Source organism: Ruegeria pomeroyi DSS-3 (assembly GCF_000011965.2).
GTDB classification, from domain to species: Bacteria; Pseudomonadota; Alphaproteobacteria; order Rhodobacterales; family Rhodobacteraceae; genus Ruegeria_B; species Ruegeria_B pomeroyi.
In genome coordinates, this window is record NC_003911.12 from 3,968,910 (window position 1) to 4,012,500 (window position 43,591).

Sequence of the window (43,591 nt, forward strand, 5' to 3'; positions counted from 1 at the left end):
CGGCTGTCGGCGGCGGGCCAGGTTGCATCGACCACCGCGAACCAGTCAGGCGTCATTGCGCGGTCTCCCGCGCAAGCCGGGTGACAGCCGCGTCGATCCGCACACCATCCGTACCCCGCACCACCACATTGGCACCGAATGCTCCGTTGATCTGGAACGGATAGCAGCCAATGGTCAGATCGGGAAAATCCTCGGCCAACTGCGTCAGGGTTGCGGCGATGTCGCCCTCGCCCCGGTCAATCCGCAGGGTCTGCGACAACAGCGGCTGACCGCCGGTCAGCGTCGGCAGGATGCTGGCGACCATCGCCTGAAACACGCTGGGCACACCCGCCATCACATGTACGTTGCCCAGGGTAAAGCCCGGCGCTGTGCTGACCGGATTGTCAATCAGCGTGGCCCCATCGGGGATACGCGCCATGCGCAGCCGCGCGGCGTTCAGCTCCAGCCCGGTCTTGGCATAATGCGCCTCGAGCAGGGCGCGCGCATCGGCGCGCACGTCGATGGCGGCACCAAAGGCGCGGGCGATGCAATCGGCGGTGATGTCGTCATGGGTCGGCCCGATGCCGCCGCTGGTGAAGACATGGTCGAACCCATCCGACAATGCCTTGACCGCCGTCTCGATCGCCGGGGCGTCGTCGCTGACCACGCGCACCTCTTTCAGGTCAATCCCGTGTTTGCTCAGCTCTCCGGCGAGATAGTACATGTTGGCGTCGCGGGTGCGCCCCGACAGGATCTCGTCTCCGATGACCAGCATGGCGGCGGTTGGGTTTGGCATGGCGCCCTCTCTCTTGATCGACCCCTGCCGCAGGTATAGGCCCGGGATCATGCGCTTTCAAACAACTCTTGTCCCCGCCCGCCTGATCCGTCGCTACAAACGCTTTCTGGCCGATTGCCAGTTGGAAGACGGGCGCGAGGTGACCGCCCATTGCGCCAATCCCGGCTCGATGATGGGGCTGGCGGACCCCGGAACGAAAATCTGGCTGGAACCCAATGACGATCCGAAGAAGAAGCTGAAGTTCGGCTGGCGGTTGGTCGATCACGAGAACGGCCATTTCACCGGTGTCGATACCTCGGTCCCGAACCGGGCCTTGAAGACCGCGCTCGAGCGCCGCGCCATTCCGTCGCTGGCCGCCTATGAAACGGTGCGGCCCGAGGTGAAATACGGCCAGAACAGCCGCATCGACTTTCTGCTGAGCGGGCCCGGCCTGGCGGACGCCTATGTCGAGGTCAAAAGCGTGACACTGTGCCGTGAGCCCGGCCTGGCCGAGTTTCCCGACAGCGTGACCGCGCGCGGCGCCAAGCATCTGGCAGAGCTGGCTGCGATGGCCGGGCTGGGGCATCGGGCGATCATGCTTTATCTGGTACAGCGGACCGATTGCGACAGATTCACCCTGGCCGCGGATATCGACCCGGCCTATGCGCGCGCCTTTGAAACGGCCCGCGCGCAGGGTGTGGAAAAGCTGATCCTGACCACCCATATCTCTCCTCAAGGAGTCGAAATCGCCGATATGCTTTGACATATTGCGACGCTGCGCCCTCTGGCACTTTCTGCGCAAGCAGCGTAAACAGGGATCCGCGCGCAACTATTGGAGCCTCGCACCGATGAAGGAACATCGTGGCCGCCTGACCAGGGATGGTATCCGCATCTACGAACCCACCGACTTTGCCGGCATGCATGCGGCAGGGGCGGTTGCGGCGCGTATTCTGGACGATATCGCGGAACATGTCTTTCCGGGCCAATCCACGGGCGAGATCGACCGGATCATCACCGGGATGGTCGAGGCTGCCGGCGCGAAATCGGCGACCATCGGTTACAAGGGCTATGAGCATGCCAGCTGCATCTCGGTCAACCATGTGGTCTGCCACGGAATTCCGGGCGACAAGCGGCTGGGCGAGGGCGATATCCTGAATATCGACGTCACCGTGATCGTCGATGGCTGGTTCGGCGATACCAGCCGGATGTACGTGGCCGGCAAGCTGCCGCGCAAGGCCGAGCGGCTGATCCAGGTGACGCATGACGCCCTGTTCAAGGGGATCGAGATGGTCAAGCCGGGCAATACTTTCGGCGATATCGGCCATGCCATCCAGACCTATGTCGAGGCGCACCGCATGTCGGTTGTGCGCGATTTCTGCGGTCACGGGCTGGGCCAGGTGTTTCACGCCCCGCCCAACGTGCTGCATTACGGCCGCCCCGGCACCGGCGCGGTGCTGGAGGAAGGCATGTTCTTCACCATCGAACCGATGGTGAATCTGGGCCGCCCCGAGACCAAGACGCTGGCCGATGACTGGACCGCCGTCACCCGCGACAAATCGCTGTCGGCGCAGTTCGAACATTCGGTCGGGGTGACCGCAAACGGGGTCGAGATCTTTACCCTTTCGCCCGGCGGCAAGTTCCACCCGACCTACGCCTGATCAGGGCGGAACCGGGGACCAGCCCCCGGACCCCCAGGATACTTCTGGCAAGAGGAAAAGCAGAGGCCGGACCTCTGCAGACACGGTCGCGCGCTTACCGGTTGAGCCGGTCACAGCGCGAGCAGCACCGGCACTTCGGCCATATCATGAAACACCTCGGCCCCAAGCGCGCGCAGATTCGCGCCATCGCCATGGGCGACATAGCCGAGGCAACGCATACCGGCCCGAACGGCGGCGGTAACGCCTGATGGGCTATCCTCTATCACCACCGGGGATGTTGCGTCGAACTGCGCGGCGGCCGTTTGAAACAGGAGGGGGTCAGGTTTGGCCGTACCCAGAACATGGGCCGAGAACATCCTGTCCCGGAACCGTTCCCACAGCCCGTTCTGGCCCAGCGTGATGCGCATCTTGTCGGGGCTGCCATTGGAGGCGACACAATAGGGCAGAGCACGCGCATCCAGCGCGGCCAGCAGATCGGAAATGCCGGCGACAAGGGGCACGCCCGCACGCAGCCGGTCGTAGGTTTCGGCATAGACCTGATCCACCCAGTCATCGGGCAAATGCGCGCCCAGCGCGCGTGCCTTGTCCCGAACCCCGGTCATCGTACTGCCCAGAAAGAGGCTGACAGTATCTTCCAGCGTCAGGTTCAGCCCATAACGGGCGAGGTTGTCGGACAAGACGCGGTTCGAAAGCGGCTCGCTATCCACCAGCACGCCGTCGCAGTCGAAGATAACCAGGTCATGTCGCATCGCGTTCTCCGGATTGGGGAACCTGCGTTTAGCGCAACCCGCACCTTGCGGCAAACCGTTGACAGGCGATGGATTGCCGATGCAGGCGCGATCTGAAACATCCCGAAACATCATACCGGTAAGAGCCTCACCGTAGGTCTGCCAACTCAGTCAGGCGAAACCTTTTGATCTGCGCTTGGCACGTCTTGCGCAACGCTATCAGCGCGACATCGCCAGCTTCGCCGCCGCCCAGCGCGCCGCGTCCGCGACCGTCGGGTCAGAGTCCTGGGCCAGGTCCTGCGCCACCGGGCGCAGCGCCGGCAGGCCGGAGTTGCCGATGGCGTAGAGTACATTGCGCACGAAGCGGTCGCGCCCGATCCGCTTGATGGGCGAACCCGAAAACATCTCCCGGAACCCGGCATCGTCCAGACGCGCCAGATCGGCCAGTGCGGGGGCGCTCAACTCGGGCCGCGCGCCATAGCGCAGATCGCTGGCGGCCACCGCGAACTTGTTCCAGGGACAGGCCGCCAGGCAATCGTCGCAGCCATAGATCCGGTTGCCCAGCTTGGCGCGCAACTCTTCATCCACCGGCCCCTTGTGCTCGATGGTCAGATAGGAAATGCAGCGCCGCGCATCCAGGCGGTAGGGCGCCGGAAAGGCATCGGTGGGACAAGCGGTCAGGCAGGCAGAGCACGACCCACAATTGTCGCGCCCGACCGGGTCGCTCGGTAAATCGAGCGTCGTGAAGACAGAGCCCAGAAAGGCCCAATTGCCCCAATCCCGGCTGACCAGGTTGGTATGCTTGCCCTGCCAGCCCAACCCCGCCGCCTGTCCCAACGCCTTTTCCGGCACCGGGGCGGTATCGACAAACACCTTGACCTCGCCGCCGCCCGCCTCGATCAGCCAACGCGCCAGCCGCTTCAGCCGTTTCTTGACCAGGTCATGGTAGTCCTTGCCCCTTGCATAGACCGAGATCGCACCCCGGTCCGGCTGGCCGACCACCTCCATTGGATCCGTGTCAGGCGCATAGCTCTCGGCCAGCATGATGACCGAGCGCGCCTCGGGCCAGAGCGCCGCCGGATCGCCGCGCCACTCCATCCGCTCGGCCATCCAGCCCATCTGCCCGTGATACCCGGCTTCGACAAAGGCACCCAGCCGCGCGGGCATCTCGGGTACATCCCAGGGGCGGCAGACACGGCAGGACACGAACCCTTCCTCCAGGGCCCGCGCGACCAGCCTGTCTTTCAGTTCCCCGCTCATGCTTCTTTCTGGTCCAAAATACTCCGGGGGAGTCGCGCCTTGGCGCGGCGGGGGCAGCGCCCCCGGACCCGGTCAGAAATCGAGATCCGCGTAATGCGGCGGCGGCCGGAACCCGGGCACCTGATCGGCCAGGATCGACCGGAACGAAGGCCGCGACTTGATCTTTGCGTACCAGTCCTTGACCACCTGGCTCCGGTTCCAGTCCACGTCCGAGATATAGTCGAGCGAGGACAGATGCGCGGCGGCGGCGAAATCGGCCAGCGTCATCTGGTCGCCGGCCAGCCAGCGGCGGTGGTCCAGCAGCCAGGCCATGTAATCCAGATGATACTTGATCGCCTTGGCCCCGGCCTTGACATTGCGGCTGTCGGGATAGCCCTGCCCCGTCACCTTCTTGTTGACCCGCTCGTAAAGCAGGTTCGAGGTCACCTCGTTATGAAACTTGTCGTCGAACCAGCAGACCAGCCTGCGCACCTCGTAGCGCCCATCGACATCCTTGGGCATCAGCGGCGGTTCGGGGCGGGTCTCTTCGATGTATTCGCAGATGGCCGCGCTTTCGGCCAGCATCTTGCCGTCCAACTTGATCACCGGCACCTTGCCGGCCGGGTTGCGGCGCAGAAAATCCGGGTCGCCTTCCCAATAGCGCTCCTCGACCAGTTCAACCTCGATCTTCTTTTCGGCCAGCAACAGGCGGACCTTGCGGCAGAACGGGGACAGGGGGACGTGAAACAGGCGCGCCATGGGGATCCGGATCAAATGAGGTCTTGCCCGTCAGCAATAGCCCCGGCAGCGGTGCAAGTGCAAGTTCCCCCGGACAAAACACCGGCGGTCGGGCGGGTGGGCGACACGCAATCGTGACGCTGGGCGGATTGACGCCGACCGGGGCGCAGCGGCAGATAGCGCAACCTAGCCACAGGCCATCCGATGCCCGCACCCCTCACCTTTGCCCGTCTGACGCAGGTCGACCCGAACCTGATCACCGCCCATATGCGCGACCCGCGTCTGGCCATTCATATGCCGTTGATGCCCGACAGCTGGAGCGACGCGCAGACCGTCTCTTTCGTCCAGTCCAAGGAGGCCTGTTGGGACCGGGACGGGCTGGGCCATTGGGCGTTTCTTCATCAGGACCGATATGTTGGCTGGGGCGGCTTTCAGCGCGAGGGCGAAGAATGGGATTTCGGCCTGGTCCTCTGCCCCGCGCATTTCGGGCTGGGCCTGCCCATCGCCCGCAAGGCGCTGGACTTTGCCCATGCCGATCCGCGCATTCCCTTTGTCACCTTCCTGCTGCCGCCCTCGCGCCAGCATCTGGGTGCGCTGCGCCGCCTCGGCGCGCAGCCCCTGGGCGAGACCGATCATGCCGGGCACCGGTTCCTGAAGTTTCGCCTCGACACCGCCTGACGCCAAGCAGCGCGGCCTATTCGAAACAGTCCGACCGCCCATCGGCAGCGATGGTTGCCGCACCATCCATGATGGCCGCGGCGCGTTTGCGCAGCCGCGGTGATGGATCCGAGGCCGAGCGCCCGCGCGGATTGGGCAGAACCGCCGCGATCCGCGCCGCCTGCTGCGCCGACAGCTTGTCGGGGCTCACCCCGAAATAGCGATCGGCAGCGGCCGCCACGCCGAACACACCCTCGTCCATCTCGGCGACGTTCAGATAGACCTCGACGATCCTGCGCTTGGACCAGGTCAGCTCCACCAGCGGGGTGATCGCGGTTTCCAGCGCCTTGCGGATCCAGCTGCGCCCCTGCCACAGATACACGTTCTTGACCACCTGTTGCGACAGGGTCGAGGCACCGCGTCCCGACCCTTCGTCGATGGCGGCACGGATGGCATTGACGTCAAAGCCCCAATGCAGGCAGAAATTCGCATCCTCGGCCGCCACCACCGAACGCGCCATGACCGGGGCAATCTCTTCCAGCGGCACCCAGTCACGCTCGACCTTACCCAGCCGGCTGTATTCGGACCAGATCGTGTGGGTGATCGGCGGGTTGATCATCGAAAACAGCAGCACCAGCACCAGAAGAGCGGCGAAACCAGCCGCAAAGGCGCGACTGACCCAGCGCAGAACCCAGCGTCCAGGTCGCAACTTGGTGTCGGCCTTGCGGGCCTTCTTCTTTCTGGTGTTCGTTGTCCGCTTGGCCATGAATGCCTTTTAGCGCAGTTCTTTGATGATCTGAACGGGCAAAGCCATCCTGATCAGGCCGCCAAGAGCAATTGTGCCTCGGCGGACTTCGCCACCCGTCGCGCGGTTTGCCAGCCAGCGCCGCCGGTGATCGCAAGCTCCTGAAACAGGGCTGCCTCCGCGTCTTCGTCAGCCCCGTCTTCTGGCGCTTCGATGGCACCGGGAAAATAGCTTTCGGTCGGGATACCCTCGGAAAACACGATTTCGTGGCGCGCAAACAGCAGATGGTAATAGGTCAGCTTGTGACGCGGCGCGATGCGAATGGTACTGCCGTTAACCAACATACGCGCGGGAACAAACACCTCGCTTTCGCCACATGCCAGTTCTGCCTGCCAACCCGTGATCAGCATCCGGTGCTGCTGGCTGACATAGAGGTCGCGAAAATTGCCCAAAACTCCGGCCCTGAACAGCACCGGCGCCAAGGCACCGTCGCCCCGGACCGTTGTCTTTGCCAATTGCAGCAGCGGTTGCAATCCATTGTCCAGTGTCTGCACCAGATCGCCGGGGCGCAGGGTTTCCACCGGGATCGGGCCGCTTTCGATCTCGATGAAGGTACCAGCCGCAAAACACGCAAACCCGGGGAACCAGTTGGTCGAAGTCGTATCCAGAGTTTCGAGCGTGAGTTGCGTGTTCCCGTTCTGCAGGTCGGGCACATCGTCGAAATCGGCATTCATGTCCAGGGCGACGGTCATGAAACTGCCATCGCCCAAATCGATCCGGATGAACGAAGCGCGCTGGCCTGGGTCTCCGCGCACGTCGCCGACACCCAGATATTGATAGCTCAGCAGCGTCACGCCGCCGTCAAAAGAGACGTATTCCCCAGAAAGCGGGTCATTCAACTGAGTATCGACATCGACAAATGTCAGAACACTCGTCGAGTTGTTCACGATGTTTATCGTGCCGCCATTCACGAACGGATCACCGTTCACGTTCTGCGCGATCAGCGTGATATTCGCCATGTCTCTGCCTTGCCCGGTTTTCCGGGTCTGTTCACCGCGCACAAGAACGCGGATCTGCCTCGCCGATCAGATTAAGGTGAAATTGGGGCGGAAATGTGACCGGCTGCCTCAAGTGTTAACAAGGACTGCGGTACAAACAAAAACGACCGGGCCGCATCAACAGCCCGGTCGTATCGTTTTTCGTTCCGGTATGGCCCGCCAAAGGGCCGCTTACCGATTACTCGGCTGGCATCGCCAGGCTATCATGGCTCAGCGGGCGAGGCAGCTTGTTCAGCATCTCCTTGGGGCAGACCTGAAGGAAGTTGCCCTTCTCGATGTCCCAGTGTTGCAGGATATGGGCCGCCTTGGCGCTGCGGGTCTCTTCGGCGTGACGCTCGACCAGCTCTTTCAGCTGTGCCTCCCAATGGGCCACGCTCACCGGGCAGGTCACCAGCGTCTCCATGTTCATCAGCAGCTGGGCCTGACCGTCGGGATCATAGAGATAGGCCATGCCGCCGGTCATCCCGGCGCCAAAGTTGGCACCGATGCCACCCAGGATCACCGCAACACCGCCGGTCATGTATTCACAGCCATTGGTGCCGCAGCCCTCGATAACCACCTTGGCGCCCGAGTTGCGCACCGCGAACCGCTCGCCCGCGCGACCAGCCGCGAACAGGTGGCCATCGGTTGCACCATACAGAACGGTGTTGCCGATGATGGTGTTCTCATCCGCCTTCAGCGGGCTGACCTGCGGCTGACGCACCACGATGGTGCCGCCCGACAACCCCTTGCCGACATAGTCGTTGGCATCGCCCGAGACCTCGATCTTGAGCCCCGGCGCCGCGAAGGCACCCAGCGACTGGCCCGCCGACCCGCGCAGCTTGATATGCAGGTGGTCAGGTTGCAGGTCGTTGCGCATGCCGAACCGCTTGACGATATGGCTCGACACCCGGGTACCGACGGTCCGGTGGGTGTTCTGCACCGAATAGCTCAGCTGCATCTTCTCACCATCCTCCAGGAACCGCGCGGCATCGCGCACGATCTCGGCATCCAGCGTGTCGGGCACCACGTTGCGCGGCTTGGCCCGGTCATAGACGATGTTCTGTGCGCCATCGACGGTGATCAGCAGCGGATTCAGATCCAGATCGTCCAGATGCGCCGAGCCGCGCGAGACCTGCGCCAGCAGGTCGGCGCGTCCGATCACCTCGTCCAGCGAGCGGGCACCGATGCTGGCGAGGATTTCGCGCACTTCCTGGGCGTAGAAGGTGATCAGGTTCACCACCTTGTCGGCGTTGCCGGTGAACTTGGCCCGCAGGCTCTCGTCCTGGGTACAGACACCGACCGGGCAGGTGTTGCTCTGGCACTGACGCACCATGATACAGCCCATCGCGATCAGCGCGGCGGTGCCGATGCCGTATTCCTCGGCCCCCATCATCGCGGCCATGACAATGTCACGCCCGGTGCGCAGACCGCCATCGGTACGCAGCGTGATCCGGTCGCGCAGGTTGTTCATCGACAGAACCTGATGCGCCTCGGTCAGGCCCATTTCCCACGGCAGGCCGGCGAACTTGATCGAGGTCGCCGGCGAAGCGCCGGTGCCGCCGTTGCCGCCCGAAATCAGGATGATATCGGCCTTGGCCTTGGCCACCCCGGCGGCAATGGTGCCAACGCCCGAGGATGCCACCAGCTTGACCGTCACCTTGGCGCGCGGGTTGATCTGTTTCAGGTCATAGATCAGCTGCGCCAGATCCTCGATGGAATAGATATCGTGGTGCGGCGGCGGTGAAATCAGCGTCACGCCCTTGGTTGAATGGCGCAGCCGCGCGATCAGGTCGGTGACCTTCATGCCGGGCAGCTGCCCCCCCTCGCCGGGCTTGGCGCCCTGCGCGACCTTGATCTCCAACTCTTCGCAATGGTTGAGGTATTCGGCGGTCACGCCGAACCGGCCCGAGGCCACCTGTTTGATCTTGGCCGACGGGTTGTCGCCGTTGCTCTCGGGCACGAAATGCGCCGGATCCTCGCCGCCTTCGCCACTGTCGGACTTGGCACCGATCCGGTTCATCGCCACGTTCAGCGTCTTGTGCGCCTCGGGGCTGAGCGCGCCCAGCGACATGCCCGGCGTCACGAACCGCTTGCGGATCGAGGTGATGCTTTCCACCTCTTCGATCGGCACCGGCTTGCCCAGCGGCTTGATGTCCAAGAGATCGCGCAGATGGATCGGCGGATTGCTCTGCATCTTGGCCGAATACTGCTTCCACAGCTCGAACGAGGCGCGGTTGCAGGCCATCTGCATCATGTGCATCGAGGTCGCTTCCCAGGCATGGGTCTCGCCCGATTTGCGCGCCTTGTAGAACCCGCGATGGGGCAGCACGTCCAGCCCGCTATCCCAACCACGTGCGTGGATTTCCTCGGCCTTGGTCTGGATACCCTTGATGCCGATGCCCGAAATACGGCTGGTCATGCCGGGGAAAAACTCGGCCACCATGGCACGGCTCAGACCCACGGCCTCGAAGTTCAGACCACCACGATAGGAGGATACGACCGAGATTCCCATTTTGGCCATGATCTTGAGCAGACCCTGGTCGATCGCCTCGCGATAGCGGGCGATGTTCTCGGTCAGCGAGCCATCCAGCAGGCCGCGCTTGATGCGGTCGGCAATCGAATCCTCGGCCAGATAGGCGTTGACCACGGTCGCACCGCAGCCGATCAGCACCGCGAAATAATGCGGGTCGATACATTCCGCCGACCGCACGTTGAGCGAACAGAAGGTCCTGAGCCCCTTGCGCGTCAGGTGGCTGTGCACCGCGCTGGTGGCCAGGATCATCGGCATCGCCACCTTGCCCGGACCGGAATACTGGTCGGTCAGCAGCAGGTGCCCGGCGCCAGAACTGACGGCCTCTTCTGCCTCGGAGCGGATGCGCGCCAGCGCGGCGCCCAGCCCGGCCGATCCCTGCTCGAAACTACAGTCGATCTCGACCAGCGGCGCGTTGAAGTTCTTCTTCAGCGTCTCCCACTGGGCATTGCCGACAAAGGGGCTTTCGGCGACGATGATCTCGGTCTGGCTGCTGTCCTCGTCCAGCACGTTCTTGAGGTTGCCGAACCGCGTTTTCAGCGACATCACCCGGTATTCGCGCAGGCTGTCGATGGGCGGGTTGGTCACCTGGCTGAAGTTCTGGCGGAAGAAATGGCTGAGCGGCCGGTACTGTTTCGACAGCACCGCAGCGGGCGTGTCATCGCCCATCGAGGCCAGTGCCTCCTTGCCATCCTCGGCCATTGGCGCAAGAACCTGTTCCAGCTCTTCCACCGAATAGCCGGCCGCGATCTGGCGCTTGCGCAGTTCGGCACCGGTGAACAGCGGGGTTTCCTCGACATCGCCCAGCTGGTCTTCGAGGTTGTTGATCTTGCCGACCCAATCGCCAAAGGGGCGCGAGGCGGCCAGTTTGTCCTTGAGCGCGCGGTCGTGGTACAGCTTGCCCTTGGCCATGTCGACGGCGATCATCTGGCCCGGACCCAGCGCGCCCTTTTCGACCACGGTTGCCTCGTCGGTGGGCACCATGCCCGCCTCGGACCCTGCGATCAGCAGGCCGTCACCGGTCACCACATAGCGCATCGGGCGCAGCCCGTTGCGGTCGAGACCGCCACAGACCCAGCGGCCATCGGTCATCGCCAGCGCGGCGGGGCCGTCCCAGGGTTCGATCACCGAGTTGCAATAGGAATACATGTCGACCCAGGCCTGCGGCAGTTCCACCGCCTGTTTCGACCAGCTTTCGGGCACCAGCATGGTCTTGGCCATGGGCGCGTTGCGCCCGGCGCGCACCAGCACCTCGAACACCGCGTCCAGCGCCGCCGAATCCGACGATCCGCCCGGCACGATCGGTTTGATATCCTCGGCCTTTTCCCCGAAGTAGGACGAGGCCATGCGGATCTCGTGGCTCTTCATCCAGTTCAGGTTGCCCTTCAGCGTGTTGATCTCGCCGTTATGGGCCAGCATGCGGAACGGCTGTGCCAGCCACCATTGCGGGAAGGTGTTGGTGGAATAGCGCTGGTGATAGATGGCAAAGGCGGATTCGAACCGCTCGTCCATCAGGTCGGGATAGAACACCGCCACCTGCTCGGCCAGCATCATGCCCTTGTAGATGATCGACCGGCAGCTGAGCGAGGCCAGATACAGACCGGCAATGCCCGCTGCCTGCGCCGCCTTCTCGATGCGGCGGCGGATAACATAAAGCTCGCGCTCAAAGGTCTCTTCGTCGACGCCCTTGGAGTTCGAGATCAGGATTTGCTCGATCTCGGGCCGGGTGGCGTTGGCCTTTTCGCCCAGACAGGTCACATCGACGGGCACATGGCGCCAGCCATAGATGAAATAGCCCATCCGAAGGATTTCGGTCTCGACGATGGTCCGGCAGCGTTCCTGCGCGCCGAAATCGGTCCGCGGCAGGAACACCTGACCCACGGCCACCAGCTCGTTCATGCGCGGCTCGTGGCCGGTGCGCCGGATCTGGTCATAGAAGAAGGGGACCGGGATCTGCACATGGATACCGGCGCCATCGCCCGTCTTGCCGTCAGCATCAACCGCGCCGCGGTGCCACACCGCCTTGAGCGCGTCGATCCCGGCCTCGACCACCTTGCGGCTGCGCTTGCCGTTCACAGAAACGACCAGACCCACCCCGCAAGAGGAGTGTTCTTCTTCCTCGGAATAAAGACCATTCTCAGCCAGCCATTTGCGCTTGGCTTCTTCGGCCCGCACCCAATCGGCATCGTACTTGGTCATTGGCTGTCTCCTAGATCAGAGGGGGCATACATGGCTTCGACCTCGGCTTGGGTCATCTGCCGGCGTTCGCCTGCGAACGCATAGCCCTCGGGCTTCTTGTCGATATACAGTTCAAGTTTCAGGGCGTTGCCGCCCGCATTTTCAAACAGGCCGGCCGCCATCTGCGTCTGGCCATGCATCTTTCCGGGCAGGGTGATCCGGTACCACAGCACCGACCCGCAGGTGCCGCAAAAGGCGCGCTCGGCCCAGTCGGACGAGCCATAGACCTTGACCGGGCCCAGCGCCGCATAGCCCGGTTCGACCGGGAAGCTGACATAGGCGCTGCTGGTCCAGCGGCGGCACATGTCACAGTGACAGGCGCCCAGCGCGGCGCGTGCCGGGGTCGCGGTGATGGTCACCGCGCCGCACATGCATTCTCCGTGAAGTTCCGTCATCTCGGGCCTCGCCAGGTGTCGTGAATGGGTCGCTTCGTTTGCTGCCTTTGCGCCTTATTCGGCCGCCATCGCGGTCTTGGCGCCAAAGCCCTCGAGGATCGCCTCGGCACAATCGCGCCCGTCGCGGATCGCCCAAACCACCAGGCTGGCACCGCGCACGATGTCGCCCACCGCATAGATGCCCTCCATCTCGGTGGCGCCGGTGCGGAACGCGGCCTTGACGGTGCCCCAGCGGGTGACCGGCAGGTCGGGCTGACCGAACAGGGTGGGCAGGTCCTCGGGCTCGAACCCAAGCGCCTTGATCACCAGATCGGCCTCTTCGACATAGTCGGCGCCCTCGATCACCTCGGGCGACTGGCGGCCACTGGCGTCGGGCTGGCCCAGGCGCATTTTCTGCACCATCACGCCAGCAACCTTGTCGTCACCGGTGAACCCTTTGGGCGCCGACAGCCATTCAAAGACCACGCCTTCCTCTTCGGCATTCTGGGTCTCGCGCTGGCTGCCGGGCATGTTTGCCCGGTCCCGGCGATAGAAGCATTTGACGCTGACAGCACCCTGGCGGATCGCGGTGCGCACACAATCCATCGCGGTGTCGCCACCGCCGATCACCACCACCCGCTTGCCCTCGGCATTCAGGCGGCCATTGTCGAAATCGGCAACCTCGTCCCCAAAGCTCTTGCGGTTAGAGGCGGCCAGATAGTCGATCGCCTTCTCGATCCCGCCCAGACCGCTGCCGGGCATCGACAGGTCGCGCGACTTGTAGACCCCGGTTGCGATGATCACCGCGTCATGAGCGGCGCGGAGCTCGGCAAACTTGGCGGCGTCGACATCGCAGTTCAGCTCGAACCGGACACCGCCATCGGCCAGCAGACGGTTGCGGCGCTCGACCACTTCCTTTTCCAGTTTGAAGCCGGGGATGCCGTACATCAACAACCCGCCAGCGCGGTCGTAGCGGTCATAGACGGTAACCTGCACACCGGCCTGACGCAGCATGTCAGCCGCGGCCAGACCGCCCGGACCGGCGCCGATAATGCCCACGCTTTCGGACCGCTCGGCCACGGGCGAGGCCGGTTTGACCCAGCCCATGTCCCAGGCGGTATCGGTGATGTATTTCTCGACCGCGCCGATGGTCACGGTGCCGTGGCCCGACTGCTCGATCACGCAATTGCCTTCGCACAGACGGTCTTGCGGGCAGATGCGGCCACAGATCTCGGGGAAAGTATTGGTGGCCTGACTGGTCTCATAGGCCTCTTGCAGGCGGCCCGTCGCGGTCAGACGCAGCCAGTCGGGGATGTTATTGTGCAACGGGCAATGGGTCTGGCAATAGGGCACGCCACATTGGCTGCACCGGCTTGCCTGCTCGGCTGCCTTAACAGCGGCGTATTCGGCGTAGATCTCGTGAAAGTCTTCCTTGCGTGCATCGGCTGCACGCTTTTCCGGCATGTCACGTTCGATCTGCACAAATTTGAGCATCGGTTGCTTGGCCACGGGTCGGACTCCACGTTTTCGCTATTCGGCGTTTTCGTATCCTAGCCTCAACGGAAATAAAAGTCACTTTTGCTGACCTATTTTTACTTTTTTCACCCTCAACGGCGCCGCCACGGGCGAAAAAGAGGATTTTTAGGTATCGAACCGGACCCAAATGGGAACTTTCCTTTTTCAAGGCCACAGTTATACCCATTCTGGCCAACCGGATCGCACGGAAATCACCCAACGCCCATGTCCCTGTTTCACCTGATTCTGGTCGCTCTCATCCAGGGCATTACCGAGTTCCTGCCGGTCTCTTCGTCCGGCCACCTGATACTGCTGCCCGCCCTGACCGGGCTCGAGGATCAGGGCCAGGTGATCGACGTCGCCGTACATGTGGGCACGCTGGGCGCGGTTGTGCTGTATTTCTGGCGCGATGTGCGGGACGGGCTGGCGGGCCTGCCGCGCGCGCTGACCGGGCGTCTGGATACGCCGGGCGCGCGGCTGGCGATGGGGTTGATCGTAGCCACCATCCCCACCGTTCTTGCCGGGGCCGCCCTTCATTTCACCGGCCTTAGCGATGCCTTGCGCTCGATCACTGTGATCGGCTGGACCATGCTGCTGTTCGGCCTGCTGCTGTGGTGGGCGGACCGAACCGGTGCCCAGGTCAAGGAGGCTACCGATTGGAGCCTGCGCGATGCGCTGATTCTGGGCCTGTGGCAGGCGGTTGCGCTGATCCCCGGCACCTCGCGCTCGGGCATCACGATCACCGGGGCGCGCGCCATGGGTTATACCCGCAGCGACGGCGCCCGCATTTCGATGCTGATGTCGATCCCCACCATCATCGCATCGGGCGTGCTCTTGGGGGCCGATGTGGCGGTGACCTCGGATGCCCAGGCCGCGCGCGACGGCGCCATCGCCGCCGCGTTCGCCTTTGTCTCGGCTTTGCTGGCACTCAGCCTGATGATGCGCCTGCTGCGCAGCGTCAGCTTCACCCCTTACGTGATCTACCGACTCGCGCTGGGACTGGTGCTTCTGGGGATCGCCTATTCCTGATCAGGCACGCAGGTTCTTGGCCGAGGCCTGGATCTCGTCATACTGACCATTGGGACGGAACTTCCACAGATAGGCCGGCAGCACGGTATCCATCGGCTCGGGCGCGATGCCCAGATCGGCAAAGCCCTTGGCACCTTCGCTCACCACATTGTCCCGGCGCAGGTTCTTCAGCTGGTCGCGGGTCAGGATGTTGTTCGGGAACAGCTGGAAGCTGACGAACTTGGCCACATCCAGCATCCCCGCCATGATCCGGGCCGCAAAGAAGGGCAGTGCGATGATGATCCGCTTGCGATGGATCACACCCAGCATCCGCTGCATCAGCGCGCGGAAGGTTTCTACGTCAGGCCCGCCCAGCTCGTAGACACCGCCGGGTGCCTGACCCAACACGCCCTTGACCGCGGCGCGCGCCACATCGTCGACATAGACCGGCTGGAACCGGGTTTCGGCCCCGACCACGGGCAGGAAGGGCCCGAACCGGGTCATGCCGGCAAACCGGTTGAAGAACTGGTCCTCGGTCCCGAAGATCACCGACGGCCGCAGGATCATCGCATCCGGCATATGGCGCAACACGCCCGCCTCGCCCAGCGCCTTGCTGCGGGAATAGGCGCTGTCGCTGTCACCATCGGCACCGATGGCCGAGACATGCACCATGCGGGCCACGCCCTGTTCAGCGGCGATCCGCGCGATGCGCTCGGCACCTTCGGCCTGCACCGCGTCAAAGCTGTTGCGCCCCAGCTCGTTCAGTACACCGACACAGTTAACCACCGCATCGGCACCGCGCATCGTCTGCGCCACCGAGTTGTCGTCGCGCAGGTTGCACAGGACCGGTTCCACCTGACCCACAGCGCCATAGGGTTTGACATGCATCGCCTCGTTCGGACGCCGCACCGCCACGCGCACGCGCCAGCCCTCCTTTGCCATGCGCCGCGCGATATAGCGGCCCACGAATCCCGATCCGCCGTAAATCGTGACCAGTTTGGACATCAGAGTGGCTCCTGCTGACTTGGCTGTTGCTTCGATCTACCGTCCCGAGGCGCTTGAAACAAGGCGCAATAGTGCCGCGCAACCCCAGTCGGCTGCGGTTTCGGCAGGGGGCCGAAAGGGGTCGATCAAAAAACTTTTGCAAAACCGAAAAAATCCGGTTGACGCTCCTCGCGGCTAGGCTTAAACGCCCCCTCACGACACCTGCCCAGGTGGCGGAATTGGTAGACGCGCTGGCTTCAGGTGCCAGTGACCGCAAGGTCGTGGAGGTTCGAGTCCTCTCCTGGGCACCAAAAAACAGACATCTCTGTTTCATCCTCTTCAACTCTTTGAGCGTCAGCGCTCTTTGCGAGACTCCCACCTCTCGTTTAGACCGTATTCAATTGGCGTTGTTGCGGAATTTCCTCTTCACATACGCCTCCCCCTTTCCCGCGGACATGTCATGTCACGCGAATGATCTTAGCGGCGCCAAGAGAAGCGAAGCGGCTGATCAGGGTGGTGGGGATATGGATCACGGCAGTTTGGCAGTCAGGGTCTGTTGTGTCGATACCGGCACTGAACGGCCAAGGCCCTCTTTCGACGATAGAGAGTAGTGCGATCGGGACCCGGCCAACCCGCTGTGCGGCATATATCATCCAATCTTGGGAATCATCAGTCCGGGGGGCATCCCGGGGGCCGGTACCTGCAGGGGTATTCACCTGATGCATGGCCAATCGAAAATGGGCATTGGCAGGTTTTTGCGCACTCGGGTATCGCCACTGGCAATAGATCCAGCAAGGAGAGGTAAATGAAAAAGCAACTTGCAACCGCAATTGCAGCGGCGATGTTGACCGTTTCGGTCGCGCCCGCCGTATATGCCGAGGTAACCGTCAAGGTTGCCTATGACGCCGACCCGGTCTCGCTCGACCCGCATGAGCAGCTGTCGGGCGGTACGCTTCAGCTGTCGCACATGGTGTTCGACCCGCTGGTGCGCTGGACCCAGGATTTGCAGTTCGAACCGCGTCTGGCCGAAAGCTGGGAGCAGGTGGACGCACTGACCACCCGGTTCCATCTGCGCGACGGCGTGACCTTTCACAGCGGCAACGAGCTGAGCTCGGCGGATGTGAAATGGACCTTTGACCGGCTCAAGACCAGCCCGGATTTCAAGGGCATCTTCGCCCAGTTTTCCGAGGTCAAGGTGATCGACGAGGATACGTTCGACCTGATCACCACCGAGCCTTATCCGCTGGTGCTGCACACCGCGACCTATATCTTCCCGATGGACAGCAAGTTCTACAGCGGCACCACCGCTGACGGCAAGGACAAGGCTGAACTGGTCAAGCATGGCGACAGCTTTGCCTCGCGCAACGTGTCGGGCACCGGGCCGTTCATCGTGACCGCGCGCGAACAGGGCGTGAAGGTCGAGTTCGAGCGGTTCGGCGGCTATTGGGACACTGCAAGCAAGGGCAACGTGGACAAGATCGTCCTGACCCCGATCAAGGAAGACCCGACTCGCGTCGCCGCCCTGCTGTCGGGGGATGTCGATTTCATCGCACCGGTGCCGCCGACCGACCTCAAGCGGGTCGAAGAAGCCGAAGGCGTCAACCTGATCACCATGCCGGGCACCCGGATCATCACCTTCCAGATGAACCAGAACCGTGTCGAGGCGTTCAAGGACAAGCGCGTACGTCTGGCGATCGACTATGCGGTGAACAACGCCGGTATCGTCGACCGTATCATGCGTGGCTTTGGCACCGTGGGCGCCCAGGCCAGCCCGGCCGGCTATCTGGGCTATGACGCGGGCCTGACCCCGCGTTTCGACCTGGAAAAGGCCAAGGCGCTGATGGCCGAGGCAGGCTATGCCGACGGGTTCTCGATCACCATGATGGCACCCAACAACCGCTATGTGAACGACGACAAGATTGCGCAGGCGGTGGCCTCGATGCTGTCCAAGATCAACATCAAGGTTGATCTGCAGACCATGCCCAAGGCCCAATACTGGCCCAAGTTCGACGAGCGCGCTGCCGACATGATGATGATCGGCTGGCATTCGGATACCGAGGATTCGGCGAACTTTCACCAGTTCCTGAGCGCCTGCCCGGACGAGGCGACCGGCAATGGTCAGTACAACTCGGGCAACTACTGCAACCCCGAGGCGGACAAGCTGATGAACGCCTCCAACAGCGAGACCGATGTTGAGAAGCGGGGCAACATGCTGCGCCAGCTCGAAGGGATCCTGTATGAAGAGGCCGCCTTTGTTCCGCTGCATTGGCAGAACCTGGCCTGGGGTGCCCGTTCGGGCGTCCATGCCGAAGCCATCGTGAACGCACTGGACTTCCCCTATTTCGGCGATCTGGTCGTCGACTAAGGGTCAGCTTCCGGGGCAGGGCCGTGCGCCTTGCCCCGGATTGTCGTATCTATCTTTCCATTGCGCAGGATCGGGCCGATTGTGATCGGCAACGGATGCCCCATGCCTGCCGCTCTGTGAAACAGCAAGGTTCCGCATATGCTTGCCTATCTCGTCAAACGCGTCTTTCAGGCCATCGCGGTGATGTTCGTCATCTCGCTGGTCGGATTTGCCATTCAGGACAATCTCGGTGACCCCCTGCGCGAGCTGGTGGGACAGTCGGTTTCCGAAGAGGTGCGCCAGCAGCTGCGCGACGAGTTGGGGCTGAACGACAGCTTTCTGCAGCAGTACATCCGCTTTCTGGGCAATGCCCTGCAGGGCGATCTGGGCACCAGCTATTTCTTCAAGGAACCGGCTCTGGACGTGATCCTGAAAAAGCTTCCGGCAACGTTGGAGCTGGTGGCAGGGGCGACCCTGATCATCGTCGGCCTGTCGGTGCCGCTGGGGGTTTACACCGCGATCCGGCCCAACGCGATTTTCAGCCGTATCGTGATGGGTGTGTCGATCGTGGGGATCTCGATCCCGGTCTTTTTGACGGCGATCCTGATGATCTATCTGTTTTCCGTCACCTATGGCTGGTTCCCGTCTTATGGGCGCGGCGATGTGGTGCATGTGTTCGGCTATTGGGACACCAATTTCGCCACGCTTGACGGCTGGATGCATATCATCCTGCCCTCGATCGCGCTTGCCTCGATCATGCTGCCGCTTTTCGTGCGCCTGATCAGGGCCGAGATGATGGAGGTGTTGCAGTCGGAATACGTGAAATACGCCCGTGCCAAGGGCATCCGGCCCTGGCGCATCTATTTCGTGCACGCGCTCAAGAACACGCTGTTGCCGGTGATCACCGTGGGCGGCGTGCAGATCGGCACCATGGTCGCCTATACCATCCTGACCGAGACGGTGTTCCAGTGGCCGGGCATGGGGTTCATGTTCCTTGAGGCGGTCAACCGCGTCGATACCCCGCTGATCGTGGCCTATCTGATCGTGGTCGGCTTTATCTTTGTGGTGACCAACACCATCGTCGACCTGATCTATGGGCTGGTCAATCCCACCGTCAACCTTGCGAGGATGGGCGCATGAGCAGCCTGACAACGAATCCCGAGCCGTCGCGCTGGTCGCGCATCTGGAACTCGAACATGGGCTACAGCTTTCGCCGCAACCCGGTGGCGATGGTGTCGCTGGCGATATTCCTGGTCATTGCGGTGATGGCGTTCTTTGCGCCGCTGATCGCACCGTTTGATCCCTATGATCCGGCGCAGATCGACATCATGAATTCCGAATACCCGCCGGTCTGGGTCGATGGATCGGATCCGCAATTCGTGTTCGGCACCGACGATCAGGGCCGCGACCTGTGGTCGACCATCCTCTATGGCACCCGGCTGTCGCTGCTGATCGGTGTCTGCGCGGTGGCCCTGCAGGCCTTCCTCGGTATCTCGATCGGGTTGATCGCAGGCTATGTCGGTGGTCGTATCGACAGCCTTCTGATGCGGCTGGCCGATATCCAGCTCAGCTTTTCCACACTGATGGTGGCGATCATCTTTCTGGCGGTGACGCAGGCGATGTTCGGGTCCGAGACGTTCAACCAATATGCGATCTATTTCCTGATCGCGGTGATCGGGGTAGCGGAATGGCCGCAATATGCCCGCACCGTGCGCGCCACCGTGCTGGCCGAGAAGAAGAAGGAATATGTCGACAGCGCCCGGGTGCTGGGTTTCTCGCCCATGCGTATCATGGTGCGCCATATCCTGCCCAACTCGCTGTCACCGATCTTTGTCATCTCGACCGTGCAGGTGGCCAACGCCATCATTTCCGAGGCGTCGCTGTCCTTTCTCGGGCTTGGCATGCCGCCCAGCCAGCCTTCGCTGGGCTCGCTGATCTCTTCGGGCTTTGACTATATCTTTTCGGGCAGCTGGTGGATCACCGCCATCCCCGGCGTCGTGCTGGTGGTTCTGGTGCTGGTGATCAACCTGCTGGGCGACTGGATGCGCGATGTCCTCAACCCCAAACTTTACAAGGGGTAAGACCATGTCCCTGCTTTCCGTACGTGACCTGACCGTGAAATTCGCCATGCGCGACAACACGGTGACCGCGCTGAACAAGATCTCTTTCGACCTGGCCCGGGGCGAACGTCTGGGCATCGTCGGTGAATCCGGCGCCGGCAAGTCGATCACCGGTTTCGCGCTGATGAACCTGCTCAGCCGCCCGGGCTTTATCGATAGCGGCTCGATCCTGTTCGAGGGCGAGGATATGGCCAGCAAGTCCGAAGCCCAGCTTCAGGCGATCCGGGGCAACCGGATGGCGATGATCTTTCAGGACCCGATGGTGACCCTGAACCCGGTGCTGACCATCGGCCAGCAGATGGTCGAAACCCTGATGGCCCATCGCAGGTTGAGCCGGGCCGAGGCCGAAGAGATCTCGATCCTGAAACTGCGCGAGGTCTATATCCCCTCGCCCGAAGAGCGGTTGAAACAGTACCCGCACGAGTTGTCGGGCGGGATGCGTCAGCGGATCATCATCGCCATCGCGCTGCTGCTCGACCCGCAACTGATCATCGCGGACGAGCCGACCACGGCGCTGGATGTGACCATCCAGGCCGACATCATGGAGCTGCTGCTGGAGCTGTGCCAGTCCAACAAGGTGGGGCTGATCCTGATCACCCACGATCTGGGCGTCGTCAGCCAGATGACCGAACGCACGCTGGTGATGTATGCCGGCCGCATCATCGAGGCTGGGCGCACCCGCGAGATCATCAACGACCCGCAGCACCCCTATACCCAGGGTCTGATCAACGCGCTGCCGCAGCAGACCCGCCCGGGCCACCGGCTGAAGCAGATCCCCGGCAACATGCCCTCGCTGACCGCGATCCCGCCCGGTTGCCCGTTCAGCCCGCGCTGCGAATACGCGGTCGACCGCTGCCGCGTCGAACTGCCGGAGCCGGTGCGCTATGACCATGTCGAGGTGGCCTGTCACGAGGTCAACCGGCTGCAAAAACCCGTTGCCGAGGAACAGAGCGCATGAAGGATATGACCAGCCAGCCGCTTCTGGAGCTGAAGAACCTGGAAAAGCGTTTCCTGCTCGACCACGGGTTCCTGGAAACCGTCAAATTGCGCGGCGGCAAGTTGATCCGCGAGCGCCGTCAGGTGCATGCGGTCAACAATGTCTCGCTTAGCGCGCAGCGCGGCGAGGCGCTGTGCGTGGTCGGCGAAAGCGGTTGTGGCAAATCCACTGTTGCCCGTCTGGTTGCCGGCCTGCTGGAGCCCAGCGGCGGCGAGATTCATTACAGCGGCGAACGCATCGACAATCGCTCGCGTCAGGCCAATATGGCGCTGCGCAAGAAGATGCAGATGATCTTTCAGAATCCCTATGCCTCGCTCAATCCCCGGATGACGATCCGGCAGGCGCTGGAGGAACCGGTCCGCTATCACAACCCGTCGATGTCGCGGGCCGAGATCCGCGACAAGGTCGCCGAGGTGATGCGCTCGGTAGGGGTCGATCCCAGCTGGTCGGGCCGGTACCCGCACGAGTTTTCCGGCGGCCAGCGCCAGCGGATCGCCATTGCGCGGGCGCTGACGGTGGACCCCGAGTTTGTTATCGCGGATGAGCCGATCAGCGCGCTTGACGTGTCGATCCAGGCGCAGGTTCTGAACCTTATGCTTGAGGCCAAGGACGAGCGCGGCCTGACCTATCTGTTCATCACCCACGATCTGAGTGTGGTGCAGCATTTCGGAACCCGTGTGGCGGTGCTTTACTTGGGGACCGTGTGCGAGCTGGCCGATACCGCGACACTGTTCGAAAACCCCAAACACCCCTATACCCGGGCGCTGCTGTCGGCGGTGCCGCAACTGAAGGACGACCGCCCCAATCACATCCGGCTCAAGGGCGAGATTCCCACCCCCATCAACCTGCCCAAAGGTTGCCCTTTCCAAAGCCGTTGCGCATATGCCGACCAACGGTGCAAGGTCGACCTCCCTCGCCCGCAGCAGCAGCCCGACGGCTCTCTCGTCGCCTGCCACGCGGTAGAGGAAGGGCGGCTGGGCGACTGAGGTCGTCACAAACAGAACGGACGGTAGACGTTGGATATTGCCTGGCTGAAAGATTTCGAAGCGTTGGTGGCGCAGCGGAACTTTTCGCGCGCGGCTGAGGAACGCAATGTCAGCCAGCCCGCCTTTTCCCGCCGCATCCGCTCGCTTGAGGAAGAGATCGGAGCCAGGCTGATCAACCGCCAGACCTTGCCCCTGTCGCTGACCCCGGCGGGCGAGGTGTTTCTGGCCCAGGCGCGGTTGATGCTGCGCACCTTTGAAGAGACGCAGGAACGGTGTCAGGCGATCGAGGCGGCGGGTGAAAACGTCATCCGCTTTGCCACCACCCAGTCGCTCTACATGACCCATTACAAGACGCTGATTGCCCCCTTGACCGAGCAGAGCGGGTTCGAGACCGATCTGAATTCGACCGGTTGGGCGGCGGATCAGTTCGTCAGTGCCCTGCAACAGCGGTATTGCGACGTGATCCTTACCTATTGGCATCCGGCGATGGATTTCCTGGCGCCGCTGGAAGTCAGCAAATGTGATTTCATCGAGATCGCCGAGGATGATTTCATCCCGGTGTCCAAGGCCGCCCCAAACGGCGCACCGCTGTTTGACCTTCAGGGCAACCGCAAGAAACCGCTGCCGCTGTTGTCCTATGGCCGGGCCTCGGCGCTGCGCTCGGTGCTGGAGCATGTGCTGCGCCAGCAGATCGAGCCGCCCAATGTGCTGATCGTCAACCAGAACGCGCTGGCCCATTCGGTCAAGGCGATGATCCTCGAAGGGTTCGGCCTGGGTTGGCTGCCCCGGCATCTCTGTGCCCAGGAACTGGCCGATGGGCGTCTGACCCTGGCCGGCGGTAGCGCGTTTCAGACCAAGCTTTCGGTGCGGCTCTATCGCGAGAGCGAAAACGAGAAGTCGACATTGAACCGGTTGTGGCGGGATCTGTCGGCGGGCTAGGCCGGGCCAACCGTCCCCCGGCAAAACGGCGGTTCCGTATCCCGCGGCCATGGCTTATTGTGCCGCGAACGCCCGGCCAACCCGCGAAAGCCCGCATGTCAAAGTTCGATGGATATTTCCTGCGCCAATTGCTGGTTCTCTGCGGCTTCTTCGCCTTTGTTCTGGTCGGCGTCTTCTGGATCAGCAAGGCGGTCAGCCTGTTCGACAGGCTGATCAGCAGCGGACAGACGGCGATGGTAGCGCTGGAGTTCACCGCGCTGACACTGCCGACGCTGGTGCGCACCGTGATGCCGATGGCGGCATTCTGCGCAACGGTCTATGTCACCAACCGCCTGAACCGCGAAAGCGAGATGACGGTAATGCTGGCCACCGGCAGCAGCCCGTTCCGCCTGGCCCGCCCGGTCATCCTGTTTGGCCTGGTCTGCGCGGCGATGCTGGCCACGATCACGCTTTATCTGCGGCCCGCCGCCATGTTGCGGCTCGAGGCGCGTCAGGCCGAAGTGGCAGGAGACATGACCGCGCAACTTCTCAACGACGGGCAGTTCATGCACCCGGTCAAGGGTGTGACCGTCTATATCGGCAAGATCGACCGCGACGGTACGCTGAACGATGTTTACCTGTCGGACCGGCGTGCGCCCGAGCGCGTGGTGACCTATACCAGTTCCAAGGCGTTTCTGGCCCGCAGCGGCGAGCAGATCGCGCTGGTGATGGTCGAAGGCACCGCCCTGCAGATGGAGACCGGGCGCAGAACCCTGTCGACCACCGTGTTCCGCGACTTCTCCTATGACATTTCGGCGCTGGCCAAGCGGGATATCGAACGGCGACAGGATATTCGGGGCATGCCGACGCTGGCCCTCGCAACAGCCTTTGACGGCGAGGGCCTGGCCGAGACCTATTCCCGAGGCGAGATTTCCGAAGAGCTGCAGGAGCGCCTGTCTTGGATCGGTGTCAGTGTTGCTGTCACCCTGATCGGGTTTTCGACTCTGATGCTGGGCACGTTCTCCCGCTTTGGCCTCTGGCCGCAACTGATCGCCGCCTTTGCCGGGCTGATTGCGCTTGAAGGGATGCGCAGCACCGCCACGGCCTTTGTCGGATCGCATCCCGGGCTGTGGTGGGTCCAGCACGCACCCGCCCTGGGCGGTATCGCGCTATCGATCCTGTTCCTCAAGCTCGCAGGCCGACCGTTGCGCCTGCGCCGGTATCCAGACACCGGCAGCGTTTGACGTCGAAGCCTTCGTTTTTGCTCTCATGGGAATACTCCCTTCAAGCGCTCTCCCGCCTGGTCAGTGAAGCTCTTCGACGCGGTTAACCAGCCGGATCGGCACCACCCGACAAGCTGGCAATCCGCGTCTCATGGCTTCCCCGTGGAACTCGCCGCGGGCGTCCCGTTGATCGGGTTGCGGTTGGAGCGAACCCGGGTACTCCAAGACGGCGCGGCAATAGGTTAGGGGGGCAACGCCCCAGACGCGACTGCCCTCAGGGAGAGAGCAAGTGGCCAATCAGGGGTGCTGACAAAAATGAAAAAAGCCCCCGCTGATGGCGGAGCTTGATCCGTAAGATTGGTTGCGGGAGGGCGCAGCAGACGATCCCGGCGCAACGGGGCCACAAAAGCAAAAACCTCCGCGGCAGGACCGGCGGAGGCATCGCAAGTATCGTTGGTTGCGGGGGCTCGCAACTCACGATTTCTGCGGTTGGTCGAAGGCGTGGTCCCGCGGGTTGCGGCGTAGAATTGGACGGCTCGGGGTGAATAGGTGTGGGTTACGCGATTTCTGCCTGCGCGCCTGCAGAGGAGCCCGCCGATACGCCCTGTGCACACGATCTGCACACACAAAAGGCCCAAACGTCTCTACAGGCTTGGGTTTCGGCCCGATCCTCCATCGAGGCAACGGACAGGCGCCAAGAGACTCCTTTGTCTGACCGTCTTTTCGGTTGTCTGCGCGGCTTCCGATGACCGTTTCCGAGGCAATCGGCATCCTTCGCCGTCGTCTTCGGGCCAGATGCCACAGACCATGTGCCGTATCGAGGCAAGAGTGTCGCCCTTGCGGCGCGGCCCGAACATTGTGCAACTGCGGCCTCAGCCGAGCAGGGTTTCAAGCCCTTCTGCCAGTCGGAACGGATGATCAGTTGTGTCCAGCCAGGCCTTGACCGCCACGGCCGCCAAGACAATGTCTTCCGCACCGCCCATGCCCAAATCGTTCAGACCGCCCTGCACCACCGTCACTTCGACTGCGCCGAACGGCAAGGCCGCAGCCACGGCTTTCTTGTCGACCTTTTCGGGTTCCGGCACACCCACAGTGACCTCGACACGCATTTGCGAAGGGTGCTTGTAGGCGTAGAACAGTGTCAGGGAAGAGTGCCGGATGGCGTCCGATACGCCGCGCAGCGCAGCCTTGGTGTAGTCGTGCCCATGCACGTCGGCCCCCATTCCCAATTCGCATATCAAGGGTTTCATTGCGCAATCTCCACATCCCAGGACGCGCAGACAATGGCGTTGGCGATCAGCGTCGTATGTCCCATCATCTCGATATCCAGCCCGCCTTGCACGGCTTCGACCGTAACCCTGCCGACAGGCGCCTCTGACTTCACGACCTCGAGGTCAACGGCCTCTGGCCGGCCGACGCCGACGCGGATGTCGACGATCATCCTGTCCAGCGGCAAATCGAAGGCGGCACCTGCGGTCAGGAAGTTTCGGTGCAATGCATCATGCACGGCCCGGGCTGCGGCTTTCGTATAGTCCTGGCCCTTCAGATCGGTTCCCATACCCATCTGAACTGCGAATTGGGTTTTCGGCATCTTGGTCTCCTTTTGCGCTCTATGTCAGCACACGACTAAAGCCGCGAGCCCTTGGCGCAGAACAGATGCAGCCGTCGGGCATCGAGACTGACCGACTGCCAGGCGTCTTCCTCCAGAGCCACTTGCCCCGGGGCGCGGATCTTGATGATCTGTTTGCCGATCCGGGCGTTGATGATCGTATACCCGCCCAAGGGTTCGACTGTGCTGACGCGGACCTTGAAGGACGGGTTTCCTTCGGATTCGCCCAGCCATATATCCTCTGGGCGCACGCCCAGTGTTCCCGCCCCGCCCTTCTGCGTCGTGCAGACGACCTGGATGTCGGTTTCAAGCACATCACTTTCGAAACGCAGACCTTCGGCCGAGAACCGACCCTCGAAAAAGTTCATCGGAGGCGATCCGATCACTTCGGCAACAGCGAGCGAACACGGTTCATTGTAAACCTCTTCCGGGGTGCCGATCTGGGCAATCCGCCCGCCAACGATCACCGCCACGCGATCCGAGATGGCCATCACCTCTTCCTCGTCATGGCTGACATAGACGAAGGTCTGGTTATTCTCGCGTTGCAGGCGCTTGAGTTCGACGCGCATCTCCTCGCGCAGGCGGGCATCTAGCGCGGCAATGGGTTCATCAAGCAGCATGGCCCGGCTTTGTGCCGCAAAGGCCCGGCCCAGCGCAATGCGCTGGCGCTCACCACCCGACATCTGCGCGGGGTTCTTGTGCAGGATATGGCTGACGTGAAGAACCTCCGAAACCAGGTCCAGACGTTCGGCTATCTCGGCCTCCGAGGCGCCACGTTCCTTGAGCGGGAAGATGATGTTCTCGCGCCCGGTCATATGCGGAAACAGGGCCAGGTTCTGGAACACCATGGAGATGCCGCGCGCCGAGACCTCCATTTCGGCCGCGTCGCGTCCGGCGATCTCGACTTGACCCTCGTCCGGGGTCAGAAGACCCAGGATCAGCTTGAGGACCGAGGTCTTGCCCGTCGAAGGAGGCCCGAAAATCCCGAAGAATTCGCCCTGCCCGACCGACATGTTGATCGGTCCAAGTGTGAACTCCGGGTACCGTTTGACCACGTCTGTAATCCTGATCGCATCCATCCTATGCCCCTCCCAGCCTGCGGCCGGTCTTCATGTCAAATGCCAGGCTCTTGTCCGAGGGCAGGTAGAACGGCACCTCATCCCCGACCCGAAGCCGGTCCAGATCGTCAAAGGCCAGAAACAGCGTGTCCTGCACCTGAAGATAGGCCAGTCGTTTTGGACCCACACGCTCCAGCACTTCGACCTTGCCGTGCATGGCAATGTCGTTGCTGCCGCGCTTGTCGCCGAAATAGATGTCCTGCGGGCGCACCCCGAAGGACCCGCCATGGACAGATCCGTCGCGGGTGAAATCCGCGCGCACTTTGCCCGAAAGCGGAATTTCAGCCCCGCCATGCAGCATTAGGTGCAGCGCGCCGCGTTCCTCGCGCAGTTCGCCATCGACAAGGTTCATCCGCGGGCTGCCGACGAAATTGGCGACGAAACGGTTCTGCGGGTCGTTGTAGATATCCAGCGGCGCGCCGTATTGCATCAGCTTGCCCTGATCGATGATGGCGATCTTGTCGGCAAGGCTCATCGCCTCGATCTGGTCATGGGTGACATAGATCATGGTCTGGCCGAACTCGTGCTGCAGCACCTTCAACTCGGCCCGCATATAGGCGCGGAAGCCAGCATCGAGATTGGACAGCGGTTCGTCCAAGAGGAAGATGCGCGGCTCGACGATAGCTGACCGTCCGATCGCCAGCTTCTGCATCTCGTTGACCGAAAGGCTCGAAGCCGGCTGGTCGAGCCGGTGCGAGATGCTCATCCGGTCGGCCATGGCCTGCACCCGCCGCTCGATCTCGGGCTTCGGGACCTTCTTGACCTCAAGCCCGTAGGACAGGTTCTTGAAGACGCTCAGATGGGTGAAGATCGCGTAGTTCTGAAACACGAAACCGATATTGCGGTCCTGGATACGCAGGCTGGAGAGATCCTTGCCGTCGAACAGGATTTCGCCCTCGGAAGGTTCTTCGAGCCCCGCGATCATGTTCATCGTCGTCGTCTTGCCGCAACCCGAGGGACCGAGGAGGGCGACAAACTCGCCCTCTTCGATGTCGATCGACAGGTCGCGGACCGCGGTGAAGTCACCGAAGCGCTTGGTTACGTTGTTGATCTGGATGGATGACATGCCCTTACCCCTGTTTCCTGGCCATGTAGGCAAGGCCCTTGGCGGCAATCACTGACAGCACAATCAGGATGGTCAGGCCGATCGCGGCTACATAGGACCATTCAAGTTCGCCGAAGGTCTGCTTGTAGAGAAAGACCGAGATGGTTTCGGTCTGCACGCCCGGACCACCCTTGGTCATGATGTAGACCAGATCGAAAATCTTGAAGCATTCGACCGCGCGCAGCACGAGCGCGATGATGATGACGGTTTTCATCCGCGGCAGGATGATCTTGACGAAGTTCTGCCAGTTCGACCCGCCCAGAAGCCGCGCCGCGAGCAACTGGTCGGATGGCACGCCCAGCATCCCCGCCAAGAGGATCAGGAACATCAGCGGCGTCCATTGCCAGATATCCGCGATGATGACCGAGATCATCGCCCGGTTCACATCCGTCAGCCACGAGAACTCGGCCGGAAGGCCCAGATGGGCGTTGACCGGGCCGGTGCCCTGGAACAGCAAAAAGAACATCAGCCCCACGACCGCCGGCACGATCATCATCGGGGTCAGCAGGATCGAGTAGAAGATCTTGCGCCCTGGAAAGGTGTCGATGAAGAGATAGGCCAGTGCCATTCCCAGAAGGAACTGCGCCGGGACCGCAACGATCATGATCAGCGCCGTGCGCCACAGCGCGCCCCAGAACCGCGGGTCGGTCGCGAGGAACCAGTAGTTCTCACCCCAGTTGAACACCTCCCAGGCGCTGTACCATGGGATCCCCTCAAGCGGGGTCCACCAGGTGACACTCAGGTAAAGCTGCATGAACAGCGGGAATATCACGATGAACAAGAGCAGCAGGAAGGTCGGCAGGATGAACCAGAAGCCCATCTTGTCGCCGTCGCGCGCCACCCGTTGCCAGTAGCCGCGCGATGCGTCGGTTGGTTGTCTGTCGGTCAGGGTATGATCGGTCATTGTTTCAGTGCTCCGAAGGTCAGGCCGCGCACCAGGTGTTTCTGGATCATCAGGCCGAAGACGACTGGCGGAATGGCGGCGATTACGCCAAGCGCGGCTTTCATGCCGTACATCTGCCCACCCATGGCCGAGGTCAGCGTGGCCATGTAGACCGGCAGCGTGACCCATTCCTTCTGTGTCAGAAGCAGCGCCAGCAGGTAGTCGGACCAGTTCAGAATGAACACGAAGAGCGCACAGGTCGCCAGGCCCGGTTTCACTATCGGCAGGGTGATGCGATAGAAGACCCGCCAGTACGAACAGCCCGACACGCGCGCGGCATCCTCGATTTCAACTGGCACCTCCTCGAAGAAGGTCTTCATCAGCCAGAAGGCAAAGGGCAGCGTAACGATGCCATAGATCAGGGACAGCCCCCACCAGGTGTCGACCGCGCCGATAAAGGCCCACATCACCATGACCGGGATCATCACCGCCAGCGGCGGGAAAAGCCGCAGTTGAAGCACCGACAGCGGCAGCGATTGCGCCATCCCGAACCGCACCACCGCATAAGACGACAGCGTCCCGCAGACCACCGCCAGCAAGGTGCCGCAGATCGAGGTGACAAGACTGGCCACCAGCGGGCCGGTGATGGTTCGGTCGAGACTGACCACCAGCCCCTCGGCCTGACCATAGAAGATGAACTCGAAATTCTGCCAGGTCGGCTCTTTCGGTAACCATGTCAGACCGGCGACGGTAGTCCATTCCGGATAGGGCTTGAACGCCATCGTCACCATCCAGAGCAGCGGATAGAGCACGACCGCGCAGGCCAGCAACACAAAGAGATACTTCAGCGCCAGGGCGCCGGGGGACGGTTTCATTGGACTCTCCCAGAAATTGCGCAGGGCATCTGGGGCGACACCTGCCGCCCCAGATGCCCGTCAGATCAGGCCGGATCGACGATGGTGGGCCAGGTCGCGCGGCTGGCCTTGATGGCATCGACAATGCCGTTGCGCTTCTGGCGCTTGATGATCCGCTCCCATTTCGACTGTGCGGCGTCCATCGCCTCGCGGGCGGATTTCTGCCCGGTGATAGCGGCCTGGATTTCCTCGTCCAGCGCATTGTCCAGCGCGGTCTGGCCAGCGAAGTTGATCGACGGGACCGAGCGCGCTATGGTTTGCGGGATCGTCTCCATCGCGTAGGGATGATAGGTCGAGGCGACCAGCGGTTCCTTGAAATTGGCCTGTTGCATCGGATCGAAGTAGCCGCCCGGGTTGCCCGCCATCCAGGTATAGGTACGGGTCGAGCTGAGCCATTGCAGGAACAGATAGACCGCCTCGGGATGCTGCGACTGCGACGAGATCCAGGCCGTGATGTGGTAATACAGAACCGACCGGCGGTTCAGCTGATCACCAAAGCGGCGCCCCACCGGCAGGTGGCTGCCGATCATGCCGGTGGCCTTGGATTTGGGGGTGCCGTCGGCGTTGTAACCGTCACCGAACTTCACCAGGTTGGTGTAGATCGCTGTATGCGGAATTTGCAGGTTCCACATGGTGGCATAGGCCTCGGCCCAGGTGAAGGTCAGCGCATCGGGCGGGCACCATTCAAAGGAGCGCACATGCTCCTCGGCACACTGGATGCCCAGATCGCTGTTCAGGTTCGGGTTCCCATCTTCGTCGAAGAAGTGGTAGTTCGGGAAATCCATCGAGGCGAAACGCGCATAGAAGGTAGCCAGGCCCCAGAACGGGCTCATCAGGTTGCCGTTGCCATACATCGGGCCATTGCCGAAATCCTTGCCGGTGAAGAACTTAGAAATGCGGTCGACCTCTTCCCAGGTGTCGGGCGTCTTCAGCGCGACGCCTGTTTCGGACAAAAAGGCATCCTGCACGCGCGGATCCTCGTACAGCCCTTTCAGGTAGAACCAGGTCTGGAAATCGCCGTCCAGCGAGAAAGAGTAGTAATCACCTGCGTACGTATAAAGAAGCTTTTCCATCTCGGGCGTTGGCGTACCGCGCTCGGGGTCGGCCCAGTCGGGCTGGTACTTGGCCACAAAGTCCGAACAGTTTACCGCCCCCCCCGACGACACCAGATCGCCGGTCGAGTTCCACGGGCCGGTATAGATGTCGAAGGTGCCACCCCCGGTGGTCACATCCTGCATCACCTTCTTGAAGATGTCCTCGGCCGGTGCGCCGACGATGTCGATCTCGATCCCGGTCTCGCGCTCCCAGACTTCCTTCGCGGAAGGCCCACCTTCAGGGAAGGGCTTGGTGATCTGCCCGATGGCGCCATCCGTCAGCAGCATGGAGATTTTCGCGGGCGCATTGCCCGCTGCCTGAAGCGCCTTGATCCCCTCGATCGCCCGGCCCTCGGACATGGTGTTGTTGTACTGGAACCGTTCGGCACCTTCAAAACCGGTCGGCCCGCCCGTCATGCCGGGCGCGTAGTCACTGGCAAAGACCGGCGAAGCGATGAACGACCCGATCCCGCCGAAGCCCGCGGCGGCGGCGGCGGCGGACGAATTTTGCAGGAATGCCCTGCGTGTCGGGTTTGTCATTATTTGCGAACTGTTTTTCATTCTTTCCTCCCTGATCGGCATTCAGATGGTGCCAATCAGAAGAAAGCAACGACCGTGCCAGTCCGGCGAATCCAAACAGGGAAGTCTACTAAAATCTTGTTATTGAGGTATTAAATTCTCAGGAAGATCTTCGATCCCGACCACGCCGTCATTGCTGAGCGCCAGGCACAGCTCGAAGACGTTGATCATTTCACGGATGTTGCCCGGCCAGTCATGGGCCAGCAGCGCCTCTTCCGCGGGCTTGGAAAAGCGCATCACGGATCCTTCTGACACCAGCGCAGCGATCTGCCGGATGACCCAGGGCTTGTCTGTCCTGTCCCGCAGCGCCGGAATACTCAGAACCACGCCGTTCAGCCGGTAATACAGGTCCTGCCGGAACTGCCCCGCATCGACCAGCGACTTGAGCTTGCGGTGAGACGCCGAAATGACCCGGATATCCACCGGAACAGGTTTCGTCGCGCCGACCGGCATCACCTCTTTCTCGGCCAGCACCCGCAACAGGCGCGCCTGAAGAACCAGCGGCATGTCCCCGATCTCGTCCAGGAACAAGGTCCCGCCATTGGCCTGTTCGATCAGCCCCTTCTTGCCCTTGGCATTGGCACCGGTAAAGGAATTGGGCGCATAGCCGAACAATTCGCTTTCGATCAGCGCCTCGGGCAGCGCGGCACAATTGATCGCAACGAAGGGTCCCTTCTTCTTGCGCGAGGCATGGAGCGCCTTGGCGACATATTCCTTGCCCACGCCGGTTTCGCCTTCAAGGATGATGCTGATCTGCTTGTCGACGATCCTGGCGGCCTTCTCGGCAAGGATCTGCATGGACGCATCGCCGCCGTGGATACCCGCAAGCGGCTTTGGCAGGACAGATCGCGCCGGGGCGCGTTCACGCCGCAAGGGCGCCTGCACATCGGCAAAAATGACCTGCCCATCGGACAATTCCAGCGCCTGTTCCCCCGGCGTCTCTGCCGCCAAAAGACAGGGTATATCATTGAAATCAAAATCGAATACTTCTTCGAACGGCTTCCCTACAAAGGACTGGGCACTGAATTTCCGAACGCCTTGCGCCTTGGAGAACAACTGATGCGCGCCATGCGTCAGCCCCGAAATAGTCCCGTCAGAAGCCACCGAAATCGCGCAGCTTGGATCAACCCCCAGGAATTCCGAGGTGCGGTTCAGCCGCAAAATCCAGTCGGATTTGCGCGAATTCATGAGATTGGCCAGTTCGATCCGGCGGACACAGGATTTGACCACCTCCAGCGTCAGGGCCTGAGAATACTTCTCGGTGGGCGACATCAGCAGGGACACGTCAAGCACACCGATCAGCGACCCATCGGAATGATAGATCGGCGCGGCGGTGCAGCTTAAGGGCGTATGCGCCATGTCGAAATGATCGGTCTGGTGGACGACGATCGCTTCTCCTGACGTCAGGCAGGCCCCGACGCCGCAGGTTCCGGCGTTCTGCTCGCTCCACTCCGACCCGATATAAAGACCCGCCCGCTTCAGTTCGCGGTCAACCTTCTCATCGCCGATGAAATCGACCGTCACGCCCTTGGCGTCCGTCAGAAGCAACACATAGCCCATGGAGTTAACCCGCCGGTACAGGTCTTCCATCCCGAAACGGGCGATGGTCATCAGGTCTTCGGCTTCCTGCTGGTGCTGGCGCAGGATGTTCTGGGGCAGAATTCGCGCTTCACCCTTGTGTTCGGGGTCCAGCTTGTAGTCGTTCAGGCAGCGCAGCCAGGACTGGACAACCTCGGGGTCGCGCGTTGTCTGCTTGCCTTCGGCGGCCGAAACGATTTCCTGCACATGGCGTGCAAAAGCGATTGACTGATCCATGACGGCGCCCCTCCCAAAGCGTCGGCTCTGGCACCGGCTTGCGCTGGGGCGCTGCCCGTGACAGGCCCGAAACTACCAATAAACAAAGGGCAAAGCGAGTCATTTACGGTCGTATGACTGGTGCAGACAGGCCGCCGCCGGACACGCAGAAAGCCGGGCAGATAATCCCCCGAACAGGGGGCACCAACGCCCCCGGCACGGCAACAACAAACATGGCTTCCCGCCCGAACACGCGGCAAGGTCATTCCGCGGGACGGCGCCCTCCGACAGCTGCTGGACCTAGGTCGCGGGCAAACCCGACCTTGGTTTCATGTCGTCCTAGGTAAACGCGATGCTGTCGTCAAAGCTGATCAAAGGCATCCAGCGCCTTTGCCGCATAAACGGTGCCCGGCCCCCCCGACATCTCGATGGCAACCGCCAGAACCTCGACCAGCGTGCCGCGCTCGGCCCCGTGGGACTTGGCCTCGTTGACATGGTAAAGGATGCAATCCTCGCATCCCCGGGCGGCGGCGATGGCGACCGCAATCATCTCTTTCATCGCGGTCGAGACCTGGGCCTCGCGCACCGCCGTGTCGCTCAGGGTCTTGAACGCCATCATGGTTTTCTGATCGGCCTTGAACAGACCCATCAGCCGTTTGTTGGCCTGCGCCAACTTCTCTTTTTGTACGCTCATCTGAGAGCCTTTCGGGAAAAGTGGAGGCCCGCCCGGCGGAGAGGAGGCCGGGCGGGCACGGATCGGGTCAGAGATGATGGGAGATCAGCTCATTGACCCGGGAGGCGTTTTCCATCTGGACCATGTGGCCCGCGCCCTCGACAACGGTGACGCTGGCATCGGCGATGGCATTGGCATGGGATTGCGGGATCACCGCGTCATCGGCGCCCCAGATCACCTGGATCGGCCCGTTGAAACCGGCCAGCGCCGCAGCGATCCCGGCGGCTTGCCGGCCGCCTGCGAAAAGGTTGCCCCTGAGCGCCTCGAGGAAGCTTTGAACCCCATCCAGCCGCTTGTATTTCAGCAAGTCATCGACCATCGCGCGGCTGACCAGGCTCTGATCTGCAAACAGGTCCTTCAGCACGGGCTTGAGATCGCGGCGGCTGGCCGCCCCGACAAAGCCGTCGATATAGCCGGCGTTGATCTCATCTCCCAGACCGGCAGAACAGATCAGCGACAGCGAGGCAACCCGGCCGGGATGCTCGATCGCCACCTGCCCCGAGACGAGCCCGCCCATCGAATGGCCGACCAGATGCGCTTTGTCGATGTTCAGATGATCCATCAGTTGCACCACCGCATCGACCATCGTGCCAAGGCCCGGATCATCCACCGTCTTGACCGACTGGCCATGGCCGGGCAGGTCCAGCGCGTGAACCGGCGCCTTTTCGGCCAGCGCGTCGATATTGAACAGCCAGTTGTCCAGATCACCGCCAAAGCCGTGGATCAGGATGACCGGCACGCCTTCGCCTTCGCGCGTGATATAGCGGATACGCCCAACGCCCAGATCGGCGAATTCATGGGCCGGGCCGGTATCTTCCTCTTCTTCGATTTGCGGCATCTCGAAGGCATCGACATAGGCGTCGACCTCGGCATCGCTGACGCTTTCGGGGGCCAGGACACCCAAAAGCGCGCGAACCGGATAGACTTCGCCTGCCTGGCCGACACGCCGCCGCAGGAGACCGCCATCGGCGGCCTCCACGACATTCGCGATCTTGTCGGTTTCGACATCCATGATCTCGTCGCCGGGACTGATCTCGGTGCCTTCCTCGACATGCCAGGCCGCAAGGGTGCCTTCCCGCATGGAAAGGCCCCATTTCGGCATGAGGATCGGCGTAATCAGATCGCTCATCCGCTCAGGCCCCCATGGTCTTGCGGACCGCTGCCGCGATGCGGTCGGGCGACGGGATGTAGAGGTCTTCGAGCGCGGGCGAGAAAGGCACCGGCGCATGCGGCGCGGTGACCATTGCAATCGGCGCTTTCAGGGCCTTGAACGCATCCTGCGCCACGCTGGCCGAGACATCGGTGGCGATCGAACAACGCGGGTTGGCCTCGTCGACGCAGACCAGACGCCCGGTGTTCTCGACGCTTTCGATCACCGTATCCATGTCGATAGGCGACAGGGTGCGCAGGTCGATCACCTCGACGTCGATGCCTTCTTTCTTGAGCGTTTCGGCGGCGGCCAGCGAGTTGGGCACCATCAACCCGTAGGTCACGATGGTCACATCGCTGCCCTCGCGGGCGATATTGGCCTCGCCGAAGGGGATCGCATAGGGCTCTTCCGGCACATCGCATTCCGAGGCGTAAAGGTTCTTGTGCTCAAGGAAGATGACCGGATCGTTGTCGCGGATCGCCTGGATCAGAAGGCCCTTGGTGTCATAGGCGTTCGAGGGGCAGACGACCTTCAGCCCCGGAATATGGGTGAAGATCGGGGTCAGCATCTGGCTGTGCTGGGCCGCCGCGCGGAAGCCCGCGCCACACATGGCCCGGATCACCACCGGCGTTTCCGCCTTGCCGCCGAACATGTAACGGAACTTGGCGGCCTGGTTGTAGATCTGGTCCAGACAGACGCCCATGAAGTCGATGAACATCAGTTCCGCCACGGGGCGCAACCCGCAGGTCGCCGCACCAATCGCCGCGCCGACATAGGCGCTTTCGGACAGGGGCGTGTCGATCATCTGCTTGGGGTGCTTGTGATAAAGCCCCTTGGACACACCCAGAACCCCGCCCCAGGCGTCATCCTCGCCCGCGGCGCCCGCGCCGCCAACGATATCCTCGCCCATCATGATCACGGTCGGGTCGCGGGTCATCTCCTGATCCAGCGCCTCGTTGATCGCGTCTTTCATGCTCAATGTACGTGCCATTTACTCTCTCCTTTCTCGTGTCAGCGCGTGTCAGTAGGACACGTACACATCGGTGGTCAGTTCAGCGGGGGTCGGCAGGGGCGCGGCCTTGGCCTCGCGCACCGCGTCCTCGATCAGAGTCGCGACCTCGGCGTCGATGGCGTCAAGCTCGGCGTTGGTCAGAACGCCAGCCTCGGTCACCTTGGCGCGGAAGATCTTGAGGCAGTCGCGGTTCTTGCGGTTGTCCTCGTTCTCGCCCGGGGCGCGATAGGTCTGCGCATCGCCCTCGAAATGGCCGAAGAAGCGGATCATCTTGCATTCCAGAAGCGTCGGCCCGCCACCTTCGCGGGCACGCTTCACCACCTCGCCCGCCGCCTCGTAAACGGCGAAGAAGTCGGTGCCGTCGACGGTGATGCCCGGCATACCGAAGCCGGTCGCACGGTCGACATAGCTGTCTGACGCCACCGCGTAGTCCACCGAGGTGGATTCCGCGTAGCCGTTGTTCTCCACCACGAAGATCGCGGGCAGGTTCCAGATCGCGGCAAGGTTCATCGATTCCAACACCGTGCCCTGGTTCGAGGCGCCATCGCCGAAGAAGGTGATGCCCACCCCGTCATGCCCCAGCTTCTGCGCCGCGAGCGCGGCACCACAGACAAGCGGCGCCCCGGCGCCGAGGATACCGTTTGCACCCATCATGCCTTTGGACAGATCAGCGATATGCATCGAGCCGCCCTTGCCCGCGCAGGACCCGGTGGACTTGCCATAGATCTCGGCCATCATGCCTTTCACATCCACGCCCTTGGCGATGCAGTGGCCATGCCCGCGGTGGGTCGAGGCGATGCGGTCAAGATCCTTCAGGTGCATCATGATACCGACGCCCGCGGCCTCTTCGCCCGCATAAAGGTGCACAAAGCCGGGGATGTCGCCGCGGCCGAAATCGACATGCAGGCGCTCTTCGAACTCGCGGATCGTCTTCATCCGGCGATAGGCTTCAAGAAGCCCGTCTTTTTCCAGTGGGAACGGGTTGCTCATGTGGTCCTCCCTGTTTGATGAGCGGAACGCAGCGCTTCGGACGCTGCGCGGGTGAGAAGCCCGTGCCGGGCCGCATAGGCCATGCAATCGGGCACGTTGACGGTGCGGAACGCATCGGTCTGAAGACGGATGCTGACGTCGCAGGTTTCACTGAAGGTCAGTTCGCGTTCGCCATCGAGCGCGAACGAACCTGCCGAGACGCTGGGCAGATAGACCGTGTCGGGCAGAACTTTTTCAACGCCGCCGATGCCGACCTCTTCAATCAGGCCGGGCGCGATCGGGGCGACCAGCCGGGTCTTTGCCGTCTCCAGCGGCAAGAGACGCGCGCGCCGGCCCTCAGGTGTCTGCCGGTCAAGCGGTGCCAGAAGCCCGATGATCGACGACATGCCGATCCCGTCGGGCCGCCCGAAGGTGACGAAGAGATCGCGGAAATTCGCGGTCTTCCAGATTGCGCGCGCACCGATGAACCGTTCGGAGACGACGGCAACGTCGACCAAAGCGATCTCGCGCTGGTCGTTGACGCGCACTTCCAGCCGCTTATTGTAGGAATAGGCATGATCGCAGGGCACCTGCCCGGTCACCGCCAGCCCCACCGCCAGACCGGTGATCGTCGGTTCACGCAGCTCCGGAAAGGCGTTGTTCGTGCCGGTGGATACCCCGGCGATGGGTGTGTTACCGCAACGCGAGACGACCACGCGGTTCGTCCCGTCGCCGCCCAGCACCACAATCGCCCCGACACCCTGATCGTGCATCTGCCGTGCCGCCTCGGCGCTGTCGTCCGAGGTGCAGGTGACCGGCATGTCCAGATAGCTGACGCGCGGAAACCGCAGATGCCCCATACGGGCTTCGCGGTCGATGGTGCGCATCAGCTGGGTGCGGATGCCGCCGTTTTCCGGCATGATCACCACCTCTTCGACGCCGGTCGCCATCAGCCCCGTCAGCATCCGCAACACGATGTTCGCGCGGTCATTGATCGGCAGATTGCCCGCATGGCTGACGATCCGCCGGATGTCGCGGGCCGAGACGGGATTGGCGATGATGCCGACTTTGGTCATGGCGACGGTCTCCTTTCCAATCCAACAAGCAACGACCGTGCCAAATCGCGCGATGCGCGGTAGCGACGGTGAGTACTCGGTCGAACGCGCGAACGGGCGGCATCCGATCCCGGGCCGCCCGTCATTTCTGGAAGCTACAATTTGATGTGGGGTTATTCCGTCAGGCAGATGTCGGATCGGGTCAGGAATCGTCGGCCCGAGCCATTCTCAAGCGAGAACATCCCGCCAATTCCCTTGATCGCGTCAATGGTCAGTTCAGTGTGTTTCCAGCGCCCGTGCTGATCGGCGTTCTTGTGGAACGGCACGCCGTCGATGTCACTGACCAGAACATCTTGGTCGCCGATCAGGTCGTCGCCCTGCTGGAACAGTATCGGCGTCGACCTCGCCGATCGTGCCTACCTCGGCGCGGATGCAGCCGTTAAATCGCGGCCGTATTTCGGCTCTGCGAAGGTGCCGTTGATAAAGTTGCCGTAGCGCGACTTGAACGGGAATTCGACCCCAAGATGGGCATGTCAAGTGCATCACTGCGGGCTTGGGCATTCACGTTCTTGATTTCCTCCTGAGTCATGGCAATTGACTGCAAGCAACGACAATGCCAAACTTGGAGCGGTGATTTCATGCCGACAGCTCAGGACCAGACGTGCCGCAGTTTCAACGTCAGATCCAAACCCAGGCGCAGAAACTGGCCCTGACCCAGGCCATGCGCGCGTCACTGTCACTCCTGTCGATGGATGCGGACGAAGCCGCAGAAGCGATCCGGCGCGAGCAAAGCCGCAACAGCTTTCTGCGTACAGTTCCCCCGCCCCTGCCCGGCGGCGGCGGCGCGGCGGATCAGCCTGAAATTGCGCATATGGAAAGCGGTACCGAAGATCTGTTGCGGCAGGTCGCTCTGATCCGCATGACGACGAGGCAGAACCAGCTGGCGCAGGATCTGGTGCACAGCCTCGACGAGCGCGGCTTTTTGCCCGACAGCCCCGAAGAGACCGCCAGTTACCTCCAGTGCAGCCCGGCAGAGCTTAGCGCGCTTGTACCGATCCTGCAGGACGCCGTAGAGCCCGCAGGCGTGTTTGCGTGGTCACTGGCCGACAGCTTCCGACTTCAATTGCAGGCCAAGAACCGCTTTGACCCGCTGATTGAAAGATTGCTGTGTCGGCTTGACCTGATCGCGCGTCAGGACATTGATGGCATCTGCAAAGCTTGCGATGTCGACCGCGAGGACGCCATCGAAATGCTTGAAGATATCCGGTCGCTCAATCCCAGTCCTCTTTTCCGCCAATCCCACCCGATTCAGGCATCTGGCGAACCGGAACTGATCATCAAGACTGCTCCTGACGGCACCTGCACAGCTTCGCTGAACGAAGCCGCCCTGCCCCGGCTTTTGACGGATGACGCACTATTTTCATCCACCATGGCTGCCGAAACCGATGCCCATGCCCAAAGCTATTACCGTGATTGCTATCGCGGGGCCGCAAATATGGTACGGGCAATGCAAAAACGCGCCAATACGCTGCTGTCTGCGGGCCAGACCATCGCAGACCGCCAGCACAAGTTTATCAGGTCTGGTCGCCTCCGGGACAAGCAGCCGCTGACCATGACGCTGATCGCGCAGGAAGCCGGACTAAACAAGAGCACGATCAGTCGCGCCCTTTCCAACTGCAGAATTCGCCTGGATTCCGGCATTTTTCCCGCAGAGCATTTCCTGGCACGTCCTCTGAGCGACGATACCCCTGACCGGACCCGCGACCAGGTCCTGCAAAGGCTGCGCCTCCTCATTGAAACAGAGAACCCGCGAAGCCCCATGTCGGACCAAGTACTCGCCAGGCAACTTGGCAAGGCCAGGCTGTCGATCTCTCGGCGTACTGTCGCAAAGTATCGGCAGTTTCTTCAGATCCCCGGAGCATATGAACGCAAAAGGAATACGTGACTGAAATTGCTTCCTCGTCAACTGATGCTCTGACAGCCAATCGGCATTGGCCTATGATGTGTTTAGGATACAAGCCATGCTGACAAATGGCCGAGCCAGAGGCAGACCGAGGTTTTGTCGTTGAGTCCAAACAGGCTTAGGCCCAGAAGCGACATCCAGAACATACCTCTTGAGGTTGCTAATGCAGCCCGCTTGACCTGCCACGAAAGCCCGCAGACTTGGAGGCGCGGAGGGTTCGGTTGGTACCTGTGAAGCGACAAATGCGAACAGTAGTTTTTTAGACTGCTACGAACCAGCTATCATCCATTGCTCGTCCTCGGTTGACACCCAGGGATCCCGAAGAAGCAATCTCTGCCAGTGTGCCAATGCCCGTGACGCAGTCAGAAATCGAGCGATCAAAAGTTGCACACGGCGCCGCGCAACTATTTTTGATCACGTCAATATCGTTGCGATCCATCACCAGAACGACGCGGATTGGACGCTATTCTACGCCGTCGCAGTTGGTTGCGGGGTGATTTGCACCTAGGGGGCTAAGTCATTGATATTGCATGGCCTGAATGAACACCGATATCTCGCCGTCCGCCAAGGCGCTGACATTGATATGTTTTCTTGAGGGGTTTGGTTGCGGGAGCAGGATTTGAACCTGCGACCTTCAGGTTATGAGCCTGACGAGCTACCTGGCTGCTCCATCCCGCGCCGGTTGTTTTTTGATCGTTGTAGAGAGATGAGTATTTATTAGGTTTGGCGGTGACCTACTCTCCCGGGGCTTGAGCCCGAGTACCATTGGCGCGGAGGCACTTAACTTCCGGGTTCGGGAAGGGACCGGGTGTATTGCGCTCGCTATGACCACCAAACCGAATAAATACTCACTGTCCGCCTTGCGGACAGTGAGGGTGGCAGGCAGCGTTTTCCGGAGGAAAGCGCGTTGCCACCCGTATTGTCCGGGCGGGAGTATCAATCGGGTGTTGTCCAAGTCGAGTTGGTGCTTTTGGTTCTTGATTTGGCCTGGCGCGCGGAGCGCTACTTGAGGCCATTTGATCAGTCTTTCTGTTACTGGATCGGATCAAGCCTATCGGGCGATTAGTACCGGTCAACTGAACGCATTGCTGCGCTTACATCTCCGGCCTATTGACGTGGTGGTCTTCCACGGCCCTCAGGGATACCTTGTTTTGAGGGGGGCTTCCCGCTTAGATGCCTTCAGCGGTTATCCTGTCCGATCATAGCTACCCTGCACTGCTGCTGGCGCAACAACAGGTCCACCAGTGGATCGTTCACCCCGGTCCTCTCGTACTAGGGGCAACTCCTCTCAAGTATCCTACACCCACGGCAGATAGGGACCGAACTGTCTCACGACGTTCTAAACCCAGCTCACGTACCTCTTTAAACGGCGAACAGCCGTACCCTTGGGACCTGCTCCAGCCCCAGGATGAGATGAGCCGACATCGAGGTGCCAAACACTGCCGTCGATATGGACTCTTGGGCAGTATCAGCCTGTTATCCCCGGCGTACCTTTTATCCGTTGAGCGATGGCCCTTCCACTCGGGACCACCGGATCACTATGGCCGACTTTCGTCTCTGCTCGACTTGTCAGTCTTGCAGTCAGGCTGGCTTCTGCCATTGCACTCAACGAGCGATTTCCGACCGCTCTGAGCCAACCTTCGCGCGCCTCCGTTACGCTTTAGGAGGCGACCGCCCCAGTCAAACTACCCGCCACGCAGGGTCCCGGATCCGGATAACGGACCGCGGTTAGACATCAAGAGTGCGAAGGGTGGTATCTCAAGGTTGGCTCCACGGGAACTGGCGTTCCTGCTTCAAAGCCTACCACCTATCCTGCACATCACAATCCTGATGCCAGTGCGAAGCTGTAGTAAAGGTGCACGGGGTCTTTCCGTCTAACCGCGGGAAGCCTGCATCTTGACAGGCAATTCAATTTCGCTGAGTCGATGTTGGAGACAGCGGGGAAGTCGTTACGCCATTCGTGCAGGTCGGAACTTACCCGACAAGGAATTTCGCTACCTTAGGACCGTTATAGTTACGGCCGCCGTTTACCTGGGCTTCAATTCGGAGCTTGCACCCCTCCTTTTAACCTTCAGGCACCGGGCAGGCGTCAGACCCTATACGTCGTCTTGCGACTTCGCAGAGCCCTGTGTTTTTAATAAACAGTCGCCACCCCCTGGTTTGTGCCCCCGGATCCAAGTTGCCTTGAACCCGGGCCTCCTTCTCGCGAACTTACGGAGGTATTTTGCCGAGTTCCTTCAACATCGTTCTCTCAAGCGCCTTGGTATTCTCTACCAGTCCACCTGTGTCGGTTTAGGGTACGGTCTGATGGAGGGCTATTTCCAGGGACCACTCAGCAGCCCAGCCAATCCGATAAGGCTGAACTACATCCGTGATCCGTCACATCCTCCTGGCCTAGGAATATTAACCTAGTTCCCATCGCCTACGCCTTTCGGCCTCGGCTTAGGGGCCGGCTTACCCTGCTCAGATTAGCTTTAAGCAGGAACCCTTGGACTTTCGGCGAGAGTGTCTCTCACACTCTTTGTCGCTACTCATGTCATCATTCTCGCTAGTGATCTCTCCACCGGATGGCTCACGCCCCGGCTTCATCGAAAGCCTCGCGTCTCCGACGCTCATTTTTGATGCCCTACCGCTTCGCTACTTGAGGGCAGTTGCCTGCACCCACTCAGCGATTGGTCGAGATCAAATGAGCTAAAGAGACATGAGACTATGTCACACTACGCTCCGCTACCATGCCTTACGGCATCCTCAGCTTCGGCTCATGGCTTGAGCCCCGTTACATCTTCGCCGCAGGACGTCTTGATTAGACCAGTGAGC

General features: G+C 61.7%; 37 protein-coding genes, 2 tRNA genes and 2 rRNA genes (2 of these 41 only partly in view). 13 read left to right on the forward strand and 28 right to left on the reverse strand.

Translation table 11 applies throughout. The features are described from left to right. Both SPO_RS19075 and SPO_RS19080 read right to left on the reverse strand, forming a co-directional pair. Window positions 1-56 carry the 5' end (the start) of a GNAT family N-acetyltransferase gene (locus SPO_RS19075; protein ID WP_011049437.1) on the reverse strand. Its footprint begins 673 nt before the window's first position, so the window shows 56 of its 729 coding nt (coding positions 1-56); it begins with the start codon at window positions 54-56; its stop codon lies beyond the left edge, outside the window. Then, window positions 53-775: a competence/damage-inducible protein A gene (locus tag SPO_RS19080; protein WP_011049438.1), complete on the reverse strand. Its 723-nt coding sequence runs from the start codon at window positions 773-775 to the stop codon at window positions 53-55. The genes SPO_RS19075 and SPO_RS19080 overlap by 4 nt, the downstream gene beginning before the upstream one ends. A 49-nt stretch (window positions 776-824) precedes the next feature. Here SPO_RS19080 and sfsA point away from each other — a divergent pair, with 49 nt between their 5' ends. Both sfsA and map read left to right on the forward strand, forming a co-directional pair. Beyond that, window positions 825-1,517 (forward strand): DNA/RNA nuclease SfsA, encoded by a 693-nt coding sequence (gene sfsA / locus SPO_RS19085; protein WP_011049439.1) that lies wholly within the window; start codon window positions 825-827, stop codon window positions 1,515-1,517. Window positions 1,518-1,602: 85 nt separating this feature from the next. Next, window positions 1,603-2,412, forward strand: a complete 810-nt coding sequence (gene map / locus SPO_RS19090) for a type I methionyl aminopeptidase (protein ID WP_011049440.1) — start codon at window positions 1,603-1,605, stop codon at window positions 2,410-2,412. Window positions 2,413-2,522: 110 nt separating this feature from the next. On the opposite strand, the gene SPO_RS19095 is transcribed toward map, so the two are convergent. From SPO_RS19095 to SPO_RS19105, 3 genes are all read right to left on the reverse strand, one after another. Then, window positions 2,523-3,161 (reverse strand): HAD family hydrolase, encoded by a 639-nt coding sequence (locus SPO_RS19095; protein WP_011049441.1) that lies wholly within the window; start codon window positions 3,159-3,161, stop codon window positions 2,523-2,525. 198 nt (window positions 3,162-3,359) lie between these two features. Further along, window positions 3,360-4,400: a tRNA epoxyqueuosine(34) reductase QueG gene (queG, locus tag SPO_RS19100; protein ID WP_011049442.1), complete on the reverse strand. Its 1,041-nt coding sequence runs from the start codon at window positions 4,398-4,400 to the stop codon at window positions 3,360-3,362. A gap of 72 nt (window positions 4,401-4,472) precedes the next feature. Beyond that, window positions 4,473-5,138 (reverse strand): FtsZ-binding protein FzlA, encoded by a 666-nt coding sequence (locus SPO_RS19105; RefSeq protein WP_011049443.1) that lies wholly within the window; start codon window positions 5,136-5,138, stop codon window positions 4,473-4,475. A 183-nt stretch (window positions 5,139-5,321) separates the two neighbouring features. On the opposite strand from SPO_RS19105, the gene SPO_RS19110 reads away from it, so the two are divergent. After that, window positions 5,322-5,795: a GNAT family N-acetyltransferase gene (locus tag SPO_RS19110; RefSeq protein ID WP_011049444.1), complete on the forward strand. Its 474-nt coding sequence runs from the start codon at window positions 5,322-5,324 to the stop codon at window positions 5,793-5,795. A 16-nt stretch (window positions 5,796-5,811) separates the two neighbouring features. Here the strand turns inward: SPO_RS19110 and mtgA are convergent, their stop codons facing one another. The 5 genes from mtgA to SPO_RS19135 form a co-directional block, all read right to left on the reverse strand. After that, entirely contained in the window at window positions 5,812-6,540 is a 729-nt protein-coding gene (gene mtgA, locus SPO_RS19115; RefSeq protein ID WP_011049445.1) for a monofunctional biosynthetic peptidoglycan transglycosylase, read from the reverse strand. A 53-nt stretch (window positions 6,541-6,593) separates the two neighbouring features. Next, window positions 6,594-7,538, reverse strand: a complete 945-nt coding sequence (locus SPO_RS22330) for a Hint domain-containing protein (protein WP_144084035.1) — start codon at window positions 7,536-7,538, stop codon at window positions 6,594-6,596. Window positions 7,539-7,755: 217 nt separating this feature from the next. After that, window positions 7,756-12,288 (reverse strand): glutamate synthase large subunit, encoded by a 4,533-nt coding sequence (gene gltB, locus SPO_RS19125; protein ID WP_011049447.1) that lies wholly within the window; start codon window positions 12,286-12,288, stop codon window positions 7,756-7,758. After that, window positions 12,285-12,722, reverse strand: coding sequence for a GFA family protein (locus SPO_RS19130; protein ID WP_011049448.1), 438 nt, complete (start codon window positions 12,720-12,722; stop codon window positions 12,285-12,287). Before SPO_RS19130 ends, gltB begins: the two co-directional genes overlap by 4 nt. Window positions 12,723-12,776: 54 nt before the next feature. Continuing rightward, on the reverse strand, window positions 12,777-14,210 hold the full coding sequence (locus tag SPO_RS19135; RefSeq protein ID WP_011049449.1) for an NAD(P)-dependent oxidoreductase: 1,434 nt from the start codon (window positions 14,208-14,210) through the stop codon (window positions 12,777-12,779). 231 nt (window positions 14,211-14,441) lie between these two features. Between SPO_RS19135 and SPO_RS19140 the strand changes: the two genes are divergently transcribed. Then, on the forward strand, window positions 14,442-15,245 hold the full coding sequence (locus tag SPO_RS19140; RefSeq protein WP_011049450.1) for an undecaprenyl-diphosphate phosphatase: 804 nt from the start codon (window positions 14,442-14,444) through the stop codon (window positions 15,243-15,245). Here SPO_RS19140 and SPO_RS19145 read toward each other — a convergent pair whose 3' ends face one another. Then, window positions 15,246-16,229, reverse strand: a complete 984-nt coding sequence (locus tag SPO_RS19145) for a complex I NDUFA9 subunit family protein (protein ID WP_011049451.1) — start codon at window positions 16,227-16,229, stop codon at window positions 15,246-15,248. A gap of 203 nt (window positions 16,230-16,432) precedes the next feature. On the opposite strand from SPO_RS19145, the gene SPO_RS19150 reads away from it, so the two are divergent. The 8 genes from SPO_RS19150 (at window position 16,433) to lptF (ending at window position 24,817) form a co-directional block, all read left to right on the forward strand. Beyond that, window positions 16,433-16,519, forward strand: a tRNA-Leu gene (locus SPO_RS19150). Window positions 16,520-17,013: 494 nt separating this feature from the next. Next, window positions 17,014-18,573, forward strand: coding sequence for an ABC transporter substrate-binding protein (locus tag SPO_RS19155; RefSeq protein WP_011049452.1), 1,560 nt, complete (start codon window positions 17,014-17,016; stop codon window positions 18,571-18,573). 138 nt (window positions 18,574-18,711) lie between these two features. Beyond that, window positions 18,712-19,692 (forward strand): ABC transporter permease, encoded by a 981-nt coding sequence (locus SPO_RS19160; protein WP_011049453.1) that lies wholly within the window; start codon window positions 18,712-18,714, stop codon window positions 19,690-19,692. Next, the gene (locus tag SPO_RS19165; RefSeq protein ID WP_011049454.1) at window positions 19,689-20,633 is read left to right on the forward strand and encodes an ABC transporter permease; all 945 of its coding nucleotides are present in this window, start codon (window positions 19,689-19,691) and stop codon (window positions 20,631-20,633) included. The genes SPO_RS19160 and SPO_RS19165 overlap by 4 nt, the downstream gene beginning before the upstream one ends. Before the next feature lie 4 nt (window positions 20,634-20,637). Next, a complete protein-coding gene (locus SPO_RS19170; RefSeq protein ID WP_044028852.1) occupies window positions 20,638-21,630 on the forward strand; it encodes an ABC transporter ATP-binding protein in 993 nt (330 codons plus the stop codon). Further along, window positions 21,627-22,655, forward strand: coding sequence for an ABC transporter ATP-binding protein (locus tag SPO_RS19175; RefSeq protein WP_011049456.1), 1,029 nt, complete (start codon window positions 21,627-21,629; stop codon window positions 22,653-22,655). Before SPO_RS19170 ends, SPO_RS19175 begins: the two co-directional genes overlap by 4 nt. A gap of 30 nt (window positions 22,656-22,685) precedes the next feature. Further along, complete coding sequence (locus SPO_RS19180; RefSeq protein WP_011049457.1) at window positions 22,686-23,594, forward strand: LysR family transcriptional regulator; 909 nt, start codon at window positions 22,686-22,688, stop codon at window positions 23,592-23,594. A 95-nt stretch (window positions 23,595-23,689) separates the two neighbouring features. After that, entirely contained in the window at window positions 23,690-24,817 is a 1,128-nt protein-coding gene (gene lptF / locus SPO_RS19185; RefSeq protein ID WP_011049458.1) for an LPS export ABC transporter permease LptF, read from the forward strand. An 851-nt stretch (window positions 24,818-25,668) separates the two neighbouring features. Here the strand turns inward: lptF and SPO_RS19190 are convergent. The 14 genes from SPO_RS19190 to SPO_RS22635 all read right to left on the reverse strand — a co-directional run bounded on the left by SPO_RS19190 (window position 25,669) and on the right by SPO_RS22635 (window position 39,203). Beyond that, on the reverse strand, window positions 25,669-26,046 hold the full coding sequence (locus SPO_RS19190) for a Lin0512 family protein (protein ID WP_011049459.1): 378 nt from the start codon (window positions 26,044-26,046) through the stop codon (window positions 25,669-25,671). Next, a complete protein-coding gene (locus SPO_RS19195) occupies window positions 26,043-26,387 on the reverse strand; it encodes a Lin0512 family protein (RefSeq protein WP_011049460.1) in 345 nt (114 codons plus the stop codon). The genes SPO_RS19190 and SPO_RS19195 overlap by 4 nt, the downstream gene beginning before the upstream one ends. 35 nt (window positions 26,388-26,422) lie before the next feature. Next, window positions 26,423-27,484, reverse strand: a complete 1,062-nt coding sequence (locus SPO_RS19200; protein ID WP_011049461.1) for an ABC transporter ATP-binding protein — start codon at window positions 27,482-27,484, stop codon at window positions 26,423-26,425. Window position 27,485: 1 nt separating this feature from the next. Continuing rightward, window positions 27,486-28,589 carry an ABC transporter ATP-binding protein gene (locus SPO_RS19205; protein ID WP_044028854.1) on the reverse strand — a complete coding sequence of 368 codons (1,104 nt, stop codon included), beginning with the start codon at window positions 28,587-28,589 and terminating at the stop codon, window positions 27,486-27,488. Between the two features lie 4 nt (window positions 28,590-28,593). Then, the gene (locus SPO_RS19210) at window positions 28,594-29,532 is read right to left on the reverse strand and encodes a carbohydrate ABC transporter permease (RefSeq protein WP_011049463.1); all 939 of its coding nucleotides are present in this window, start codon (window positions 29,530-29,532) and stop codon (window positions 28,594-28,596) included. Beyond that, a complete protein-coding gene (locus tag SPO_RS19215; protein WP_011049464.1) occupies window positions 29,529-30,386 on the reverse strand; it encodes a carbohydrate ABC transporter permease in 858 nt (285 codons plus the stop codon). Before SPO_RS19215 ends, SPO_RS19210 begins: the two co-directional genes overlap by 4 nt. 65 nt (window positions 30,387-30,451) lie before the next feature. Then, complete coding sequence (locus SPO_RS19220; protein WP_051420408.1) at window positions 30,452-32,059, reverse strand: ABC transporter substrate-binding protein; 1,608 nt, start codon at window positions 32,057-32,059, stop codon at window positions 30,452-30,454. Window positions 32,060-32,179: 120 nt separating this feature from the next. Beyond that, window positions 32,180-33,913 carry a sigma-54-dependent Fis family transcriptional regulator gene (locus SPO_RS19225; RefSeq protein ID WP_011049466.1) on the reverse strand — a complete coding sequence of 578 codons (1,734 nt, stop codon included), beginning with the start codon at window positions 33,911-33,913 and terminating at the stop codon, window positions 32,180-32,182. Between the two features lie 340 nt (window positions 33,914-34,253). Next, window positions 34,254-34,586, reverse strand: coding sequence for a carboxymuconolactone decarboxylase family protein (locus tag SPO_RS19230; RefSeq protein WP_011049467.1), 333 nt, complete (start codon window positions 34,584-34,586; stop codon window positions 34,254-34,256). 67 nt (window positions 34,587-34,653) lie between these two features. Next, the gene (locus tag SPO_RS19235) at window positions 34,654-35,754 is read right to left on the reverse strand and encodes an acetoin dehydrogenase dihydrolipoyllysine-residue acetyltransferase subunit (protein ID WP_011049468.1); all 1,101 of its coding nucleotides are present in this window, start codon (window positions 35,752-35,754) and stop codon (window positions 34,654-34,656) included. Window positions 35,755-35,758: 4 nt separating this feature from the next. Continuing rightward, the gene (locus SPO_RS19240) at window positions 35,759-36,766 is read right to left on the reverse strand and encodes an alpha-ketoacid dehydrogenase subunit beta (RefSeq protein WP_011049469.1); all 1,008 of its coding nucleotides are present in this window, start codon (window positions 36,764-36,766) and stop codon (window positions 35,759-35,761) included. Between the two features lie 30 nt (window positions 36,767-36,796). Further along, the gene (locus tag SPO_RS19245; RefSeq protein ID WP_011049470.1) at window positions 36,797-37,777 is read right to left on the reverse strand and encodes a thiamine pyrophosphate-dependent dehydrogenase E1 component subunit alpha; all 981 of its coding nucleotides are present in this window, start codon (window positions 37,775-37,777) and stop codon (window positions 36,797-36,799) included. Further along, window positions 37,774-38,832: an ATP-NAD kinase family protein gene (locus tag SPO_RS19250; protein WP_011049471.1), complete on the reverse strand. Its 1,059-nt coding sequence runs from the start codon at window positions 38,830-38,832 to the stop codon at window positions 37,774-37,776. Before SPO_RS19250 ends, SPO_RS19245 begins: the two co-directional genes overlap by 4 nt. A gap of 152 nt (window positions 38,833-38,984) precedes the next feature. Beyond that, window positions 38,985-39,203 carry a DUF779 domain-containing protein gene (locus SPO_RS22635; RefSeq protein ID WP_084791025.1) on the reverse strand — a complete coding sequence of 73 codons (219 nt, stop codon included), beginning with the start codon at window positions 39,201-39,203 and terminating at the stop codon, window positions 38,985-38,987. 269 nt (window positions 39,204-39,472) lie between these two features. Here SPO_RS22635 and SPO_RS19255 point away from each other — a divergent pair, with 269 nt between their 5' ends. Then, complete coding sequence (locus SPO_RS19255; protein WP_011049473.1) at window positions 39,473-40,756, forward strand: RNA polymerase factor sigma-54; 1,284 nt, start codon at window positions 39,473-39,475, stop codon at window positions 40,754-40,756. 619 nt (window positions 40,757-41,375) lie between these two features. Here the strand turns inward: SPO_RS19255 and SPO_RS19260 are convergent. The 3 genes from SPO_RS19260 to SPO_RS19270 form a co-directional block, all read right to left on the reverse strand. After that, window positions 41,376-41,452, reverse strand: a tRNA-Met gene (locus SPO_RS19260). Between the two features lie 43 nt (window positions 41,453-41,495). Beyond that, a 5S ribosomal RNA gene (rrf, locus tag SPO_RS19265) occupies window positions 41,496-41,610 on the reverse strand. 205 nt (window positions 41,611-41,815) lie between these two features. Beyond that, a 23S ribosomal RNA gene (locus SPO_RS19270) occupies window positions 41,816-43,591 on the reverse strand (it continues 1,120 nt past the right edge of the window).

Excerpts from the sequence above, each read along its gene's own strand:
- SPO_RS19160 (WP_011049453.1), top strand. The coding sequence starts at position 18,712 with ATGCTTGCCTATCTCGTCAAACGCGTCTTTCAGGCCATCGCGGTGATG.
- SPO_RS19095 (WP_011049441.1), bottom strand. The coding sequence starts at position 3,161 with ATGCGACATGACCTGGTTATCTTCGACTGCGACGGCGTGCTGGTGGAT.
- sfsA (WP_011049439.1), top strand. The coding sequence starts at position 825 with ATGCGCTTTCAAACAACTCTTGTCCCCGCCCGCCTGATCCGTCGCTAC.
- SPO_RS19220 (WP_051420408.1), bottom strand. The coding sequence starts at position 32,059 with ATGACAAACCCGACACGCAGGGCATTCCTGCAAAATTCGTCCGCCGCC.
- SPO_RS19175 (WP_011049456.1), top strand. The coding sequence starts at position 21,627 with ATGAAGGATATGACCAGCCAGCCGCTTCTGGAGCTGAAGAACCTGGAA.
- queG (WP_011049442.1), bottom strand. The coding sequence starts at position 4,400 with ATGAGCGGGGAACTGAAAGACAGGCTGGTCGCGCGGGCCCTGGAGGAA.
- SPO_RS19080 (WP_011049438.1), bottom strand. The coding sequence starts at position 775 with ATGCCAAACCCAACCGCCGCCATGCTGGTCATCGGAGACGAGATCCTG.
- map (WP_011049440.1), top strand. The coding sequence starts at position 1,603 with ATGAAGGAACATCGTGGCCGCCTGACCAGGGATGGTATCCGCATCTAC.
- SPO_RS19250 (WP_011049471.1), bottom strand. The coding sequence starts at position 38,832 with ATGACCAAAGTCGGCATCATCGCCAATCCCGTCTCGGCCCGCGACATC.
- SPO_RS19105 (WP_011049443.1), bottom strand. The coding sequence starts at position 5,138 with ATGGCGCGCCTGTTTCACGTCCCCCTGTCCCCGTTCTGCCGCAAGGTC.
- SPO_RS19235 (WP_011049468.1), bottom strand. The coding sequence starts at position 35,754 with ATGAGCGATCTGATTACGCCGATCCTCATGCCGAAATGGGGCCTTTCC.
- SPO_RS19225 (WP_011049466.1), bottom strand. The coding sequence starts at position 33,913 with ATGGATCAGTCAATCGCTTTTGCACGCCATGTGCAGGAAATCGTTTCG.
- SPO_RS19205 (WP_044028854.1), bottom strand. The coding sequence starts at position 28,589 with ATGTCATCCATCCAGATCAACAACGTAACCAAGCGCTTCGGTGACTTC.
- SPO_RS19195 (WP_011049460.1), bottom strand. The coding sequence starts at position 26,387 with ATGCCGAAAACCCAATTCGCAGTTCAGATGGGTATGGGAACCGATCTG.
- SPO_RS19210 (WP_011049463.1), bottom strand. The coding sequence starts at position 29,532 with ATGACCGATCATACCCTGACCGACAGACAACCAACCGACGCATCGCGC.
- SPO_RS19200 (WP_011049461.1), bottom strand. The coding sequence starts at position 27,484 with ATGGATGCGATCAGGATTACAGACGTGGTCAAACGGTACCCGGAGTTC.
- gltB (WP_011049447.1), bottom strand. The coding sequence starts at position 12,288 with ATGACCAAGTACGATGCCGATTGGGTGCGGGCCGAAGAAGCCAAGCGC.
- SPO_RS19190 (WP_011049459.1), bottom strand. The coding sequence starts at position 26,046 with ATGAAACCCTTGATATGCGAATTGGGAATGGGGGCCGACGTGCATGGG.
- lptF (WP_011049458.1), top strand. The coding sequence starts at position 23,690 with ATGTCAAAGTTCGATGGATATTTCCTGCGCCAATTGCTGGTTCTCTGC.
- SPO_RS19130 (WP_011049448.1), bottom strand. The coding sequence starts at position 12,722 with ATGACGGAACTTCACGGAGAATGCATGTGCGGCGCGGTGACCATCACC.
- SPO_RS19140 (WP_011049450.1), top strand. The coding sequence starts at position 14,442 with ATGTCCCTGTTTCACCTGATTCTGGTCGCTCTCATCCAGGGCATTACC.
- SPO_RS19110 (WP_011049444.1), top strand. The coding sequence starts at position 5,322 with ATGCCCGCACCCCTCACCTTTGCCCGTCTGACGCAGGTCGACCCGAAC.
- SPO_RS19155 (WP_011049452.1), top strand. The coding sequence starts at position 17,014 with ATGAAAAAGCAACTTGCAACCGCAATTGCAGCGGCGATGTTGACCGTT.
- mtgA (WP_011049445.1), bottom strand. The coding sequence starts at position 6,540 with ATGGCCAAGCGGACAACGAACACCAGAAAGAAGAAGGCCCGCAAGGCC.
- SPO_RS19240 (WP_011049469.1), bottom strand. The coding sequence starts at position 36,766 with ATGGCACGTACATTGAGCATGAAAGACGCGATCAACGAGGCGCTGGAT.
- SPO_RS22330 (WP_144084035.1), bottom strand. The coding sequence starts at position 7,538 with ATGGCGAATATCACGCTGATCGCGCAGAACGTGAACGGTGATCCGTTC.
- SPO_RS19245 (WP_011049470.1), bottom strand. The coding sequence starts at position 37,777 with ATGAGCAACCCGTTCCCACTGGAAAAAGACGGGCTTCTTGAAGCCTAT.
- SPO_RS19145 (WP_011049451.1), bottom strand. The coding sequence starts at position 16,229 with ATGTCCAAACTGGTCACGATTTACGGCGGATCGGGATTCGTGGGCCGC.
- SPO_RS19170 (WP_044028852.1), top strand. The coding sequence starts at position 20,638 with ATGTCCCTGCTTTCCGTACGTGACCTGACCGTGAAATTCGCCATGCGC.
- SPO_RS19230 (WP_011049467.1), bottom strand. The coding sequence starts at position 34,586 with ATGAGCGTACAAAAAGAGAAGTTGGCGCAGGCCAACAAACGGCTGATG.
- SPO_RS19165 (WP_011049454.1), top strand. The coding sequence starts at position 19,689 with ATGAGCAGCCTGACAACGAATCCCGAGCCGTCGCGCTGGTCGCGCATC.
- SPO_RS19215 (WP_011049464.1), bottom strand. The coding sequence starts at position 30,386 with ATGAAACCGTCCCCCGGCGCCCTGGCGCTGAAGTATCTCTTTGTGTTG.